This window comes from uncultured Pontibacter sp., from assembly GCF_947499215.1.
Taxonomy (GTDB): Bacteria; Bacteroidota; Bacteroidia; order Cytophagales; family Hymenobacteraceae; genus Pontibacter.
On sequence record NZ_CANMNI010000002.1, the window covers coordinates 1,149,308 to 1,206,978 of the forward strand.

General features: G+C 51.0%; 46 protein-coding genes (2 of these 46 running past the window's edge). 14 read left to right on the forward strand and 32 right to left on the reverse strand.

Translation table 11 applies throughout. The features are described 5' to 3' along the window. The 3 genes from Q1A04_RS13170 to Q1A04_RS13180 form a co-directional block, all read right to left on the reverse strand. On the reverse strand, window positions 1-781 hold the 5' portion of the coding sequence (locus tag Q1A04_RS13170; RefSeq protein WP_299706578.1) for an alpha/beta hydrolase. It extends 272 nt beyond the left edge of the window; 781 of the gene's 1,053 nt are visible here — the first part of the coding sequence; it begins with the start codon at window positions 779-781; its stop codon lies off the left edge, out of view. Then, on the reverse strand, window positions 759-2,315 hold the full coding sequence (locus Q1A04_RS13175; protein ID WP_299706581.1) for a sodium:solute symporter: 1,557 nt from the start codon (window positions 2,313-2,315) through the stop codon (window positions 759-761). Before Q1A04_RS13175 ends, Q1A04_RS13170 begins: the two co-directional genes overlap by 23 nt. A 292-nt stretch (window positions 2,316-2,607) precedes the next feature. Then, complete coding sequence (locus tag Q1A04_RS13180; protein WP_299706584.1) at window positions 2,608-3,372, reverse strand: response regulator; 765 nt, start codon at window positions 3,370-3,372, stop codon at window positions 2,608-2,610. A gap of 142 nt (window positions 3,373-3,514) precedes the next feature. On the opposite strand from Q1A04_RS13180, the gene Q1A04_RS13185 reads away from it, so the two are divergent. Then, window positions 3,515-5,653, forward strand: coding sequence for a sensor histidine kinase (locus Q1A04_RS13185; protein WP_299706587.1), 2,139 nt, complete (start codon window positions 3,515-3,517; stop codon window positions 5,651-5,653). A 289-nt stretch (window positions 5,654-5,942) separates the two neighbouring features. Beyond that, window positions 5,943-6,767: an alpha/beta hydrolase gene (locus tag Q1A04_RS13190; protein WP_299706590.1), complete on the forward strand. Its 825-nt coding sequence runs from the start codon at window positions 5,943-5,945 to the stop codon at window positions 6,765-6,767. Between the two features lie 24 nt (window positions 6,768-6,791). Here Q1A04_RS13190 and Q1A04_RS13195 read toward each other — a convergent pair whose 3' ends face one another. From Q1A04_RS13195 to Q1A04_RS13240, 10 genes are all read right to left on the reverse strand, one after another. After that, on the reverse strand, window positions 6,792-8,597 hold the full coding sequence (locus Q1A04_RS13195) for a hypothetical protein (protein ID WP_299706593.1): 1,806 nt from the start codon (window positions 8,595-8,597) through the stop codon (window positions 6,792-6,794). 172 nt (window positions 8,598-8,769) lie between these two features. Then, a complete protein-coding gene (locus Q1A04_RS13200) occupies window positions 8,770-10,956 on the reverse strand; it encodes a DUF4175 family protein (protein ID WP_299706596.1) in 2,187 nt (728 codons plus the stop codon). Further along, window positions 10,956-12,506 (reverse strand): BatA domain-containing protein, encoded by a 1,551-nt coding sequence (locus Q1A04_RS13205; RefSeq protein ID WP_299706599.1) that lies wholly within the window; start codon window positions 12,504-12,506, stop codon window positions 10,956-10,958. Before Q1A04_RS13205 ends, Q1A04_RS13200 begins: the two co-directional genes overlap by 1 nt. A 193-nt stretch (window positions 12,507-12,699) precedes the next feature. After that, window positions 12,700-13,593, reverse strand: coding sequence for a DUF58 domain-containing protein (locus tag Q1A04_RS13210; RefSeq protein ID WP_299706602.1), 894 nt, complete (start codon window positions 13,591-13,593; stop codon window positions 12,700-12,702). After that, the gene (locus Q1A04_RS13215) at window positions 13,586-14,140 is read right to left on the reverse strand and encodes a hypothetical protein (protein ID WP_299706605.1); all 555 of its coding nucleotides are present in this window, start codon (window positions 14,138-14,140) and stop codon (window positions 13,586-13,588) included. Before Q1A04_RS13215 ends, Q1A04_RS13210 begins: the two co-directional genes overlap by 8 nt. Before the next feature lie 27 nt (window positions 14,141-14,167). Continuing rightward, window positions 14,168-15,163 carry a MoxR family ATPase gene (locus Q1A04_RS13220; protein WP_299706608.1) on the reverse strand — a complete coding sequence of 332 codons (996 nt, stop codon included), beginning with the start codon at window positions 15,161-15,163 and terminating at the stop codon, window positions 14,168-14,170. A gap of 82 nt (window positions 15,164-15,245) precedes the next feature. Next, window positions 15,246-15,863, reverse strand: coding sequence for a DUF4159 domain-containing protein (locus Q1A04_RS13225; RefSeq protein WP_299706611.1), 618 nt, complete (start codon window positions 15,861-15,863; stop codon window positions 15,246-15,248). A gap of 84 nt (window positions 15,864-15,947) precedes the next feature. Then, a complete protein-coding gene (locus tag Q1A04_RS13230; RefSeq protein WP_299706614.1) occupies window positions 15,948-17,264 on the reverse strand; it encodes a TldD/PmbA family protein in 1,317 nt (438 codons plus the stop codon). A 31-nt stretch (window positions 17,265-17,295) separates the two neighbouring features. Continuing rightward, on the reverse strand, window positions 17,296-18,942 hold the full coding sequence (locus tag Q1A04_RS13235; RefSeq protein ID WP_299706617.1) for a TldD/PmbA family protein: 1,647 nt from the start codon (window positions 18,940-18,942) through the stop codon (window positions 17,296-17,298). Window positions 18,943-19,373: 431 nt separating this feature from the next. Next, window positions 19,374-20,030 carry a septal ring lytic transglycosylase RlpA family protein gene (locus tag Q1A04_RS13240; protein WP_299706620.1) on the reverse strand — a complete coding sequence of 219 codons (657 nt, stop codon included), beginning with the start codon at window positions 20,028-20,030 and terminating at the stop codon, window positions 19,374-19,376. Between the two features lie 319 nt (window positions 20,031-20,349). On the opposite strand from Q1A04_RS13240, the gene Q1A04_RS13245 reads away from it, so the two are divergent. Beyond that, window positions 20,350-21,264, forward strand: coding sequence for a DUF72 domain-containing protein (locus Q1A04_RS13245; RefSeq protein ID WP_299706622.1), 915 nt, complete (start codon window positions 20,350-20,352; stop codon window positions 21,262-21,264). Window positions 21,265-21,378: 114 nt separating this feature from the next. On the opposite strand, the gene Q1A04_RS13250 is transcribed toward Q1A04_RS13245, so the two are convergent. The 4 genes from Q1A04_RS13250 to Q1A04_RS13265 form a co-directional block, all read right to left on the reverse strand. Continuing rightward, window positions 21,379-23,463 (reverse strand): insulinase family protein, encoded by a 2,085-nt coding sequence (locus Q1A04_RS13250; protein WP_299706625.1) that lies wholly within the window; start codon window positions 23,461-23,463, stop codon window positions 21,379-21,381. An 11-nt stretch (window positions 23,464-23,474) separates the two neighbouring features. Next, window positions 23,475-24,812, reverse strand: coding sequence for a pitrilysin family protein (locus tag Q1A04_RS13255; RefSeq protein ID WP_299706628.1), 1,338 nt, complete (start codon window positions 24,810-24,812; stop codon window positions 23,475-23,477). 248 nt (window positions 24,813-25,060) lie between these two features. After that, on the reverse strand, window positions 25,061-26,431 hold the full coding sequence (gene dgt / locus Q1A04_RS13260) for a dGTP triphosphohydrolase (protein WP_299706631.1): 1,371 nt from the start codon (window positions 26,429-26,431) through the stop codon (window positions 25,061-25,063). Window positions 26,432-26,449: 18 nt separating this feature from the next. Then, window positions 26,450-27,355, reverse strand: a complete 906-nt coding sequence (locus tag Q1A04_RS13265) for a DUF3667 domain-containing protein (protein ID WP_299706634.1) — start codon at window positions 27,353-27,355, stop codon at window positions 26,450-26,452. 615 nt (window positions 27,356-27,970) lie between these two features. Between Q1A04_RS13265 and Q1A04_RS13270 the strand changes: the two genes are divergently transcribed. After that, a complete protein-coding gene (locus tag Q1A04_RS13270; protein ID WP_299706637.1) occupies window positions 27,971-28,432 on the forward strand; it encodes an Hsp20/alpha crystallin family protein in 462 nt (153 codons plus the stop codon). 54 nt (window positions 28,433-28,486) lie between these two features. On the opposite strand, the gene Q1A04_RS13275 is transcribed toward Q1A04_RS13270, so the two are convergent. The 4 genes from Q1A04_RS13275 to Q1A04_RS13290 form a co-directional block, all read right to left on the reverse strand. Next, window positions 28,487-30,655 (reverse strand): T9SS type A sorting domain-containing protein, encoded by a 2,169-nt coding sequence (locus tag Q1A04_RS13275; protein WP_299706640.1) that lies wholly within the window; start codon window positions 30,653-30,655, stop codon window positions 28,487-28,489. Window positions 30,656-30,848: 193 nt separating this feature from the next. Further along, window positions 30,849-31,928: a site-2 protease family protein gene (locus Q1A04_RS13280; protein ID WP_299706643.1), complete on the reverse strand. Its 1,080-nt coding sequence runs from the start codon at window positions 31,926-31,928 to the stop codon at window positions 30,849-30,851. An 87-nt stretch (window positions 31,929-32,015) separates the two neighbouring features. Next, a complete protein-coding gene (locus Q1A04_RS13285; protein ID WP_299706646.1) occupies window positions 32,016-32,996 on the reverse strand; it encodes a TIGR03885 family FMN-dependent LLM class oxidoreductase in 981 nt (326 codons plus the stop codon). Between the two features lie 135 nt (window positions 32,997-33,131). Continuing rightward, window positions 33,132-34,043, reverse strand: a complete 912-nt coding sequence (locus Q1A04_RS13290; protein ID WP_299706648.1) for an alpha/beta hydrolase — start codon at window positions 34,041-34,043, stop codon at window positions 33,132-33,134. Between the two features lie 134 nt (window positions 34,044-34,177). On the opposite strand from Q1A04_RS13290, the gene arfB reads away from it, so the two are divergent. Next, complete coding sequence (arfB, locus tag Q1A04_RS13295) at window positions 34,178-34,597, forward strand: alternative ribosome rescue aminoacyl-tRNA hydrolase ArfB (RefSeq protein ID WP_299706650.1); 420 nt, start codon at window positions 34,178-34,180, stop codon at window positions 34,595-34,597. A gap of 51 nt (window positions 34,598-34,648) precedes the next feature. Here the strand turns inward: arfB and Q1A04_RS13300 are convergent, their stop codons facing one another. Next, complete coding sequence (locus Q1A04_RS13300) at window positions 34,649-36,601, reverse strand: S9 family peptidase (RefSeq protein WP_299706652.1); 1,953 nt, start codon at window positions 36,599-36,601, stop codon at window positions 34,649-34,651. A 198-nt stretch (window positions 36,602-36,799) separates the two neighbouring features. On the opposite strand from Q1A04_RS13300, the gene Q1A04_RS13305 reads away from it, so the two are divergent. Next, complete coding sequence (locus tag Q1A04_RS13305; protein ID WP_299706654.1) at window positions 36,800-37,447, forward strand: hypothetical protein; 648 nt, start codon at window positions 36,800-36,802, stop codon at window positions 37,445-37,447. A gap of 221 nt (window positions 37,448-37,668) precedes the next feature. On the opposite strand, the gene Q1A04_RS13310 is transcribed toward Q1A04_RS13305, so the two are convergent. The 3 genes from Q1A04_RS13310 to Q1A04_RS13320 are packed head-to-tail and all read right to left on the reverse strand — an operon-like array spanning window position 37,669 to window position 38,284. Beyond that, window positions 37,669-37,830: a hypothetical protein gene (locus Q1A04_RS13310; RefSeq protein WP_299706656.1), complete on the reverse strand. Its 162-nt coding sequence runs from the start codon at window positions 37,828-37,830 to the stop codon at window positions 37,669-37,671. A 50-nt stretch (window positions 37,831-37,880) separates the two neighbouring features. Beyond that, window positions 37,881-38,057, reverse strand: a complete 177-nt coding sequence (locus Q1A04_RS13315; RefSeq protein ID WP_299706659.1) for a hypothetical protein — start codon at window positions 38,055-38,057, stop codon at window positions 37,881-37,883. 50 nt (window positions 38,058-38,107) lie between these two features. Continuing rightward, entirely contained in the window at window positions 38,108-38,284 is a 177-nt protein-coding gene (locus Q1A04_RS13320) for a hypothetical protein (protein ID WP_299706662.1), read from the reverse strand. 259 nt (window positions 38,285-38,543) lie between these two features. Here Q1A04_RS13320 and Q1A04_RS13325 point away from each other — a divergent pair, with 259 nt between their 5' ends. Then, the gene (locus tag Q1A04_RS13325) at window positions 38,544-39,392 is read left to right on the forward strand and encodes a cyanophycinase (protein WP_299706665.1); all 849 of its coding nucleotides are present in this window, start codon (window positions 38,544-38,546) and stop codon (window positions 39,390-39,392) included. A gap of 3 nt (window positions 39,393-39,395) precedes the next feature. Here the strand turns inward: Q1A04_RS13325 and Q1A04_RS13330 are convergent, their stop codons facing one another. Then, window positions 39,396-40,304 carry an NAD(P)/FAD-dependent oxidoreductase gene (locus Q1A04_RS13330; protein ID WP_299706668.1) on the reverse strand — a complete coding sequence of 303 codons (909 nt, stop codon included), beginning with the start codon at window positions 40,302-40,304 and terminating at the stop codon, window positions 39,396-39,398. 232 nt (window positions 40,305-40,536) lie between these two features. Here Q1A04_RS13330 and Q1A04_RS13335 point away from each other — a divergent pair, with 232 nt between their 5' ends. Further along, on the forward strand, window positions 40,537-41,775 hold the full coding sequence (locus Q1A04_RS13335; RefSeq protein ID WP_299706671.1) for an outer membrane protein transport protein: 1,239 nt from the start codon (window positions 40,537-40,539) through the stop codon (window positions 41,773-41,775). Between the two features lie 18 nt (window positions 41,776-41,793). Beyond that, a complete protein-coding gene (locus Q1A04_RS13340; RefSeq protein WP_299706674.1) occupies window positions 41,794-43,173 on the forward strand; it encodes an SGNH/GDSL hydrolase family protein in 1,380 nt (459 codons plus the stop codon). A 115-nt stretch (window positions 43,174-43,288) separates the two neighbouring features. On the opposite strand, the gene polA is transcribed toward Q1A04_RS13340, so the two are convergent. Continuing rightward, the gene (gene polA / locus Q1A04_RS13345) at window positions 43,289-46,135 is read right to left on the reverse strand and encodes a DNA polymerase I (protein ID WP_299706677.1); all 2,847 of its coding nucleotides are present in this window, start codon (window positions 46,133-46,135) and stop codon (window positions 43,289-43,291) included. A gap of 231 nt (window positions 46,136-46,366) precedes the next feature. Here polA and Q1A04_RS13350 point away from each other — a divergent pair, with 231 nt between their 5' ends. The 3 genes from Q1A04_RS13350 (at window position 46,367) to Q1A04_RS13360 (ending at window position 49,393) form a co-directional block, all read left to right on the forward strand. Then, the gene (locus Q1A04_RS13350) at window positions 46,367-47,005 is read left to right on the forward strand and encodes a hypothetical protein (RefSeq protein WP_299706680.1); all 639 of its coding nucleotides are present in this window, start codon (window positions 46,367-46,369) and stop codon (window positions 47,003-47,005) included. Window positions 47,006-47,214: 209 nt separating this feature from the next. Next, the gene (locus tag Q1A04_RS13355) at window positions 47,215-47,808 is read left to right on the forward strand and encodes a hypothetical protein (protein ID WP_299706682.1); all 594 of its coding nucleotides are present in this window, start codon (window positions 47,215-47,217) and stop codon (window positions 47,806-47,808) included. Between the two features lie 205 nt (window positions 47,809-48,013). Next, on the forward strand, window positions 48,014-49,393 hold the full coding sequence (locus Q1A04_RS13360; protein WP_299706684.1) for a sigma-54 dependent transcriptional regulator: 1,380 nt from the start codon (window positions 48,014-48,016) through the stop codon (window positions 49,391-49,393). Here the strand turns inward: Q1A04_RS13360 and Q1A04_RS13365 are convergent. From Q1A04_RS13365 to Q1A04_RS13380, 4 genes are all read right to left on the reverse strand, one after another. Continuing rightward, window positions 49,390-52,074, reverse strand: coding sequence for an ATP-binding protein (locus Q1A04_RS13365; RefSeq protein WP_299706688.1), 2,685 nt, complete (start codon window positions 52,072-52,074; stop codon window positions 49,390-49,392). The two genes, Q1A04_RS13360 and Q1A04_RS13365, sit on opposite strands and share 4 nt — an antisense overlap. A gap of 166 nt (window positions 52,075-52,240) precedes the next feature. Then, entirely contained in the window at window positions 52,241-53,026 is a 786-nt protein-coding gene (locus tag Q1A04_RS13370) for a YgcG family protein (RefSeq protein ID WP_299706690.1), read from the reverse strand. A 6-nt stretch (window positions 53,027-53,032) separates the two neighbouring features. Continuing rightward, window positions 53,033-53,470, reverse strand: a complete 438-nt coding sequence (locus tag Q1A04_RS13375) for a TPM domain-containing protein (RefSeq protein WP_299706692.1) — start codon at window positions 53,468-53,470, stop codon at window positions 53,033-53,035. An 87-nt stretch (window positions 53,471-53,557) separates the two neighbouring features. After that, window positions 53,558-54,136, reverse strand: a complete 579-nt coding sequence (locus Q1A04_RS13380; protein ID WP_101444610.1) for a LemA family protein — start codon at window positions 54,134-54,136, stop codon at window positions 53,558-53,560. Between the two features lie 313 nt (window positions 54,137-54,449). Here Q1A04_RS13380 and Q1A04_RS13385 point away from each other — a divergent pair, with 313 nt between their 5' ends. Next, entirely contained in the window at window positions 54,450-55,451 is a 1,002-nt protein-coding gene (locus Q1A04_RS13385; protein ID WP_299706702.1) for a sugar phosphate nucleotidyltransferase, read from the forward strand. Between the two features lie 65 nt (window positions 55,452-55,516). Here Q1A04_RS13385 and Q1A04_RS13390 read toward each other — a convergent pair whose 3' ends face one another. After that, entirely contained in the window at window positions 55,517-56,173 is a 657-nt protein-coding gene (locus tag Q1A04_RS13390) for a 2OG-Fe(II) oxygenase (RefSeq protein WP_299706705.1), read from the reverse strand. A 231-nt stretch (window positions 56,174-56,404) separates the two neighbouring features. Here Q1A04_RS13390 and Q1A04_RS13395 point away from each other — a divergent pair, with 231 nt between their 5' ends. Next, window positions 56,405-57,671 carry the 5' portion of a prolyl oligopeptidase family serine peptidase gene (locus Q1A04_RS13395; RefSeq protein ID WP_299706708.1) on the forward strand. The gene runs 932 nt beyond the window's last position, so the window shows 1,267 of its 2,199 coding nt (coding positions 1-1,267); its start codon is at window positions 56,405-56,407; its stop codon lies off the right edge, out of view.

Here is a 57,671-nt window from a genome sequence, read left to right on the forward strand (position 1 = left end):
CGGTACTGTAAGCTCCAAATTCAGCTGATTCGGTCATTTTCAGGCGGTCGTCAATCATGTACTGCACATCGGCAGGCATTTGGTGGAAGTTCACTTTGAAGTTGGCCGCCACTTGTTCCGGAGTGGTTTTCTGCACGCTCTCCGGCGTCACGGTCATTTTAAAGAGCTGTTTCTGCTGCTCTGTGAATGTCTCAATGCCAGCCGGTGCCGCCAATATCAGGTGTTTGATGCGCTGTGGTTCTTTTAGAGCGGCGGTGATGGCAATCTGTCCGCCCATGGAGTGGCCGACTAGGGTGGCTTGCTTTATTTGGAGGGCATCCATCAGGGCCAGCACATTATTTGCATAAGTCGCCATCCCAGCCATCACGCCGGTTTTATCGGACTTGCCGTAGCCGGGCAGGTCGATGGCGATGCAGCGGTAATGCTGACTCAACTCGGCCACGTTCTTGTCCCAAGCGGGCAGGTAGCTGCCGAGTCCGTGGATGAAGAGAAGCGTTTCGGTACCCGTGCCTTGGTCGGTATAGGCGATGCGGTTGCCACTGGGCAATGTCACTTTTTTGACTGTATACTTGTAGTTCAGCCCCTCAAACACAGGGTCGGCGGCTGGTGTAGCGGCAGTTGTTTCAGTGCTGGCAGTTGCTTGCGTGCTGGCTGTTGCAGTATAGGTGTTGTTATCTATACCTGTCGAGGTGGCGGATGGCTGTGCCGACTGGCAAGCTGTGTGCAAGTACAGGAGGCCTAATGAAGCCAGTAACAGCTTAGTTTTTGAGCTCACTTTCATAAGTCGGTTCAGTTAAAAGTGAAGGATCTTCTGTGGTTGGTTCGGCGACAGGCTGTCGGAACACATAGTAAAAGATAAGGCCCACCGCTACGGATGCCAGTATGGCCAGCGCGGCAGCTATACCCGGGTTGCGCACAGGCGCTTGCATGTAAGTGGTCAGTCCGCCATAGTACACCCCAAAGTGCACAATGACTGACGTGATAGAAGCGGCAACCGGTGCGATAAGCGGCACACGCTTTAGGAACATACCAAACAGCACCGGCACAAAAGCCGCCGAGAAGTAAGCGTATACCCCGTTCTGCGCAAAAATCCCCACGCTTAGGTTTGGGTTCTGCAACTGGTCGAACGTCAGCCAAATAGTCACTGCCGCCAGCACCACAATCACGAGCCGGTTCACGACCACACCGCGGGCTGTAACGCTATCGCCCACTAGCGGGGTTAGGATGTCGGAGGTGATGGTGATCGAAAGTGACTGGATTAGCCCCTCCAAGGTAGATAGTCCCGCTGAAATCAGCCCGAGCACTAGCAACAAGCCCACGTATACCGGAAACTCCCGCACCACATAGGCCGACATGATGCCGTCGACGGGCAGGGGCTGTCCGTTTACTGTCAGATCCGGGAAAGAAAGTCTTGCATAGAGACCGGTGAACACGACTAAGAAGAATAGTGCTTCGGCCAGCACACCTGTCAACAGGTATAAGTTCACATCCTTTTCGTTCTTGAGCAAGAGCGACTTGGTGATGATGTGCGGTTGGCAGACAATGGCCACGCCGATAATCATCTGGCAAAAAATAATCTCGAAGTTATCACGGAAAAGGAAGCTCTGGGGATTAGTTGGGGAAACAAGCAAAGGGTCGATGGCCGCTAGTCTGTCCAGAAAGCCGTGCACGCCATCGCTGAAATGCTGGTAGCCGGAGCCCAGTAAGATAAAAGCCACGATCAGCATGAGCACCGCTTGGATCATATTGGTGTACACCATAGAGTTGGCGCCCCCGAACATCATGTAGCCAAACACAAACACCACGATGCCCACACAGACATACAGTTCGTTCAAATTGAGCACACTTGCCAGTACCTTGGTGAGGCCCACGCAAATCAGCACGATAAACGTGATGAGCAAAAGCGACAGAAAAGCGAAGAACATGGCATAGCCGCGGCTTTTATAGACGAGTCCCATCCACTGGGCCATGGTCTGGGCTTTTACGGCGGTACCCATCTTGCGGAAACCTTTGGTCAGCACCACCAGCGACACCAGTGCCGCAACCGGCAGGGCAATGGCCATGGAGATAACGCCGCTGATACCATAGAGCGCCACAAATCCCGGATTGATGATGAACGTGGCAGCACTGGTCATGGAGGCGGCTAATGCTAGGCCGACCGCCACCGGCGAGAAAGCCACATTGCCAAGGGCATAGTCGGAGATGGAGCGTATGCGCAGCGCACCCCGTATCACAAAAAACAGGATAATGCCTGCGTAGGCGAGTACAAGTACCCAACCGGCTGTTACAAGCTCCGATGATGCCAGACTATTCATGCGCGAATGGTATTATTGCTAAGGAAATCTTGAATAATTTAGCTAATAATAAACATTAACCGAAGCCTATACTTGCCAAACGGGAATAATTTGAGGTGAAATCGGGAATGAGGGAGGTGAGGCGGATTTGATTTAGTGATTGAGTGGCTGGCTAAATTGTTAAATGGTCAAATTGTTGATTGTTGTTCATGCACGATTCGGACAGGTCGCGACCTGTCCCTACGATATACCCGTAACTCGTGAAACAGAACTTGCGACTCTTGATTACTCTTAAACTCTCAAACTCCTAAACTTACAAGATTTGCAGTCGCTTCAGCAAGGCGTCGCGGTGGGTGTTGCCAATAGGGATTTGTTTGCCGCCGATCAGGATGTTATTGTCTTCGATGGCTTCGATGGCGGTGAGCTGCACGATGTAGGAGCGGTGTATGCGCATGAACTGGCTGGCGGGCAGGCGCTGTTCGAGGTTTTTCAGGCTTTGGCTGACCAAGTGCAGGTGCGTGCGGGTCTTGATGTTGCAGTAGATGTCCTGCGCTTCGGCCCACACGATGTCTTCAAGCATCACTTTCTCGAGGCGGTTGCGCACTTTTACAAACAGGGCGTCGTGTACCAGAAAATTATCTGCCTCTACCGTATCGGTGGGCTGGGTAGGTACAACTGCGGCTTGCTCGGGTTGCAGCTGGCGGGTACTCGCATTGTGAATGGCCAGCTCAATGCTGCTTTGCAGGGTGCGGGCATCAAAAGGCTTCACCAAGTAAGCATGCGGATTGGTTTGTTTGGCGCGGTCAATGGTTTCCTTATCCGAGAAAGCCGTCATGAAAATAAAAGGCACGCGTGTAGACTTGGCCAGCAAAGCGGCGGTTTCGATACCGTCGAGTTTACCGTCTAGGGTGATGTCGAGTATAATCAGGTCTGGTTGGTGTTGGTGTACCTGCAGTAGCAATTCCTCGCCCGAGCTCACGGCCTGACATACCTGGTAGCCCATCGACTCCAGCGAAAGCGACAGGTTCTGGGCAATTACCACATCGTCTTCTGCAATCAGTAATTTTAGCCGGGCCATAGGTATAAGTGTAATTGGTCAGGGATATCAGCTAAATATAGCAATTTGATTTCATTGGCAAAATGCCGGACTGGGAGAAGTATAGTATAATTGAGATTATTTTGTAAATTGTCGTATGCTTGCGCTTTGCTATACCTGCTGTTTGCGTCGCCTTAGTAGGGTGATTGCTGTGCTGCTATTCCTGATGGCAACGGGGCAAGCCCATGCCCAAGCACCCGATACGGTAGATGTAATAACTTCGGAACAACACATAGCGGAAGCACTGCAGGTATACCACGACCCCAGCGCAACGCTGACCGTTGAAAAAGTACAAGCACAGGCTTTTGCCCCAAACGACACGGATGCTGTGCTGCAGCCGGGCAAGACGGTACATTGGGTGCGGGTAGTGTTGCGAAACTCCACAGACCGAGAACAAACGCGGCTACTTTATGCCGGCGACTGGAGTCACTTGGAACTCTATCAGCTAAACGAAGCGGGCTATACCTTAAAACGCACAGGTCAACTCCTGCCCATCGGGGAGCGCGACGTGCCGAGCTACAAGCCCTACATTCGGCTTGAGTTGCTGCCTAACAGCGCCACCACACTGTACCTGCGTCTGCAAGGCGACATCAACCTATACAAACCGCAAGCACTACAGGTGCGATTGCTTACGACGGAACAGGTGAGCGCCGCCAACAGCGACCGACTGTTCGGGCAGGGCATTTTCATCGGCATTATCCTCGTGATGACGCTCTACAACCTCGTGCTCTTCGCCTCGGTGCGCGACCGAAGTTACCTCTACTATGTATTGGCGCTGCTCGGGACGGGGCTGTACTTTATGTTCTACCATGGCTTTGCCATCGAGCTACTCTGGCCAAACGCCCCACTTTGGAACGCACACAGCTTCCCGTTCATCGTCACATTCAACGGCCTGTTTCGGGTGCTGTTCACGCGGCACTACCTCAACACGCAGCGCACCATGCCGCTTTGGGACAAGATGCTGACACTGCTGGCGCTGCTTTACATTCTGCCCGTGGGGATGGGTCTATTGTCCTACCTCACCCCACTGGATTTGCTGCAGGCTTGTGTGAGTTTGATTGGCATCATCGGTGGTCTGGTGCTGGTGGCGATGGTGCTGACCAGTATACAGTCGCTGCACCAAGGGTATAGACCAGCGCTTTACTTCCTGATTGCCAACGTGTTTTTTGTGGTAGGCGCTTTGCTGTTCATCTTGAAAGAAAACCATTTAGTGCCAGATACCTTGGTGACCATGTATGCGGCGCAGGTGGGCATGGTGGCGCAGGTGGTGCTGTTCTCGCTCGGTCTGGCCTATAGGCTGAATACTGTGACCAGCGAACTCAACGCCAAAGTGCTCGAGAAAGAGCGACTCGAGCGCGAGAAAGAAACGGAGCGCAAGCTCTTGATTGAGCAACAGAAAAACGAACTCGAAGTGATGGTCGCCAACCGTACTGCTGCCCTGCGGCACCGTACGCAGGAGCTAAAGGATACGGTGCGCAAGCTCAAAGCTTCTGAACACAAGCTGCGGCGCCTCAACTATTTCAAGGACCGTTTCTTCTCCATCATCTCGCACGACATCCGCACGCCGTTGGCCACGCTGGAGTCGTTTCTGAACATACTCGTGAACTTCTCGGACAAGATGAAGCCCGACCAAATGCAGAAACTGGCGACACACACGCAGGTATCGGTACGCAACCTGCAGGCCCTGCTCGAAAACCTATTGCAGTGGTCCACCGCCCAAACCGCCTCGGGACACCATGTGCGCTTTGAGCCGGAAGTGTTGCCGCTGGCCGAGTTGGTAAACCGCAACGTGGCCTTGCTTAAAGACACGGCCGACACGAAACAAATTAGCTGGCAGGTGCAGGTGCCGCCTGCCTTGCAGGTACGCGCCGATGCCCACATGCTTGACTTTGTGGTGCGCAACCTGTTGCACAACGCCATCAAGTTCTCATACCCGGGCGGACTGATTCAGATAACTGCCGAAGGGAGTGCCGGGAATATGGCGACCATCGCCGTAACCGACCAAGGTACTGGCGTGAGCCCAGACGTACTGGCGACGCTCTTTAAGCTGGAAACGCCCACCATGGCCACCAAAGGCACCGAAAACGAAAAAGGCACTGGCTTAGGGCTGCTCCTTTGCCGTGATTTCGTGGAGCGGCACGGGGGTAAGATACAGGTCGAGACAGCCGTGGGGCAGGGTAGCAAGTTTTACTTTACTGTGCCGCTAGCCATACCTGAACAGGCTACCGACAAGCAAGTGCAGCTGGAAAGTGAGATTTGCTGATTGCGCCTATACCTGAAGCTACGCTTGCATACTATGGGGTATGATTTGGGGGATGCTGTACACCAAACTTTATACCCATACCAATCGACAGTTTAAGCAACGTGACTTGTGATGGCAATAGCAAATAGCCAAGCAGCTTAGGTATAGACAGCCGGTTTCAGAAGAAGTTTACCACGAAAATTTGTCCCTACACCTGATGTAGGTACGGTTTGACCATACCTCACACGGTGCTTTTTAGAATTTTCCTTTAGATTTGGTCATTATCTTCTCACTCTAAACCCACAGCACCATGCGACATCGCCTGCCCGACGGACTGGAACTACACTACGAACTGCACGGAAACGTTGACGCTTCGCAGGCCATGGTTTTTCTGAACGGACTCTCCCAGTCAACAGCGGCTTGGGCGGGATTGGTGCATGCGCTTGGCAAAAAGTATAGGTTAGTGCTGGTGGACTTGCTGTTTCAGGGGCAATCGGATGAAGCAGCAGAGCACCGCAGCTTCGAAGCCCACGCCGCTGATGTAGCTGATTTGCTCAAGAGTTTGCAACTGCCAGCCGATACCATTCTGGTAGGTATATCCTACGGAGGTGCGGTGGCGCAGCGTTTCTTAGTGAATCACTCGGACTTGGTGCAGCGGGGTGTGCTGCTCTCCACGTTCCCGTACAAAGACGACTATTTCGACGCCATTGGGGCCAGCTGGAAACAGGCTTTGTTGGCTGGAGGCTACCCGCTGATGCTCGACGTGATGCTGCCATTTGTGCTGGGTCGCAGTTATTTCCTCAACCCCATCATCACGATAGAGAACCTCAAAAACAGCAAAACGAGCCAAAGCCCAACCCCGGAGCGACTACTCAAACTAGTACGTGCCACCGAAGAAAGCGGCAATTACCTTGAAGCGCTAAAGAAGGTGCAGGCTCCCGTGCTGGTGGTGCACGGAGAGGAAGATATGCTCTGTACCCCGGAGATGGGTCGTGCTATGTACCAGTCGCTCCCACATGGCGAGTTGGAAATTATACCGAACGTCGGCCATACGCTAAACTTGGAGTGTATACCTGATCTGATCCAGTTGCTCGACACTTTTGCGGCGAAAGCACTGCCGATGGAGCATCGATAAGGTGTGAAAAGCGTGTTAAAGAACCTACAACTTCTCCTCCAGCCATAAAAAGCCACTGCTCAACACGAACAGTAAGAAGAACCAGATAAGGGGAATTTTCTCTTCCGCATAGGCCGTAGAACTTGTCCCTTTCATGCGGCGTTGCTGTGCGGCAAACTGCACGGTTGCTTCGCGTTTGGCTTGAATAGCCTGATGTCGCCATGTAGCGCTGTCCTGTACCAGAAAGTAGAACGGCTCCACCCCTTGTGACTCTACCACATGCCAGCCTGTGTGTTGCGGCCAGAATGTGCCTGTGTAAGTCTCCGGCTGGTGCATGCCCTGCTGCAGGGCTATACCTGTTCGGGTGGTATCGGCAGTGCTTCTGACAGTGGCTTCAGGGATTTGACTTGCTTCAGTTAAGGTATAGTCGGTGAATTGTAGCGTAACAGGTTGGTGTACCTGCGGCACTTGCGGTTTGCTTACTTGCCAGAACTTTTCCTGCACTTCCCGCTTGGCAACCGCCGAAAGCAAGTGCGCCCAGTAGCTGGCGTAGGTGCTTTGTTTGCCCTCCAACTGCCAGCTAAAAGTTTGCGGCACCACCGATAGCGCCACCGTACCCCAGCCTGCCTTACGGCCTGCGGCCAACAGGTTGTTGCTCTGTTCTTCTATCAGCCCCGTTACCGATTCGCTGCTTACCAAGGTATAGGGCGACACAGGTATAGCGGCGGCTGTAGTGCCGTTTGTCCAGGTCGCGCGGGCGCTTCGGGTATCTTGCTGCGAAAGTCGTTTGCTTTGGAAATTGGTGAAGAAAGCCGTCGTGCGGTTGCCCAATTGTTCGCTAGCAATGGTGAGCACGCCCAGCCCGTCTTCGGTTACGGCTCGCTGCAAGGCATTACGTTCTGAAGCGCTAAGCTCCTGCAAAGCCTGTGGCTCTGTAATTACCACGTCAAACTGCTGCAGTAATTTTGGCGTGATGCGGCTTAGGTTAGTCTGCGGCATGTTGAGCCACTCGCTTTGGTACATGCCCTTGCTGACGGTGCTGCGCAACGCCACTTTATGCTGCAGCTGCCCGAGGTGATTTTTCAGGAATTTGAACTCGAACAGCGGGAAAGATGATACTAGTAGCACAGCGGGCTTGGCGGCAGGATTTACCTGCACAGGCACTTGGCCAAGTGTGTCAGCTTTGTCGCCTGACTTAGCGACTAAGGTATAGGTATAGCGGCCTTCCTGCTTCGGGGTATAGCGCAGTTGGAAGGTATGCAAGCCAGTTTCATTTAACGTGATGGAGTCACGTGCCTGCCCAGCGGCCTGTAGGTAAAGTATGGTCTCTTCATCAGTTGTGTGGGTATACTGCCCCGCTACCGTCATGGCCTCACCCAGTGTAATGGTTTCTTGCCATGTGATGGAAGCTATACCTGCAGGCATACCAGACAGGTGCGGAATCACAGTAGTGTTTTTCAGGGCCTGCAATTCCTGTTCTGCCAAGCCATAGCCCAGTACGTGCACCGTTTGTACCTGTGGTTGCTCCTGTCGAAAGGTATACAGATCAGGTATGGCGGCTGCTTTTGGAACTTCGGTTTGGTAGGTATACACGAGCGGCCTAGGCTCCAGTCTGCCCAGCAAGGCATTGAGTGAATCTGCCTTATAGCCCGTGGTTAGCAAAATAGCGGTACTTGGGTCGAGTGCCCGCTGGTAGGTAGGCGGGAAAAGCAACAGCACCAGACTTATACCTGCCACCGCACTGGCTACTAGTCGCCATACCAGTCGCCTGCGGTCAGGCCTTCGCCACGCCAGCCAGCCAAGTAGGAGCACGGCTAGTAGAGCGAGAAAGTATGGAAAGTATGGTGTCATTCCTTTGTTGATTGTTGGATGGTTAAATTGATAAATGGTTAATCGTTTTGTGCACGATTAACCCAGCCCTACCCCTCCGAGGAGGGGAATACACAACACGAGTAAAATCCCATCCTCGGAGGGGCAGGGGTGGGTTAACTTCCATTAGGATGACTTTCTCAATTTAAACTTTTTACCTTTCTAACTCCTGTAAATAGCCTCTCGCCAACCTACTTCTCGTAGTGCCCTGCTTCTGCGGCGATGGCTTGGCTGGCGGCAATAATTCATACCATGCTCGTTCTACCGTTATCAAGCAATTACTGCATAGCGCCCGGTTTGCGTTGATATCGGCAATGAGGGTGCGGAGGTCTTGCATGGCGCGGAGGTAGCGACCGGGTTTGGCCAGTGCTTCCTGTGCCAGTTCTTGTCCGGCCCGCTCAAGAAGCGCCACATCTTGTTGGCTATATCGGCTGCCCTGTTTCTGACGCTCCAGCCACTGCAGGGCTTGCCGGGTATGCGGTAGCTTGGTTTCTGCTTCTATCGTGCGTCGTTCTGTTGGTGCTTTTATTTTGCTCAGGTCACCTGTCAGGCGCTTTTCAGGCTCCTTAAGGGGCGGCGGGTCGAAGCCGGTTTTGGCGGCGTAGGCACGGGTGCTTTGCTGCACCTCCTTGAGCATGCGCAGTGCTTTGTACTCATAAGGTAGCGCCTCTTTCGGGCGATGAGTACGCAACCGCAGTTCGGCTTCCCACATCTGGGCCAATGCGCCTTTTAGCTTGGCTTTCACGGCAGGCTCGAAGAAAGTAGCTGCTTCCTCTTGATCGTGTTTGTGCAGGTAGGGGTCGAGTAAGGCTTCTACGCTGGTCTGGTCTTCGAACTCAGGGTGGTCGTGGCCGTCGCCTGCGAAATGCTCTTCTTCCTCGTGGCCCTCTTCGCCTTCCGGTATGCCGCCGCCCGGGCCTATGCCTGACTCAAACTCCTCCCCCAAAAACTTGCCGTAACGTAATCGCAATAGCTTCTGGTCGACACCTAAGTTGTTGCCGCGCTCTTCAAAAACAGTCCGGCTTAGTGACTTTTGCTCTTTGATGAGTTTCTCGGTGTCGATGATAATTTGGCGCTGACTGCGGAAATACTCGGGCACGGGGTTCACGCCCATGGTCAGGTCGTCCATGCTCTCCACGATGGTCGTGTCCTCAATTTGCACGAAATAGGTTTCGGAACGGGTATAGCCACGGTGGTTGTCCCATGCCTGCACATAAAAATAAAGCTCATCGCCGTAGCTCATGCCCAGTTTTTGCAGGTCGATGGTCTTGTTCACGCTGAAGTTGCGATGCTGTCCGCTAAAGCCCAGACTGATCTTCTCTTCCCTGAACTTCACGGCCTCGCCCGAACCTTTGGCCACTGTGGCAATCATGTTGGCGTCACGCAGGCCGTAGTCATCGGACAGTTCGGCCCGTATGGTCACCCGCTGTGGGTCGCCGAACAGAATCTCGGTATACTGCTCCGGCTTCGTGATTTGGATGGTAGGGGCTTCGTCCGGAATGATTTCCAAGGTGTAGTAGGCCGACTTCTGCCCGTTAACCGCTATGTGATAGAGGGCAGGTTCTGTGAAGGCCTGCGACAAGGTATAGCGGCCGTTTTGAGATTGAAGCGGTATAGGTTTCCCCTCGTTAAGCACCAACTCTAAAGAGCGTGCAGGCCGGTTGGTCGCAATGCGCCAACTCACAGTAGCGCTCTGCTCTACCCGCAGGTTAGGCTGTTCTGCCTGATAGGCTTTGCGGCCGGTGTAGGCTGGCGGCGTAACGGTAATCTCGATTTCCTGAATGGCAACGGCCGTGTCAGCTACTGCTGCGGGCGTGTCAGGAAAGTCGAGCTGCATGGGTGCAGCTGTAGAGGCGTCGGCCACCGAAGCGGATGGCAACGCGGCAATACCTGCCGCTACAAGCACGGCTATACCTAGTGCCATGTAAGTAGGCTTCTTTTGCAGGTGAAAAACAGACTGCTTTTCAGGTATAGCTGTCTGTAATTGATTGGCTACCCGCTGCTGTTGCAGGCGCGCCAACAGATTGAGTTCAGAGGTGGGGCGAAGCAATAGTCCGGCGCTGTCTTCGAGTTGCGGATAGGTGCGGTTAAGGTGGCGGGCTACCTGCTGCAGGTCGGTTTGCTGTACGCTTCGCCAAGCCCAGATCAGGTATAGCACTCCGCCTGCCATAAGCGAAACAGCCGCTGCTACCAGCAAAGGCACTTCCAGTTTCCATTTATACAGGATGGCAACTCCTACCAAAACCACAGCCAGTGCCTGCAAGGTATACAGCCATACCTTCGCCCGGATATAATCCCGGCGGATATGCTGTAAGGTATGGAGGCTGTCCTGTGGTGACATTAGGCAGTTTTTCGTTTTGTGGCGATGATTCGCTCGGCTAAAAATAACAGAAAAGCCAACAGCACTAACCAAGGTATGAGACTGTAGAGTTGTCGTTCTTGCTTACTCTGTTTACTGACAGACTGCACCATGTCTGGCTTCAGTTGCGCTTCATCCAAAGCACGGGCATCGTAGAGGTTGGTGCTTGGTTGTGGCAGAAGCAAGGGCAGTAAAAGTTCAGGCAGTTGCGCACTCTGCCCTAATTGACTCCATGCAGGCCCCAAGCCGCTTCTAAAATGATAGACCTTGCCCAAACCCAACCTTTGCACAGAAAGCAAAGGCTCTCCGGTTGTTGTCTGCCAGATAGGAGCTGCCTCACTAAAAGATATACCTGCCGTTTTCAGCAAGCTATTGTTATTGGCTACACCTGTTGCAAACTGATGAATCCTAATTTTCTCTATACCTGCCGAAGCCAGTTGTGCGGCAACGGCCGTAGGTTCAGAAGCTGATTGCACCCACAGTTTGGCTCCCTTTTCCTGCACCTGCTTTAGCCATGTGTTGGGTACTTCATCGCTGCTAAGCCAAAATAACCAAGTTGCGGCAGTATCAGTTGGTGCATTCTTAGGAATTTGGTGCGTCTCGATAGGTATACCGGTATAGCGGCTAATCGCCTGCACGGCTGCTTGAATATAGCGAACCTCAGCTTGCTGCACCTTGTCATGTGCTATACCTATGCGGAGTGGTTCTTTTTGGATGGCAACAGTCTGCGAAGTGATGTTGCTCCACTGTGCTGCAAGGGAATCTCCCTGTAGGATCAGCCTAACCGAACTGCCATTGATGTTCGCTTCTCGGGTGGAAGCGGCCACCCTTACAGCGTTAAACGTAGTGCCATCACGGTTGCTTTGGACCGTGACGAGCAAAAGGCTGTCAAGACTAAGAGTATAAGCGGTCTGTACCCAATTGGTCGTGCTTTCCAATGCCACCGGTACCCAACGGATGTTCTCTTGCAATGCGGTTGGGGTTCCGGTAAAATGCCGCTGCTGGTCGGAGGTGAAAAGCCAGACGCTGTCTTCTGCTTGGTCATATCGTTGCGCTAAAGCTGGCAGCAAGCCCCAGTAATTGCCGCTGCTCACCACAGAGTCCGTCGGGTTGCTGCTCAGCGTCTGCCATTCTTCAGTAGGTATAGACTCGAAATCTGAGGTATAGCGGTGCAAGGTATAGCCACGCTGCAAGAGGGCGTCTACAGTAGGTTTGATGGTAGAAAGGGCGGTGCTCTGCAACAGTTCAGTACTAATGAACACTGCTTTCTGGACTGGCTGAGCCGTGGAGGCACCTTCCCAGACCGGTTTTGCCAAAGCTACTGCTAACACTATAAGTATACAGCAACGCAGTACCAGCAACCACACATCACTCAACTGAATACTACTCCAACGCCTACTCGACGATGGCTCCAGCCAGCGCAGGCTTCCTACCTTCACAGTTTTTCCCTGCCGCTTGTTCCACAAGTGGATCGCAATCGGAACCAGTATAGCCGACGCTGCAAATAGCCAGTATGGAGAGAGGAAAGTCAAAGAGTTTGGGAGTTAGAAAGTTTAGGAGTTTGAGAGTTAGAAAGTTGGAAAGTCTATAAGGGTTCAGATTGGTTTAGAGAGTTTAGAAAGTAAACCTGTAAGGGCAAGGTCGCGACCTGTCCGAGTTGTATAACAAACAATTAACAATTTAACTATTTAACAATTAAGCCATTCAGCACCTACTCATTCAAAATTACCCCAGCACCAACCGGTTCTTCAAAAAGGCCCGCAATGCCTTATCTAAGGGCTCGTCGGTAACGAAGCGGTCGTAGGTGATCTGGCGGTTGCGCATGGTCTTTTCAGTTTCCTGCAACCAGTCCTGCAGCTTGGTGAGGTAGGTTTTGCGTTGCTCGGCGGTACCTACCTGCATGGTTTGGCTTGTTTCCAGATCTTCGAAGGTAAGCGTGCCTTCAAAACTGAAGTCCAACTCGTTGCGGCTCATCAAATGGCACAGAAGTAACTCGTGCCGTTGCGCGCCCAGTTTGTAGAGGAGGTCCGTGATCTCGTGCTCATGCTCGTAAAGGTCGGTCACAAAAACAGTAAGTTCTTTCTGACGACGGTCCGAGAACATATTGTTGACTGTTGCTGCGTCGGGGAAACGGCCGCTGGGCTTGATTTCCGTCAACTGGTGCCAGAAGCGCTGCAAGTGCATGTTGTCGCTGCGGGGCGTCAGGTTGATGAGCTGTTGCTCATGCAACACGTAAAGGCCCACCGCGTCGCCCTGCGTGGTCGCCAGATAGGCCAACGACGCTACCAGAAAGCGGGCATAGTCCATCTTAGACAAGCCGTTTTCATCCTCATGCCCCATCGAGGCGCTGCCGTCCACAATAAACCTGACGGTAATGTTGGTGTCCACTTCGGCCTCCCGGATGTAGTAGCGGTCGGAGCGGGCGAACATCTTCCAGTCCAGCTGGCGCAGGTCGTCGCCGGGTTGGTAGCTGCGGTACTGGCTGAACTCCAGTCCGGCCCCCCGCCTGATACTCTGGTTCTGGCCGCTCAAAAAGCCCTCCACCACGGTTTTTGCCAACAGCGGTAGGTCTTTGATGGTCGCCAGTACTTTCGGGTCGATGAATTTCTCTTTAGACAAGGGTGCAGCGGAGTTTCAGTTTCTTGATCTGTGATTCTATAAAGCTCTCATTCAACACAACATCCACGCCCCCAATCAACTCCTGCCGGGCCTGCAGCATTACTTTTTTGCCATGCGAGTAAAAGACCATCGCACAGTCATGCAGCACGGTTTTCTCGCCGACGCTGTTGCAGTTCTGGTAGATCTCGATCATCAGGATGGGGTCGGAGAAAATGCGCAGACTGGAGAGTTTGCTGAACTGCAGGGCGCCTTCCTGCCAGAGCGGGGCGCTGCTCACGTTCACCTCGAACTGATAATACGTGGTAGCGTCCTGCGAAGACAGTCGGTAGTCGGCGCTGATGTTAATGTAGGTCCTGAACTTGCCGGGCACGCTATTGATAGTAGATAGTGCCAACGCAAAACCGCTAGCCCAGAACAAAAAGCTGCCGCCCGCTTCTTCTATCTGCAGTCTGTCAGCATAAAAGAAGTATATCCGCTCGCCGAGTACACTTCGCAGTACTTTCAGCTGCTCCTCGCTTATCTTGACTACATCTATTTCTTCGCGCACGCTATACCTTGATTAGTTTTACTCTTCTTACGCCAAGATGGCTTTGGGTAGTTTAATATGCTGCAATAATTCTTCTACCACATGGTCAGGAGAGATACGCTCTGCCTCGGCCGTAAAGTTAACCAGTATGCGATGGCGCAGCACCGGGTAAGCCATGGTCTGCACGTCGGCGGCCGTTACGGCGAAACGCCCCTGCAGCAAGGCCCTTGCCTTGGAGGTGAGAATGAGCGCCTGCCCTGCCCTCGGTCCCGCTCCCCAGCGCACATAGCTTTTGATGTGCTCACTCGAAGTCGTATCAGGTCGCGTGGCCCGCACCAGCTGGTTGACGTAGGTCAGCAAGTCTTCGCTGATGCTCACCTCGCGCACGAGTTGCCGTAGCTGCAGTATCTCCTCCCCCGAAATGGCGGGGTATACCTGTGCCTGCCGGGTGCCGGTGGTACTGGTGAGAATATTGAGTTCCTCGAGCTCGGTTGGGTATTTTATTTTGATGTACAACAGGAAGCGGTCCAGCTGCGCTTCTGGCAGCGGGTAGGTGCCTGCCTGCTCGATCGGGTTTTGTGTGGCGAGCAAGAAGAAGGGCTTCGGTAAGGTATAGGTAGTGCCCGCGTACGTCACTTCATATTCCTGCATGGCCTCCAGCAAAGCCGCCTGCGTTTTGGGTGGCGTGCGGTTTATCTCATCGGCCAGCACGATGTTGGCGAAGATGGGACCTTCATTGAACTTAAAAAAGCGCTTGCCCGTGGCATGGTCCTCCTCCAGTACCTCCGTACCGAGTATGTCGGTTGGCATGAGGTCAGGCGTGAACTGTATCCTGCGGAAGCCCAAATCCATCGCGTTCGCCAAGGTGCGTACCAGCAAGGTCTTCGCCAGCCCGGGCACGCCCTCCAGCAAGCCGTGTCCGCCAGCCAAGAGCGTGATGAGCACCTCATCTAGGACTTCCTCCTGCCCTACGATCACTTTCTGTATCTCCTGCTTGAGCTGCGGCAGCTTGCCAAGAAGTTGGTTTATGTCTTGTTCAGTCACGGGTTTTTAATTATTAATGACGGATGAATAATGAATGAATCAATTCGGAAGTTATTAGCCATTAATTATTGATAATCATTCATTAACTCGTCAGCGCATACATAATGATATTCACGCCAAACTTGGTATTGTCCTCTGCCAGCCAGCGCTTGTTCCTAAAGTCATAATCCCACTCGCAGCCGTAATCTTTGTTGCTATACAATACGCCTATCCTGCCGTTAATCTCGATTGCCTTGAGGTAGTCGTGCACTAGATCGTCGCCCCAGCCGTTGAGCTCAAACGAAGTCGTTGGCGGGCCATCCTCAAAGGTGAAAAAGCTGCTGTAGATTTTGTGGTTGTTCGGTATCTTCTTCAAAGCACTCTGGCCGAAAATCTGCTTCATCTGCTCTTCGAATGACCGTGCGAAAAGCCCGTCGATGTCATGGTTGCAGTCGTCCACAAATACAAAGCCGCCATTGCGCACATAGGTCTCGAAGTTCTGCCGCTCCTTCTGGTTAAACTGCACCAACCGGTGCCCGCTCATGTAGCTGAAGGGGTAGTTGAACAGCTCGGCACTTTCCAGCGAAATCACCTTCTCCTGCTCGTTCACCTTTACCGTGGTATACTCGATAAGCGAATGCAACAGGTTGCTCGGCATACGCGGGTCGGTATCCCAGTTGCCGGAGCGATACTGCAGTCGGACGAAGGTGAATGGTTGCAATTTGGAGATATGAGTTAAAATTGTTTGTAAAATGAATGCCGTACACAAATTTGCATACGGCATTCAAGTTATAAGCTGCTATGACTACACCGCGTCAGACAAGCTGGTGAAGGTGAAGTCGCGGATCTTCATCGGCGGTACCAAACTGCCGTTGATACGCTGCGGACGACCCAATGCCTCCAGATTGTTGAGCATGATAATCGGGCTCTCGTTGAATCGGAAGTTCTTCACCGGGTACTGGATTTTGCCGTTCTCAATGTAGAACGTACCGTCTCGGGTAAGGCCCGTGTAGAGCAATGTTTGCGGATCCACGGAGCGGATGTACCACAGGCGTGTTACTAGAATGCCACGCTTTGTACTCTTGATCATCTCTTCTAGCGTCTGGTTGCCGCCTTCCATCACCATGCCGCCCGGATTCGGTACAGATTTGGCGCCGGTTTTCTCAGCCCAGAAGCGGGAGTTGTACAGGTTCTGGATCACGCCTTTCTCGATCCATGTTGTCTTCTCTCTTGGGCGGCCATCACCGGCAAACGGAGCGGAAGGGATTTCAGGATGCGCCGGATCGGAGTATACCGTAATGCGCTCGTCCACCAGTTTCTCGCCTAGTTTTGTTTTGCCACCCGGCTTGCTTAGGAAGCTGCGGCCTTCTTCGGCGTTGCGCTGGTCCATGTTACCGAACATGTTGCGCAGCAAATCAATGGAAGCGGCTGGCTCCAGAATAACCGTATACTTGCCCGGCTCCAATGCTTTGGCATTGCGGGAGTTCACCGCTTTGCTGGCTGCGATTTGTGAGGCACTGGCAGTGTCCAGTTTGCTTACGTCGCTGAAGTCCTGCGTTACATAGCCCGAGCCAGTGCCGTCTTCGGTACGCATGGTCACCGAGAAGTCCACCACGGTAGACGGGTGGTAAGCAAACAGACCTTTAGAGTTGAGGCGTGCCATAAAGCCGGTCGAGTGCTCCAAGAAGCCAGCTGCGGTCAAACCTTTGTCTGCTGCCGCTTTTATACTCTTAGCCGCAGCGTCTGCTCTGTAAGCCGGATCAATTTTAGCCGTGGAGTCGAAATGCGCTTTGGTGGTGATGTACTTCTGCGGACCGAGCATGGGTACGTACTCCGGGCTTTCCGGCGCAATGCGCGCAATTTCCTCAGCACGGCGCATTACTTTCTCTAGGGACGCGTCATCAAACTCGTTGATAGTAGCCACACCGGAGCGCTTTCCAAACCGCGACTCTACTGACATAGCCACGTTTTCCTCGGTACCGCTGGTAGACACTTCGTTTCGGGCGTAGCGGATGTTTCCGCCTATGTTGCCGCTGAGCGAAACCTCGCACTCGTCGGCTTTTGAGTAAGCTAGAGCCTTTTTCAGCAAAGCCTCCGCTTGTTCTCTTGTGTATATTGCCATTTTACTTAATGCTCATTTTGAAGGTATAAGACTAAATTTTACGGGCCGTGTTGATCACATTCACGCCATTGAAGCGGGTATGGGAAGAGCCGTGCGATACAGCGCTTACCTGGCTTGGCTGGCCTTTGCCGTCGAAGAACGAACCGAACAGGCGGTAGTCGCTTTCGTCGCAGGAGCCAGCGCAGGAGTTCCAGAACTCTTGCGTGTTGCTCTGGTAGGCCACGTCCTCCAGCATACCTACAATCTTGCCCTTGCTGATCTCATAGAACACCGTGCCACCAAACTGGAAGTTGTAGCGCTGCTGGTCTATGGAATAAGAGCCACGGCCGGCAATGTAGATGCCTTTGTCCACGCCGCTGATCAGCTGGTCAACATTCATCTTTTGCTTGCCCGGCGCCAGCGATACGTTCGGCATGCGCTGGAACTGTACCGAGCTCCAGTTGTCGGCGTAGGCGCAGCCATGCGACTCTGGCTCGTTGATGATGTGCGCTTGGTCGCGTATGGCCTGATAATTCACCAGTGTGCCGTCTTTTATCAGGTCCCACTGCTTTGTCTTCACACCTTCGTCGTCCCAACCTACGAGGCCAAGCGAGCCCTTCTGCGTTTTATCCGCGAAGATGTGCACCTTATCAGAGCCGTATTTGAAGTTCTTTGATTTCCACTTATCCAGTGTGGCGAAGGATGTTCCTGCATAGTTGGCTTCGTAGCCCAGCACGCGGTCGAGCTCCAACGGGTGACCCACTGACTCGTGAATCGTCAGGCCAAGGTGATTTGGGTCGAGGATGAGGTCATACTTGCCCGCTGCCACTGACTTGGCAGTTAGTTTTTCTTTGGCTTGTCGGGCGGCCAAGGCGGCGTCTTCGAGCATGTCGTAAGCATAGCGGTAGCCCATTAGGCCAGTGCCTTCCGGTCCTTTTATTTTCTCACCTGCCTTTGGCACCATGTACTCCCAGCCCATACCCATTGGGGCGCTCAGGGCCTCGCGGGTTCTGAACTTGCCGCTGGCTTTGTCCACGGCTGTTACCGTAAAGTTAGGCCAGATGCGGTGGATGTCTTGATCGATGTAAGAGCCGTCAGTAGAGGCGAAATACTTTTGCTCGTTTACTTGGAAGAGCGCGGAGTTCACGAAGTTAGCCCCGTTCTCCATCGCCTTGGCATTGGCAGCCAGCAATAGGTCAGCCTTTTCGTTAATCGGCACCTCAAAAGCATTTTTTTCAATTGGTGTTTTCCAGCTTACCTCGCCCCAGCTTTTAACTGGTGCTAGTTGCACTGGCTCTTTCTGCAGCTTGGCATTGGCCTTGGCAATGGCCACGGCTTCGTTGGCGGCCTTGGCTATACCTTTGTCGCTCACGTCGGAAGTGGCGGCAAAACCCCAAGTGCCGTTGGCCAGCACGCGTACGCCTACACCATAAGACTCGGCGTTTACGATGTTCTGTACCTGCTTTTCGCGTGTGAACACATACTGTTGCAGGTAGCGGCCTATGCGTACGTCGGCGTAAGAAGCGCCGCTCGACTTGGCTGTATTGAGGGCTACATCAGCCAGTCGCTTTTTCAGGGCCGGGTCTACCTGCTCAAGCGCTCTCTCCGGGGAGATGATATCGCCGAACACAGGTATGGAGGGCATCATGAGCCCGCCAAATCCCAGCGCCGATAGCTCGATAAAATGACGTCTTTTCAAGTTCTTTAAGGTTAAGGTTTAGAGAAGTTTAGTTTTAGGTATTTAAGTTTAGCGATTTACCTGTTCAAATCAAAGTGTAGACAGTAGTTAAAAGCCCTACAGTGGGTTTTTATAGATGAAGCTTGTCTATGCCTCTATGAAACTTACAGTATATACTTAGAAAGAGGAGACAGAAAAAGGTTTAATCTGGGGCTATTTTGTCTGAATCAGGATTAGGGGAATTAGAAAGAATCTATAGGATTGACAATGTTGGTGGGGCGTGAATCTCACAGTGTCATTCATACCTGTCAGTATGTTGTGGCAATCAGGTATAGCTTCGTGGTTGCTGTTTTGTCATGCCTGCAGGAAGGCCCCACGCCTGCTCCTAAAACAAAAAAGCGGAAAACCCTTTGGGCCTTCCGCTTTTCGCTTATCAGTAATTTTCTAGTCTTTTAGGCTTCGCGAACCTTTCCCGCCAAACCTTCTTCTTCGAGTAGCTCGTTGAAAGCTTCGGCTTCGTTTCTGTTATTGAATTTACCGGCTTTTACCAAAACGATCTTCTTGCCATTTACCTGCTCCTCGGCTATCTCCAACGGGAGATGCTTGTCGAAGGCTTTTAGTTTCTGGCTAAGCGCGACTGCCTGCTGGTAGTCGGCTGTTTCAATCGTCTGGATGGTATAAGTATTGGCTTTAGATGCTGTAGCTCCTGAAACAGCGGCTACTTCAGACGCATCGATCACTTCTACTTTTACCTTGGCCACACCTCTTGCATGAATGTCAAGCTTGCGGGCAGCAGCCTCTGATACATCAATGATGCGGTTGCCCACAAACGGGCCGCGGTCGTTGATACGTAATACTACAGACTTGTCGTTGGCTGGGTTGGTCACTTTGACCATAGTGCCGAATGGCAGGGTTTTGTGCGCGGCGGTCATGTCGTTTTTGTTATAGCGCTCGCCGCTGCTGGTTTTTCTGCCGTGGTATTTACTGCCATACCAAGAGGCAGATCCGATTTGGGTTTTGTCGTTGCTTTGTGCGAAAGTTGGTTGACTAACTCCGATAAATAGAAAAATGATTACTGTTAAGATAAAGCACTTTCTATCGTTCTTCATATAGTTTTATGGTTGGTGAAGCCGCAAAGATACGGAATAATTTTCAACTGAGGCCTTATACGCGCTATCTCGCAAAAGGGTGGAGGGGGATACGCGCTGCCTCGCAAAGTTGCTATAAGTCACATAATGCATAAAATGCCTTTTTTGAATCGTATGAGCATATTTACATATATTGCTTTAGCTATAAATTAATTTTTAGGGATTGAAAATATTTTTTAGTTTCTCTCAATCGCTGCAGCCATAACGGGAACTTTTAGAGAGATATTTTGTTAAGGCCGAATCTTCTACTAAAGCGTATATTCTATAAAAACATAGTACCATGGATTTTGGAAAGCTCTCCGATATCAGCAGTATCGATTTTACCCTGTCACCCGATCATCCTGACACGCTGCCATTGCTAAACAGGTATAGCACAGGGATAAAGGAGAAGGCGAAAGTATACATTGGGCTGCCCGTATGGGTGAACAAAGCTTGGGTGGGCGAATATTATCCGGCAAGTATGAAGGAGAAGGAGTCGCTGCTGTGGTATGGCAAGCAGTTCAACACCATTGAACTGAACAGTACACATTATCACATCCCCGGCCCGGACACGATAGACCGTTGGCGCCATACCGTGCCGCAGGGCTTTGCTTTCTGCCCTAAATTTCCGCAACTGATTAGCCATGAAGGACCGCTCGTTAGTTCACTCGACCTGACGGCGACGTTTTGCGAGTCTATTGCCGGGCTGGAAGATAAACTCGGTTGCTCTTTCCTACAGCTGCCGCCCTACTTTGGCCCGAAGCAACTACCCGATCTGGAGAAATTTGTGCAGTACATACCTGAAAGCGTACCCTTAGCGGTAGAACTGCGTCACCCCGATTGGTTCGTGGACAACGTGGCCTCACTGGAGTTGTTTGAGGTGCTAGAGAAATACCGTGTGAGCACGGTGCTCACTGATGTGTCAGGCAGGCGAGACGTGCTGCACATGCGCCTGACCACCCCCACGGCCATGGTGCGCTTCGTAGGCAATGGCTTACACCCCTCTGACTATACCCGCATCGACGATTGGGTGACAAGAATCAAGGTATGGCTAGATGCTGGACTGCAACAGCTCTACTTTTTCGTGCACGAACCCGACAATGTCACGTCCCCGGAGTTAGCTACTTATATGATTGAGAAGCTCAACAAGGTATGCGGGCTGGATATTAAGCTACCCAAGAAGTTTGTACAGACAGTGCAGGGTGAGTTGTTTTGACAAGCTCAGGTATAGCGAGTGCCCGAAAACCTTATTATTAGGTATAGCTAAAATAAAAAAGCGGCGTGTCCTTCTGGACACGCCGCTTTGCTTTGGGTTATTGGGTAAAGGGTATTAGATTTTGAAGGCGTCGTCGCTGATGCCTTTGTTCACTTCCACGCTCTGTACCTCCGCTTTGATCACCTGAGGACCAACAACAGTCTCAATCACATGCGGGTATTTCACGCCGTCTACTTCTTTGTAGTTTTTGTAGCTCTTGGTCTGCGTGATAGCCCCCTGCGGTGTCTGCATGTTCTTCACATCTTTCAAAAGCAAGCCTGTTGCCTTGTCAAAATAATGAAGCGTCTTCTGACCGTTTGTGGCAGTAGCCTCTACAACGTAAGCGTCAGTGTCGTCTACTTTTTCCTGACCAGTTACAGCTGTCTTGATACCGAATTTCTCAAAACGTGTCATGGAGAACATGTCAGACTCGGCTTTAGAAGAAGCAAGCTCTTCGGCGCTCATGTCTTTGTTAACACCCTGCATAGGGGCTTCCATTTTGCCTTTGTCACCGTTGATGATCACACGCTGCATCGGATTGTTGTTCATCAGGATCTGAATCAGCATTTTGTCGGCGCCTTTTTGCTGCTGCTTGAACGTAAGCGGCATGCCTTGCACACTGGCGTTCATGGTCACGGTTACATCTTTCACTTTCTCGATGTTCGCTTTGCCGCCAATCGCCTGAATGTATTTGGAGATAAGCTGGTCGGCTGTAACATCCGTAGGAACCGCTTTGGCTGCAGCCATATCTACTTTCTCGCCAGTAGCGTCGAAGTAAGTGATGGTGTTATCATCTTTATCGAAAGCAACCAGTTTGTCAGCGATGTCCTTAGCATTACCAACGGCCAAGATGTATAGCTGGTCAGGACGCACGTACTTCTGCGCCACACGCTGCACGTCGGCTGCGGTTACAGCATCTACTTTCTTCAGGTAGTTAGTGTAGTAATCGGCTGGCAGTTTGTAACGGGCAGTCGAGATGGCGTACATGGCCACTGTACCCGGGTTCTCCAGACCACGGGCGAAGTTACCAGTGATGTAGGCCTTTGCATAAGCAAGTTCTTTATCCGTTACCTGCTTTGTTCTAATGTCCGTGAATTCTTTCATAAATTCCGTCGCAGCGCTGTCGGTTACGGCATTACGCACGCTGGCAGAGGCATTGAAGCGACCCAGAATCTTGTCAGATGAAAGCGAAGAGTAAGCACCGTAGGTATAGCCGTTCTTCTCACGCAGGTTCATGAACAGACGGGCTGTGCTGCCACCACCCAAGATGGTGTTCATCACTTGAGTTGCCACTACATCGTCAGCACCCGGCTTCAGCTCGGCTGGGTTCGTGAACGAAAGTACGCTCTGTACTGCGCTCGGACGGTCCACAATCACTACCTGTGTTTTGCCATCGTGCTTCGGTAGGTCGTAGTTATGAGAAGGAACATTGCCTTTTTTCCACTTGCCAAACGACTTGTTCAGCAGCTTCTTCATCTCCTTTGGCGTTACATCACCCACAACGGCTAAGTAACCAATGTTTGGACGGTAGTAGGTGTTGTAGTAGTTCTGTACATCGGCCAGTGTTACGCTTTCAATCGACTTCTCCGTAGTCAGCTCGCCGTTCGGGTGGTTCTTACCAAAAAGCAAAGTGTTGCGGATTTTACCTGCAATCGCGTCCGGGTTGTCTTTCTCAGAAGCCAAGTTAGCGGCCATCTGCTTTTTCACCTTGTCCAGTTCTTCTTGTGTGAAGTTCGGGTTCAGAAGGGCATCAGAAGTCAGGTCTAGCAAGGTAGGCAGGTTCTTCTTTAGGGAAGAAGCACTGAAGCCCGTAGAGCTAAACGAAAGGTTCGCACCGATAAAGTCAACCTGCTCGTCGAACTGATCTTTGCTGCGGGTTTTAGTGCCTGTGCGCATCATTTGGCCCGCCATGGATACGTAGCCTGCTTTGTCACCTTCCAAGATCGGGTCACGATCCAGAACCAGCGACATATTTACTACCGGAAGTTTGTGGTTTTCCACCACGTATACCTTCAGGCCGTTTTTCAGGGTGAAGTGTTCGTACTTGCCCAGTTCAATTTTAGGAGCTGGACCAGCAGGAGGAGGCGTTTGTTTTGTTTGAGCTGTGGCTACCGTGGTAAGCGCCAGCATCAAAAGGAGTATATTGTATATTCTCTTCATCGTCATCTAAATTAATTGCTTTGTTGAGCTGACTTTGGCAGGTAGTGCAACACCACACGGTTGTTCTTGGTGAGGTACTTGTTGGCCACGCGCTGGATGTCTTCTTTCGTCACTTTCATGTAACGGTCGATCTCGTTGTTGATCAGGTTCGCATCACCATAATAAACATGATAGTTGGCGAGGTTCTCAGCACGGCCAGCTACAGTGCTGTTCTGCTGCACAAACTGGCTTTCCATCTGGTTGCGCAGTTTCTGGAACTCACGCTCTTCGATCAGTTCTTTCTTCACAAGCTCAATCTCAGCGTCCACAGCGGCTTCAAGATCCTTCACGTCTACGCCCATGTTAGCGATAGCGTAGGTCAGGAACAGGCCCGGGTCTTCGGTTGGGAAAGGAATAGAAAGGGCGGCTACCGCCTTCTGCTGCTTGTCTACAATCGCCTTTGGCATACGGGCACTCTTGCCACCAGAAAGCAAAGTCGTCAGCATAGACAGCGCATAGTGGTCTTCTGTGCCTTGTGCCGGGATGTGGTAGGCCTGAATAACGGCTGGTAGCTGGATATTGTCATACACGATCTTGCGACGCTCTTCCGTCTGGGCTGGCTCCACAATGTTTGGTCTTGGGATCGCCTGAGTTCCTTTAGGGATTTTAGCGAAGTACTGCTCGATCAGCTTCTTCGTCTCGTCGATGCTGATGTCGCCGGCGATAGAAAGTGTGGCGTTGTTCGGCACATAGAAGGTCTTGTAGAAGTCGCGGAACTCCTCGATTTTCGCGTTGTTCAGGTCCTCAAACGTACCGATTGGCGTGATCTTGTAAGGGTGCTCAGTGTAAGCAAGACCAAAGGTGTTCTCGAGGATAGTACCGTATGGCTGGTTATCTACGCGCATACGCTTCTCTTCCTGCACCACTTTACGCTGTGTCTCCACGCCTACTTCGTCTACTTTGGCGCCTACCATACGCTCGGCTTCCATCCAAAGACCAAGTGCCAGTTGGTTAGAAGGCAATAGTTCATAATAATAAGTGCGGTCAAAAGATGTGTTGGCATTGAGTGATCCACCCGCCGCCTGCACCATATTCATATACTGGCCACGCTCAATGTTCTCTGTGCCCTCAAACATCAGGTGTTCAAAGAAGTGTGCAAAGCCCGTGCGGCCTTTCACTTCGTTTTTGGAGCCTACATGGTACAGCACCGACACGGCCACGTTTGGTGTGGAATTGTCCTGATGCAGGATTACATGCAGCCCGTTCGGGAGCGTGTACTCCGTGAATTCGATCTTATTGCTCTTGGTTTGGGCAAAGGCTGTTAAGCCCGACGCAACCCACACAAGGCAAAGGATAAGCTTACGTTTCATAAAATGATTGTTTAGGAATGGTAATGCTCTATAACACGACTTGTGTTATAGAAACTATAAAATTAATCTAAATCTTGGAGGGGTTTTCCACAAATAGCTGAATACCTATGTTTGCTCTACTAATAGGGTGATAAAGTAGATGAATTGAGCGATTTTGCAGGTGAAGTAGGGAGTGCTTAGTCTATAATTTACTGGTACTCCTTTATTAGAAATCAAAATCCAATCCTACCTGTCGCAATTACTCTATGTTAATACATCCTCGGTAACTCAATCCCCTTTATCTTCCTGTACAGCCCCAGTGCGGCTTGGTCGGTGAGGCTGGTCACGTAGTCGGTGATGTGGATGATGCGCTCGTAGTCGGAGGCACCTTCGGGAAGCTGCAAATACTGTGGCGGGATGAGATCGGCTATTTTGCGGTGGTGCTTTGAGGCTGGACGGAAAGCGGCTTTCATACAGGCATCCAGCAAGCCGCCAAGCACCTCAAAACCGGCTGCCTCAATCTCCAATACAGGTCGGTTGCGGTAGATCAGGTCAATGGAAAGACTTTTAATCTCATCAAGTACCGGCTTGCAGGAGAGTTCGTTTACCAGTGGTTTGTCATAGGTGCCGGCCAGTATTTCCTGTTCGTGCTGCAGGAAGATCTGAGTGGCTTCATTGATGAGCTTGCCGATGATACGAGCCCGCAGGTAGCCTATCTCCTCACGCCAATCAAAGAAGGTGAGGGTGGACACGCGATCAGGTGCGTCTCCCAGAATCTGGCGCAACAGTGCTATACCTTGCTGATGCGGTACCAACCCGAGCTTCAGACCATCTTCAAAATCAATGATGCGGTAGCAAATATCATCGGCAGCCTCTACCAAGAAAGCAAGCGGGTGGCGGTGAAAGAAAACCTGATCGTCAGTTCCTTTTTTTAACAGCCCCAATTCCTGTGCAATGGTGTTGAACCAAGCTTTCTCCGTTTGAAAGAAGCCATACTTCTTTTCGCTGGTATCTCTGGTACCCGCTATCAGGGGCAGGGACTCTTTGGGATACTTTGTAAACGTGGCCAGTGTGGTATAAGTCAGGCTGAGGCCGCCGGGCAGGTTGCAGTGCGCCGGATAGGTATAGGTAAGCACCCGGAAACCGGCGGCATTGCCCTCGAATCGATGCAGGTCTGCTAATTGGGTGTCCGTCAGATTGTGTAGAAATGGCTGTGCTTCGTCACTCTGAAAATAAGCAGAGATAGCGTCTTCACCTGAATGCCCGAAAGGCGGGTTGCCGATGTCATGCGCTAGGCAGGCAGCCGCCACAATGTCTCCGAAATCAGCCTCCTGTATGTTTTTTTCGCCTGTAAGCTCCGGGTGGCGCTCCAGTATGCTCTTGCCCACTATACGACCCAGTGAGCGGCCTACTACCGAGGCTTCGAGGCTGTGCGTCAGGCGAGTATGCACAAAGTCGCTCTCAGGCATGGGCATCACCTGCGTTTTGTTCTGCAGACGGCGGAATGCGGAGGAGAATACTATACGGTCGTAGTCGCGCTGAAACTCGCCGCGAACCGATTCGTCGGAACTGTACTTGCTGTCAGCGGTTTCAAAGCGCTTTTTAGAAATCAGACGGTCCCAAGAAGTGGTGTGAGGCATGGTATTAGTTAAAATGGACTAGCTTAGTAGCACGCTGATAGCGACTGTACTTACAAATAAAACCAGTAGCGATAAAAGGTATACTATGCTTATAGGAAAAAACTTTACGCTTGTGCGTAGGTACGACTCTTTGTAAACACGCTTTAGTGCGAAGAATAGATAAATGGCAGAAATCCAGAAAACCCAGTTATCTACATCAAATCCTTTGAAAATAAATTCTGTCGCGAGCGCTAGGATGGTTATTAAAAAGAAGAAGGTATGGAAGTGTATAGAGAACATGAGATGCTCTACATAGTTACGCCGCTGTTTGTAGTAAAACAAGTATAGAATAAACCCAAAGAAAGGCATCAGCACAAACATCATAAAAGAAGTGTTCTTGAGAATCTTCTGTCTGGATTGTTCTTCGTCTTGGGTGAAGCGCTTGAATTTTTCAACAAACTCATTGCTAATCCCGGTTGTTTGCACCGCGGATACTCTTTGCTGCCCAAGGCGGTTTAGTGTGGTAGCTGTCAGAGAGTCCGCTTGCTGGAGTTGGGCTGCGGCTTCCGGGTCAGTCTGCCGGAGCTCCTGTTGTGCTTCTTCGCTGCCCATAACCATCTTGCTGTTGCTGGAACGCAGCGCGAGGGCGGTGAAAAATAAGATACTAACAAACACGTACAGGCGGAACGGGGGAACATAAGAGGCCCGCTTCCCAATGTTGAATTTCTCGGTAAGCAGCCCGGGCTTGAATAGCAAGTATTTCAATGTAACCCAGAACTTGTTGTCGTAATGCAAGGTGCCCTCCAGAAACTCTTCGGCTAAGTGTTTGACCGATACATTAAGGTCGTGATTCTCCTGTCCGCAGTTTGGGCAGTAATTGTTTACCTCCTCAAAGGTATAGCCGCAATTTGGGCATTGCGTAAACTTCCTTCTCTTTTTAGCCATAGTGTTTGTATAAGCGCTAGGCACGCAGTGTCAAATATAGAATATTTGCTATAACAAAACTACTATCCTGTATGCATGAGAAGCTTCGCAGAGGCTGGAAATTCCTTGTTGCAACAAATATTAATTTGTGAGGCGCGTTACCTTTTGACCAAAAATTGTGATCATTTAAAACGTATTTGGCTTTAAATTAACAATTTAAATTAATTTTTACTGTTTATTGCTTGTAAGTTTGATGTTACCTTTTGAGGTAAAATCTCCTTTTTATACATCTTATGTTTTACAACATTTGTATAGTTAATCGAGCCTATTCCAAGCGAAGAAAGCAAACAGGCCTTTCCAAGCTATGAAAACAAAAATGCGACCGTACTGACAAAACCCTACGTCAGGCACACACCTTTGCTCCTGAGGAATGTGCCTTGACTCCATGAAAACAAACCGTTTTATACAAAAGGCACCCAGAACGACTCACCCGTTCTTAGGTGCCTTTTTATTTTTATTATAAGTTAAACTATAAGAAAATCAAGTCGTAGAAATAATGATGACTGGCCTATACATAGATGGTGCAGCTCATCTTATGTATAACCTAAACCAAAAGGAGGTAACACTATGAAGCCAATGAGAAGAGAACGTAGAGGGGGTGAAAGCCTTGCTCCAAGATCATTCTTCACAGACTTTTTCAGCGACGTAGATCGTTTTTTCGAGAATGATCTGTTCCAAATGCCAGCCCAGTTAGGTCGCCAGCTGATGCGGAATATGCCCGCCACAAACATTCGTGAAAGCGAAAAAGAGTATACCATTGAACTGGCGGCACCCGGCATGGCCAAAGATGATTTCTCGATAGACGTAGATGAAGGTATGCTGACGATCAGTAGCCAGAAGGAAGAGGAAGTTAACAAAGAGGAAGAAAACTTTACGCGCCGTGAGTACAACTACAGTTCGTTCAGTCGCTCTTTCCGGCTGCCGGAGGGTGTGAGCCCAGATGAGATAAAAGCCCGCTACGAAGAAGGAGTGCTGAAAATAGCAGTGCCGAAACGGGAAGAGGCCACTGTGAACCGTAAACGTGTTAACATCGAATAAAAATATAGAAGTTCATAGAAAAGGGAGGCCCTACAGCCTCCCTTTTCTATGAACCTATAGCTTGATCACTTTCGCGACGCCACTGCTGTTCCCCTCGCTCCATCGCAGAAAATAAGTGCCTGAGGCGATGTCGCTCACATCAATTTCCACAGAATTGGTTCCGTCAGTCACGATCGCTTCCAAGTCGCGCACAAGCCTGCCCTGCATATCATAGAGCTTCAGGCTGAGATTTGAAGTAGTTCTCACCAAGTATTCAACTTGGATTATTTCTTGCTGTGTGCCGCTGGAGCTCGTGGTAAGCCCTACCGGGTTAGGGTATACCTTGAAAGTGCGCAGGTCGTCAGGGTTGATCACCGATGCCCTGCCCGAGAAAGCATCTGAGCCATCGCTGTAAATAACCCGCAGTCTGTAATAACTGCGACGGGGAAGCGGGTCGTTGTCTGTAAAGGAGTAATCGTTCGCTCTGCCACTGGCATTTACTTCGCCCACCTCTTCCCATTCTACTCCATTCTGACTTCGCTGTATTACAAAGCGGCTTATACCCTGCTCTCTGCTTGTCGTCCAAATCACATCTACGGCATTCCCCGATGTGAAGGAAGCATCGAACGTGAAGATTTCCTCTGCAAGGTTACATTCCCCGTCCAACTTGGGCGTCATAGGGGAGCGGCCCCCGCATGCGGGCGGGTTAAGGCTTCGGTTCAGTATTAGGTTAGCACCGGCTATATCAGGAGGCGTAAGGTCGCGGACCTGCGCAGTTTGTTCAATTTCATAGTTCATGAGGGCATTGGGCAGGATAACGTGGCCTAACTGGTGCGCGTGCCCTAGCTCATGCAAAATCACTGTTTCGAAATCAAACTGATTACCGGTGGGAGCTCCGGGGCCAAACTGCCACGTAATGCCATTGTTGATCTCCATATCGAATTCTGTGAGCCAAAAGATGGTGTCCCTGCGGCCGTCAGCGTATTCGATCGCACAGCCTCTGTACCTGCTGATGGTACGGGCCAACACATTATCACCGGTAACAGAGGACGAGGCAAACCGGATCACGCTCCTATTATCGTCAACAGCGTTTTCTATAGTAGTGGGAGCACCGATTTCCCAATTTACATTGGTGGTGCACACCCATTTATTCACGGCACGCCTAAATCCCTCCTGTGCGGCGGCTCTGCTCTGCATGCTAGGGGCAAACTGTAAGGTATAGCCTCCGCTTCTGTTCATATCGATAAGCACAGGCTGCACAGGGGTGTTGCCCCCTTCGGCAACCACATTGGAGTAGGCGAACTCAATTACAAGCGTCCCGGCGCTTTGCGTAGAGACGCCATCGGCAGTTACCCTTATCCTGCCAGTGCCGGCTGTGCCGCCCGCCTGGGTGAAAGAAGGAACCCGTACTCTAATCTCGGTATTGCTCCAAGAGAGATAATCGGTCGGGAAAGGTTTTACAGTCGTGGTGCCTCCCCTGTCAGCATCCGGAAACTCGACAAAACCGTTACCTTGGCTGTTACCGAATCCAGTTCCCCGGATAGTGAGCACGGCACCGGTGCCGGCGCTTGTTCTGGTCGGAGTGAAAGAGGTGATAACCGGGGCTTGGGTAGCCTGAGTGGCATCTTTTTGTTGCTTTATGCGCAGGCTTGAGTCAAGGCGCTCGTTTTCGATCACGGTGCTGTAGTTGCGGCCCGTGCGGGATGTTACGGCGCCGTATACTTCCTGAATGCTGCTGTAGTCATTAAACGGGTCTGCGGCGCTAGCCCGCTCCACGTCATACTTTACAAATCCCTGCCGGCTGGCGTAGGGGCTTGTCAAAAGTGTCGAAGGGCTGGAGACGATGCCAATACGCGCTCCTTTGGACAGGAGGAAAAGGCCTTGCTGCCCTTTCTGCAGACGAAGCGCGGAAGACACTTGGTGCATAGCCAAACCTACGGACCCTCCTTCTGTAACGATTTCTAGCTGCTTCTCTCGAATCTCACCTTTGAATACTTTGTAAAGCCGGATGGTATTAACCGTGTAGATGTTCTCTTGCTTGGTATCCCAAAAAGAGCGCTGGGCCACTACCTCGCCCTCCACAATAAAATCCGCCGCCTTGATGCGCTCTTCCAAAGAGAGAGGCACCATGTGCAGGCCTTCTGAGGCAAAGGCGTGAAACGAAAGCACCGAAAGAAAGAAAGCCATTACAAAGGCAGCCCTTCGTGACCGGAAGCGGTCGGGTGTTAGGAGTAAGGTGGTCATAGACAGGTGCGGGTTGTCAAATTTTCTGTTGATATGTTAAGGTAAACCATCCAAAAAACGGCTGTACCGTCTTCTTACGAAAAAGAACTGTCAGGGGTGTGATTGTCTCCCATTCAAATATAACAAATAGCGTTCATCCAAAAATGTTATAACCCCTGTGCTGTCTGTAATGTTAAAAGATAAGCGAAATGTTTTAATGTGCCAGTGCGGATTTTATGAGAATAAACTCATTGATATTGTCGGAGTTGATGACACCGGCCAGTCGTCCGTTTTCGAGCACCGGGAAAAGGGGTGCTTTGGTTTTCTGCAGCTCAGTGTAGGCCTCGGCGAGTTTATCCTGTGTATTAAAAGCCCGCACCTCCTGTGTCATTATTTCAGCCACAGGTTTTTCAATCTGCTCTTCTTTCACCGCCTGTATGAGTTGCATGCGCGTGAGCGTGCCCATCACCTGTCCGTCCTGTTCTACCACAAAGTCATGCTCCGAGCCTTTGAGCAATTTGCCTAGGGCGTCGCGCACGGTTTCGGTGGGGGCCAGCGTGACGAAATTTGTCATCATGCCCTCTCGCACCAAGTGGCCCCGCAGAAAATCGAGGTGCTGCACGATCATGTTCTCAGACCAAGCGCCAAAGAACACGAAGATGCCGATTAGGATGAGAAAAGGGTTGTAGAAAAAGCCAATGAACACGAAGAAAATGGCCAGCATCTGACCTAGGTTGGCCGCGATCTGCGTGGCCCGAACCCTGCCCAGTTTAAAGGCCAGCAATGCCCGCAGCACACGCCCCCCGTCCATCGGGAAGGCAGGTATGGCGTTGAAAATCACGAGCATTACGTTCACGAAGAACAGCAGGTATAGGAAGTTGGCTGGTGTGATGCGGCTGAAGAATTCTTCGCCCGGCAGCTCGCGCATGGGAGGAAGAATGAGCCAGAGCACAAAGGCGATGACTACGTTTACGGCAGGGCCGGCAATGGCGATCATCAGTTCCTGCTTCGGGTTTTCGGGTATGCGCTCCAGACTGGCCACCCCCCCGATGGGCAAGAGGGTAATCATTTTGGTGCTCACGCCATAGCGCCGTGCTGTGAGGGCATGGCCTAGTTCGTGCAGCACTACGCACAAGAAAATAGTTAACACAAAAGCAACCGACAAAATGGTGGAAGTCAGGTCGGAGCCGCGCTGCATTTCCGAAAACACAATCCAGCCAATCAGAATCAGGAATGTCCAGTGCACCAGAATTTTGATGCCTGCTATTCTGCCTAGGTTAAGTGACCATTTCATAGGATGCCTATACGTGACGTGTTATACCTATAACGTACTAACAGGCCATAGGTTAAATGCTTTTCGGCTCAGCCGGTTTACTGAGTTTTAGCTCAAAAACTGCGGTACCACCTTGTCGCCAAACACATCAATAAAGTGCTCTTGCTGCAGGTTGACGTTGTGCAGCATCAACTGACTGAAGCCAAGGTCGATGTCCTGTTGCAGCCACTCGATGTGCTGGTTTGGGTCTGAGGAGATGCGCACGTGCTCGCGCAGGTCTTCTTCGCGCACAAACATGGCCGCCTGCTCAAGCTGTTTGGCGGTGCGCATGTCGGCGAGCACGCTGCTCGGGAAGATGTTGGATCGCCACTGGTCGTGGGCTCCCTGCAGGGCCTCTTTTTCATCTTTGGCGTAGGACAACTGTACTTTCAAATACATCGGCTTGCCCTCGCCGCCGCCTCTATGGAAAGCCTCCACCATTTTCTTGAGCTCCTTGGGCGGTTTCGAAACGGTGATTAGTCCATCGGCCCAGCCTCCGACCCATTCTGCTGTCTCTTCGGTTATGGCGGCTCCTATGATTTTAGGCGCTATCTTGGGGCGGGTATAGAGCTTGGCCTCCTCCACTGTCACAAGACCGTGGTGCGTTACGGTTTCGCCGTCCCAAAGCGCCCTAATAATGTCAACACACTCTTTAAGGCGATCGTTGCGATCCTGTTTCACGGGCCAGTGATCGCCGGTGATCTGCTCGTTGATATTCTGTCCACTGCCCATGGCCACCCAGAATCTTTCGGGAAACATCTCGGCCAGTGTGGCCGCCGCCTGTGCGATAATGGCCGGGTGGTAGCGCTGCCCGGGGGCATTGACTATACCGAAAGGCAAATTAGTGGCCTGCATGGCTGCTCCGAGCCAAGACCACGCAAAGCCGCTCTCGCCTTGGTCGAGGCTCCAAGGAGCGAAGTGGTCCGACGACAAGGAAGCATTAAAACCAGCCTGTTCGGCCTGTTGCACAAACTTTAGGAGTTCACTTGGTTTAAATTGTTCGTGCGAGGCGTGGTAGCCGATTCGGAGTGTGCTGTCTTGTTGCTTCATAGGTATAGCCGCTTGGGTTTAAGTAGTAAGGCATACGGCTATACTTTGCGCTTTGGTTTCGAGAGAGGGGAAAGTCACGAAAAAAGGAGCGAGCCTTCGGACAGGCCAGCTCCTTTTCGTGACTAGGTAGAATGCCTACTTCAATTTAGCCATAAACGCCCTTACATGCTGGTGGAAAAGGGCCGTTTGCTCTTGATATGGGCAGTGGCCGGTGTCCATGGGGCGGTAGGTGGCATTCTTGAACTTGAACAGTTTGTAGTGCTCGGGGCCAACTGATAAATCGTTGTTGCCCGAGATAACCAGCACGGGCATTTTGAGCGATGCGGACTTGATGGTGAAGTCCTGTTCGTACTCTGAGAAGTTCCACACGTTGCTTCCAAAATCCCAGTTCAGGGTCGTGTCCATCACGGCGTTCATCTGGTCGAACATCTCCTTTTTCGGATACATCATCTTGTACATCAAGTTCTGTTGGTTGAGCTGATAAGCCACACCATTGAGGGCCTCACCGATAGAGCCGCCTGTTTTGCGGAACTCCGATTCGGGCTTGCCCAAGAGGCGTGCCCCGTTGGTAATGTAACTCTCCAGCGCATCTGGCAGGTATAGCGTCGAGTTCACGAAAATGGCCGCGTTCACGCGTTTAGGGTGCTGGTAGGCGTACTCAGTTGCGATGGTGCCGCCAAAGGAGTGGGGCATGATTGTCCATTTATCATAGCCGAGGTGCTCGCGTAGCTCTTCAAAGTCCTTCACCATACGGGCCAGTGAGTAATCTTTGGTCTCTGAGCTGGAGGAGCGACCGCAGCCGCGCTGGTCCACGTAAATCATGGTCATGTCCTGTTCCACCACATCGCCACCGAGGGCGTAGAAGTACTTGGTCCAAGAGCCGGGGCCACCGTGTATGAAGAGGCAGGGCTTGCCCTCGCCGGCCATGCGCACGTATAGCTGCACACCGTCGGAAGTCGTGAAGTAAAATGATTTGTTTACGGCCTGCGACACTTGCGGCAAGGCAAAAAGAGTCAGCAAAAGGCAGGTGAAAAGTAATTTTTTCATAGAGGATAGAAGCTGATTAAAAATTTCACAAAAGACGCTTGAAAATCTGAAAAGACGCATATTTGCTCTGGAATAATTGTGAGCAGGTATAAAAAGATGGTTTTCTGGCTGTTTTTAAAGGTATAGCATAGGGTATGGCAGACATAAAAGAGAGGGATTTAGAGCGGGAAATGAGTTTTCAAGCTTCACGAAGCGGTGGGGCCGGTGGGCAAAATGTGAACAAAGTGGCCAGCAAGGTAGAGTTGCGCTTCCATGTGGGCGATTCGCAACTGCTTAGCGACGAAGAAAAGTCGCTGGTACAGGAAAAACTTGGCAGCCGCATCAACAGCGAGGGCTACCTGCAGTTGGTGTGTCAGGCGGAGCGCAGTCAATTTCGAAACAAGGAACTGTGCATCGAGCGCTTTTACGAATTGCTGCGGCAGGCCTTTACCCGCCAGAAAAAGCGCACAGCCACCAAGCCCACCCGGGCTTCGGTGCGCAAGCGCTTGGAGAGCAAGAAACGTCAGTCCGATAAAAAAGCCAGCCGCGGCGGTGTCAAGGGTGGTGATTATTGAAAATCCCCTCGCAGTTACCATAAGAGTCACTGCGAGGGGATAGGAATTCTGCTATTGTCCTGAACTGCCGGCTTGGTCCGCTGGCTCTCCTTTCAGGTATGTGTCCAAGAAAGTAAGGATAGCGCTGTAGCCTTTGATCTCATTCTCCTTCTTCACAAAGCCGTGGCCCTCATCCGGGAATACGATGTACTCTACCGGCACATTGTTCTTCTTCACGGCCTCCACTATCTCATCCGACTCTACCTGCAGCACACGTGGGTCGTTGGCGCCCTGTAGCACGATCAGCGGCTTCTTGATCTGGTGGGCAAAGAACAGCGGCGATTTATTGTATAGGGCCGCGGAGTCTGTCTTCGGGTTGCCCATTTCCTTGTAAAGTGCCTCCCGGAACGACTCCCACCATGGTGGAATGCTCTGCAATGTGCGCAGCCAGTTAGATACGCCGAATATATTTACTCCAACAGCAAACTCATCCGGGGCAAAAGCCAGTCCGGCCAATACCATGTAGCCACCGTAGCTACCACCCATTATACCTATTTTGTCTTCGTCCACATAGCCGGTGGCGGCAAGGAATTTCTTAGACTCAATGCAGTCTTTCAAGTCTACATCGCCATGCTTTTGATCGTCGGCCGCGAAGAAGGTTTTGCCATAGCCCGAACTGCCGCGGTTGTTCACGGCCAGCAGCACGTAACCATGGTTCACGATGTACTGCATTAGCGGGGAGTAGTTCAAGCGTGTCTGTCCTCCGGGGCCGCCGTGTATCCACAGCACGGCAGGTCGCTTCTCGCCGGCCTTTATACCTTTGGGTTTATACAGCAGCGCCGGTACCTCCATGCCATCATAAGAGGTATAGCGGATTACCTCCCCCTCCACCAAATCATCAGAGTTGATACTCGGATTCATCGTGTTGGTGAGCTGGCTGGGAGCATTGCCGTCGAAACGGTATACAAATAGGTTGCTCGGCGACTTGGAGCTGTTCACAAAAAACGACATCAGGCGCTCATCATCCGAAAAATTTACCCCAGTGATATCGCCGGCGGGCATGGTGGGAAGTTTAACCGGCTGACCGGAGGCAACCTCATAAATCTTGATTTCAGTGCGGGCATCTTTGTTAATGCCGGTTACCCTGTACTTGCCGTTGCGCGAAAAGTAGGAGTACATGATGTCCCAGTCTGTCTGCTCCACGTCTTCCGTCTTGCCGGTAGCCAAATCATAGCTTTTCAGGGCCTGATACTCTCGGTCCTCATCGGTGAGGAAGTACATTTTCTTGCTGTCCGGGGTGAACGTTTCCGGTGAGTATTTCACGTCCCCTTGCCCTTTAGTCAGCTGCTTCAGCTGTTTGGTTTGGGTATCGTAGAGGTACATGTCCGACTTGTTGGTGTTGATGCTCTTCACCAAGCCTAAATAGCGCTTGTCTCTGGAGATGGCAGCCACGTCCAGCGCCTGATCGTTTTGGTAAACCAGCTTGGGCGTAAAACTCTTCAAGTCCATCTCATAGAGGTCGAACATGCGGGCGTCACGCTTATTGGAGATGTAGAAAAAGCTTTGCTTGTCGTGGCTCCAGCCTGCAAACCCCGCTTTTGCCTTGGCGTCAGGGGTCAGGTCGCGCGAAGTGCCGTCAAGGTTTCGCATGTACAGGTGCGTGATCTCGTTCCCGCCCTGATCGCTGGCATACAAAATGCGCTCATCAGCGGGAAAATAGGAAATCACAAAAACAGAATTGTCTTTAGAGTCTGTCAGCTGTTTTGGTTCTCCTCCACTGGTTGGCACCTCAAATGCATTGTAAATGCCGGTCTCGTTGCTGGAGAAGAGTATTTTGCTGTTGTCGGGGGAGATGGCATTGCCTCTGATGGAGGTAGTGGCCATAAACTCCTCGATGGAGTAGGTCTTGACAGGCGCGACCGCCTCTGCAGTGGCAGTCTCCGTAGTCTGGCCTTGCTCAGAGCCCGGGCTCTGGCAACCGACCAGCAGGGCTGCCAAAGCGGCCGCTTGAAATACTTTTTTCATGGTTTTTTGAGTTAGTGTGAGGTATAGGAAGCACCTAAGCTACTGAATCGCAGCATAAAAGGCAATAGCGATATAAGGGTTGGGGTATAAAGTTGTAATTTATTCCTAAAATCGAGTCAGTTATAATTGGGGGAGCGGTTTATTAAATGAATAGGTAAGATATTTGTTGAAGCAGGAAGAATACTCTTGAAGAGCTACATGAAGAAAATTTTTATCACGATAATTTTGATAGGAGCGGCGGTTTCGGCCAGCCAAGCTCAGAAATATAGAACGGCGGCAGGTATACGCTTAGGCGGTGACCAATTTGGGGCTACCCTGCAGCAGCGGGTGGCAGAGAAAAGCACCTTAGAAGGTATAGCTTTGGTGGGTTCGCGGGAGTATAGCGGCACGCTGCTCTACCAGCGGCACTTCCCGATACTGGGCAAGCGCTTTAACTACTACCTTGGCGGTGGCGGACACGTGGGCAACCTTAAAGACCAAGGGGTGTTCACGGGGCTAGACGCCATCTTGGGGGTAGAGTATAAAATTAACGGATTGCCTCTCCTGTTATCCGCCGATGTGAAACCCGCACTGCACTTCAACCACGAAGATTGGGTGAATCTAGCTACCGGCATCTCCATTAGGTATGTGATAGTGCCTGAGAAGAAAGAGAAGAAAAAGATTTGGCCGTTTGGCAAGCAGCAAGAGGAAGAGGAGAAATCGGGCTGGCCGTTTGGCAAAAAGAAAGAGCCGGAGCCTCCCAAAAAGAAGGTGTGGCCTTTTGGGAAAAAGGAGGAGCCCGCCCCAGAACCAGAGCCTGAGAAGCGCATCGATCTGAAAAAGATATTTAACAAACAGGACAACTAACAGAAAGCCCGGCCCAAAGAGCCGGGCTTTCTCAGGTTTGGGGGTTTCAGATTTTTACAGGCAGTTTGGTTGCCCGGCAGGGTGAGTCAGGCAACCGCAGGACTATATTTTTCCTGTGCGTCCAATTGGAACCGGACGGTACTGGGATCTTCAGTGTATGATTTGGAGTGGCTGGTTCCCCGTGTAAGCCTTGTTATCTTGACAGGGGGCGGGAGGGGAATTTACAGCATCGCAACTGTTTGTGGCGTGGCAGCCTGTGCATTAAGCGTAACGGTTCGCTCGGCCTGCAGGCGCTCTGCCAACAGTACTTGGGAGTCAAAAGTTTTCTTCATGGCGAAGCCTAAGGCGGCTACCAGAGCTAATAAAAGAAACACGATTTTCATGGTTTTACTTTGTACTAAAGGAGCGGTTAAGGTATTCAGAATAAAAGCAATTAGTCGATCAGCGAATCACGAGAGATGGTGATCACAACTTCAGGTAATAGGTTAGGATATTTTTTCAGAGCTTTCAACTCATTTCTTTGCTGGATCTCTTTCAGATCGTCAACTGTTTTTGTGCCGGCTGCGCCAAGAGCGGCTGTCAGGCCAAACAATAGAATCAGGATTTTCATAATTTCAGGGGTTAAGGTGACTTGGAATCAAGGTATGTTCAGATGCGGCACTATGCCCGTGGCGCTACGATTACCACTTCCGGAAGTAAGTTAGGGTAGCTTCTCAGCTCCTTCTGCTCTTGCTGCAGCTTATACTTGTCAGCTGTTACTTTAATGTCGTCTGCTGTCTTTTTGAAGGTAGCTCCGAAGCCGAGTACGATGGCGAATAATAAGATGATAAGTTTCATGGCAATTCTAAATTTAAAAAGGTTAATCTCATTCTGTCTAAGTACTTAATAGATAGCGCAATGAGGGGAAAGGTTGCTTGGGGGTATAAATATTTTTTTATTTAAGATGGAGATATTCCATTTTACGAGATTTAACCATAAAGTGCTGTAACTAAGTGTGTTCAAATTTGTTATGCATGTAACTGTAACTTGTGAACCAACCTAGGGTGACGGGAGCAAGTATACATAGCATTCTTAAATACCAACCAAATACGCACATATGCACAAAGGCACCTTAATAGCACTTGGAGGGGGATTCGATGATGATCTGATTAAGTTGATCAGATCTGAGATCTGTCCCGTGCAGTCCAACATTGAAGTGATAGCGACAGCCGCCACCCAGCCAAAAGAGTCTGGATCGGCTTATAAAGAGGCTTTTGAAGAATTAGGTTGCGGCCGGGTTCAGTTCATGCTGATAGATGAGGATCACGCTGCAGACCAGCCCGAGTACATCAGCCGTATTCAGCAAGCCGATGTGATTTTTTTTACAGGAGGCGATCAGGTTCGCTTGATAGAGTTCCTGAATGGCACGCAGCTACTGGAGATCATGCGCCGCCGCTATCATCAAGAACCCATCATCATAGCCGGTACCAGTGCGGGCGCCGCCATCATGTCAGACCGCATGATCTACGATGGGTATGGGCACTACTCGCTCATTAAAGGGGAGATGAAAACCACTATCGGGTTTGGCTTTATCAATAACGTATACCTCGACACGCACTTTGTGGAGCGCGGCCGTTTTGGCCGCTTGGCCCATGCCGTGGCCCACGATCCGGAATACGTAGGCATTGGCCTAAGTGAAGAGACTGGCATTATCATTAAGGAAGGAAACAAAGTGGAGGTGTTTGGCACGGGCGTGGTCACTATTATAGATGCCAGTAAAATCCGGTTCTCTAATACGCGCCAAGTTGACGAAAATGAGCCCATTGCCGTGGAGCACCTTATAATGCACATGCTAGTGGAAGGTTACCGCTATTGTCTGAAGGAGCACCTCTTTCAGCCGGTGGAGGGGCACATGCCCCGTCCGGCCGAAGAGGAAGCCAGCGATGCCGCCGCCAGTTTAGCGTAAGATCTAGGCCGTTTCCCGGTCTTCCTGTTGCAGTTCCATGTTAATGGCCACGCCGGCTTTAGCACCCTCGGCGGCGGCCACTATCACCAGTTGCATATCACGGGCGGCATCGCCGGCCACGTATAGACCCGGAATGTTCGCCTTTTGCAGGCGCCGTGTTTTGATCACGCCCTTGCCCGTAAACTCGCAGCCCAATTGCCTGCCGATATCCGACTGCTGCGTCGTTTCACCTGAAAAGAAGAGTGCCTGCTGCGATTTCGACTTGCCATTTTGCAGTACAATGTGCTGCAGCATACCATCCTTGCCTTCTACCCGGGCAATGGCGTCGGTGCATACCTTTACCTCGTTCAGTTCGAGCAGTTCCATGTCCTTGCGGTTTAACTTCTGCGTGCCGTCGGTGTACAGCGTTACATCATCGCTCCAGTTTTTCATGGCCAGTGCCTGTCCTATACCTGAGCGGTCCTTGCCGTACACCGCAATAGCTTTGTCCCGACTTTCCCAGCCGTCGCAATAAGGGCAGTGGTGCACACTCTTGCCGTACAGTTCCTCAATACCTTCTATTTCCGGCAGCGCGTCTTTAAGGCCCGTTGCTAAAAGCAATTTTCGGGAATGGAATACATGCCCTTCGCTATCATCCACTACATAAATGCCTTTGCTGTACGTAGCAGTGGCAACGGGTCGGTCTATTATCTGTATTGCATACTTCTTCAGCTCTTCACGTCCCTTTTGGATAAACTCTTTGGGATTCACCCCATCGCTCGAAAGGAAGCCGTTCATGCTCACCGCCCAGCGGTTGCGGGGTTTGCCCCCATCAAATAAAAGTACCTTGCGCCGGGACCTGCCCAGTATCATCGCGGCATTAAGCCCCGCAGGGCCGCCACCGATGATGATCACGTCATATATTTCTTTCATTGGTTTAGTCTGTTGAGAGTATGTAAACGCAGAATGCCGAATTGAGATGAGGTGACTCGGGAAAAAGTCTGTTTCTGTGAACCGAAAAGCCTTATTCGGGAGGTTATCGAGATTTTTCGACTATTATTGGTTTTTATTTGAAAAAAGGAGGCCACAGGGTTATTGCGGCTATGAATATTTTATATATTTGTTTTACCTTATTAACACCCTACATTTAAACAAGTCGCATTTTATGAAAAGCAAAATCTTAGCCTTATTGGGCAGCGCCCTGATTTCGGGGACAGCCATGGCCGGAGGATACCAAGTAAACCTAGCTAGCCAGCGCCAGATAGGTATGGGTCACACTGGTACCGGCTTGCTGACGGGCACATCCAGTATCTTCTTCAATCCCGGTGCCATGAGCCATATTGGCTACAATGGCGTAACGATAGGCGGTAGTGCGCTTATCTCTAAAATTGCTTATTCTGCACCTGAAAGCTATGGTGTAACAGCCAGAACGGATAACCCGATGGGTACTCCATTTCAAGCTTATGGTGTGTATAACATCACTGATAAACTATCCGCTGGTCTTGGTGTTTATACGCCCTTTGGCAGCACTGCTAACTGGGGTGATGAGTGGGGTGGCCGTTACGCCCTAAACCAGCTGCAACTGCAGGCTATTTTTGTGCAACCAACTGTCAGCTATGCAATAACAGATAAACTCGGCATAGGTATAGGTTTAACGTATGTAGCTGGTAGCGTCAATCTACAGCGTAGCGTGCCGGTGCAGAGCCAAGATGGTTCCGAGGGTAGTATTGAGCTAGACGGAAATGCCGAGCCGGCTTTCGGTTTTAATGCAGGTATTTATTTCCAGCCAACAGAAAAGCTATCGCTGGGTGTGAGCTACCGCTCAAAAGTGAATATGCAGTTAGAGCAAGGCGATGTGATGTTTAGCAACATCCCGGCTGCGGCTAGAGGCAACTTCCCAGACGGAACAACTTTCAATGCTGAACTGCCATTGCCATCTACTCTTTCGTTCGGCTTGGGCTTTAAAGCGACCGAGCGCCTGACGCTTGCGGCAGATGTGAATTATGTAGGATGGGATGCTTACGAGAGACTCCGTTTCGACTTCAGCCAGAATGTGGCTGGAAGCCCATTCTCAGAAGCTAACCGCAACTACGAGAATGCGTTTATCTACCGCATTGGTGGTGAGTACATGGTAAACGATGCCCTAGCCCTACGTGCCGGCGCCTACTTGGACAAAACCCCTGTGCAGGACGGCTACCTGACTCCTGAAACACCAGACTCAGACTCCCGCGGTCTTTCTGCAGGTATAGGTTACTCTGTTTCTGAAAACATCAGCATCGATGCTTCTTTCTTGTATATCAATAAGAAAGAGCGCACAGACGATGCCAATTTATCCAATGGCGTGCCGGGTACCTTCAAAGCAGTTGCCTACATTCCAGGCATCGGTTTGAACTTTAAATTCTAATTCTCTTTAACTAAGTATATGAAAAAGTATTTCTATAAATCGAGCATGCTAGCCCTAATGGCTGGTGTATTCTTGACAAGCTGCGATCCGGAGATTGACACTCCCGCTTCGAGTGCAGGACAAGCTGACTTCACTTCCTATGTCGCTGTAGGTAATTCTCTTAGTGCCGGTTATGCTGATCAGGGCTTAAGCCGAGCAGGTCAGTTGAGCTCAGTACCGGCCATATTGGCTGAACAGTTCAAAGCAGTAGGTGGCGGAGAGTTTAAACAACCGCTATTCACAGAAGCTCAAAGAAATGGTTCTGGTTACCTAAGGCTAGCTGGTTTTACACCGCAAGGAAGCCCTATACTATTACCAGTAACCACTGACTTGGCTATCAGAAGTCAAAATCCTACACTTTATGCTAAGTATACCGACAATATAAACAACTTAGCTATACCAGGTATAAGAACAGCTGATATCAAAACAGTAGGATATGGCAGTCCGATGGCTAATCCATATTTTGAGCGCCTGACCGATAATCCTATGCAGACATATCTCGCGTATGTACAGGAGCAAGCTCAAGCTGCAAATCATACCTTCTTCAGCGCTTGGATGGCGGAAAATGATGTGTTGGGCTATGCTACCTCGGGCGGTTTCTCTGGTAACCTTACTGATGTTGGCGTGTTTCAGACTAATTATAGTGAATTAATAGATGCACTCACTGCTGATGGAGAAAAAGGTATAGCTGTTACCGTGCCTAATGTTACTGCTATTCCATTTTTTACGACAGTCGGTCCAACCCTGAAAATGGGCTTGAAAGCTCAAGGAGCAACCGCTATTATGGCGCTGACCAAAAATACTCCAACACGAATTCCTCTTATAGTTGAGAACATCAAAGATGCTACAGGCGGTACAGCATTAATTCCTTTAACAGCTGCTGCTTATGCTCCATTAATTGGTACACCCACAGGAAAGTGGTGGAGTGATAACATACCAAGAAGCATCTTAGGAAGCACCTTAGAAGCATATGGCGTTGACACGCTGCAGGCTTTAGGTACACCGCAGAATCCTTGGCCAAGCGCTTTATTACTTGATGATGCAGAACAAGCCGATATTTTAGCTAGAACAACTGCATTCAATGACTATATAAAAGCAAATGCTCAGACTAAGAATTTAGCTGTATGGGATGCCTTCACCTTCTTTAGTAATATCCAGAGCGGCTTCTCAGCTGATGGTGTTAACTATTCTCCTGCTTACATTACCGGAAATCTGTTCTCGCTGGATGGCGTCCATCCAACACCTCGTGGCTATGCCATTATTGCCAATGAGATGATCAAGGCTATCAATGCGAAATATAACTCCAATGTTCCGCAGGTAGATGTAACTCAATACCGTACAGTGCAATTCCCTAACTAGTAAGGGTCGCTACTGTTAAACAACAAAGGCGCCTCCTTTCGGGAGGCGCCTTTGTTGTTTAAGGTATAACAGTCATAAGTGGCAGGTACAGCACTGAAGGCCAAAACTTGGTGGCTTAATGCGCCTCGAGCCAGTTCTTACCCACGCCAAGGCCCACTTCCATCGGCACGCTCAGCGGCAGGGCGTTGGTCATCAGTTCCACAATCTTCGGTGTCACGATGTCCACTTCTTCTTTCGGGGCGTCGAATAGGAGTTCGTCGTGTACTTGCAGAATCATGCGGGTCTTCAGGTTTTCGTGGCGCAGATACTCATGTATGTTGATCATCGCGATCTTGATAATGTCGGCGGCGGTACCCTGAATCGGGGCATTTACGGCATTGCGCTCGGCGAAACCGCGGACGGTGGCGTTGCGCGAGTTGATGTCGCGGAGGTAGCGGCGGCGGCCAAGCACGGTCTCTACATACTCTTGCTCCCGTGCTTTCTCAATGGCGCTGTCCATGTACTCCTTTACAGCCGGAAACTCCTCAAAATAGGCTTCAATGATATCAACAGCTTCGCGACGCGGTATACCTAGTCGCTCGGACAGGCCGAAGGCGGATATGCCGTAGATAATGCCGAAATTAATAGTCTTGGCTTTGCGGCGCATCTCGCTATCCACTTGGTCGAGTGGCACATGGAATACCTTGCTGGCTGTGGAGGCGTGAATGTCGAGTCCGTTTTTGAAAGCCTCTTTCATGGTCGGGTCACCGCTGAAGTCGGCCATAATGCGCAGCTCGATCTGCGAGTAGTCAGCCGAGATGATCAGATGCTTGCTGTCGCGCGGCACAAAGGCCTTGCGAATTTCGCGACCCCGCTCCGTCCGGATCGGGATGTTCTGCAGGTTCGGGTTGGTGGAACTCAAGCGCCCCGTAGCCGTCACAGCTTGGTTAAAAGAGGTATGCACTCTGTTGTCCAGTTCACAAACCAGCTGCGGCAGCGCATCTACGTACGTTGACTTGAGTTTAGAAAGTTCGCGGTGGTCCAGTATCAAGCGCACGATCTCGTGCTCGCCGGCCAGTTTCGACAGGATCTCCTCACCGGTCGCATACTGCCCGGTCTTGGTTTTCTTGATCTTGGCTTTGCCGTGGAGCCCCATTTTGTCGAAGAGTACCTCTCCAAGCTGCTTTGGGGATCCGATGTTGAACTCGGTGTCGGCGATCTCAAAAATACGGGTCTCTATCCCTTTGATCTCCTGCTCCAGTAGCATCGAGATGTCAGCCAGTGCATTGGCATCAATGGATATACCTTCTTTCTCTATACCTGCCAGCACCTGCACCAGCGGGTTTTCCACTTCATTGAACAGCTTCATCAGCCCCTGCTCTTGCAGCAGTGGTTCGAAGTAGTACTTCAGGCGCAAAGTGATGTCAGCGTCTTCACAGGCATAGTCCTTTACCTGCTCGGGCTTCAGGTCCGCCATCGTGATCTGGTTTTTGCCTCTCGGGCCAATCAGGTCGGTGATAGGGATAGGGCTGTAGTTCAGGTATGTTTCGGCAAGCACATCCATGTTGTGGCGCATCTCAGGCTCTAGTAGGTAATGCGCCAGCATAGTGTCGAAAATCGGTCCGTTCACTTCGATGCCGTAATTCTTCATCACCAGAATATCATACTTAATGTTCTGACCGATCTTGGCGATGTTAGTATTCTCCAGTACATCCTTAAACTCACCCGCAATGCGCATGGCCTCCTCAGCGTTATCGAGCGGCATCGGCACGTAGTAGGCCTCACCCGGCAGGTAACTGAACGACATACCTACCAGCTGTGCCGTGATCGGGTCGATGCTGCTGGTCTCGGTGTCGAAGGAGAACTCCTGCTGCTTTTGTAGGTAGCGAATCAGGCTTTGGCGCAGGGCAGGGGTATCGATGAGGTGGTAGTCCTGCACGGTGGTGGCAAAGCGCTGCAGCGGGCTTGGCTCCAGCACTATACCTTCAGATGATTCGGCTACAGCGGTTGCGGGAGCGGCCATGTCGAACAGAGAGGTCTGTTGCTGATTGCCGGCTTTTACGCGACGGCCTGCGGTTTTCACGGCCGGAGCCTCTGCCATAGAGTGACCCAGTACTCGCTGCATCAGTTGACGGAACTCCAGTTCAGCAAAAAGCTCGGCCAGTTGCTCCTCGTTAGGTCCATCGTAATGCAGGGCCTCGGCGCTGAACGGCACCGGCACGTCGCAGTGGATCGTAGCCAGTTCCTTTGACATCATACCTTGGTCGGCGAAGTTCACCACATTCTCTTTTTGCTTTCCTTTGAGCTGGTCGGCATTGGCGATCAAGTTCTCCACAGAGCCGAAGCGCTGGATAAGCGCCTTGGCGGTTTTCTCGCCGATGCCCGGTATCCCCGGTATATTATCCACGGCATCACCCTGCAGGCCCAGTATGTCGATTACCTGCTCAACACGTTCGATCTCAAACTTCTCCAGCACACGCTGCACGTCCCACACTTCCACGGCATTGCCCAAGAAGGCAGGCTTATACAGAAAGACGTGCTCTGTCACCAACTGACAATAGTCTTTGTCGGGCGTCATCATGTACACATCAAAATCATCTTTCTCGGCGCGGCAGGCCAATGTGCCGATGATGTCGTCGGCCTCGTAGCCGTCCATGATGAGCACAGGTATGTTAAAGGCTTCTACAATCTTCTTGCAGTAAGGTATAGCCAGCGAAATATCTTCGGGCATGGCCTGCCGGTTGGCCTTGTACTCGGCAAAGTTATCGTGGCGGAAGGTCTTAGCAGCCGAGTCGAAGGCGACGCCAATGTGTGTGGGTTTCTCTTTCTGGAGCACCTCCACCAAGGTATTGGTAAAGCCCAGCACGGCGCCGGTGTTCATGCCCTTGGAGTTGATGCGTGGGTTTTTGCTAAAAGCGAAATGCGCCCGGTAAATCAGGGCCATCGCGTCTAGCAGGAATAATTTCTTACGTGGTTCGCTCATTTTATAAAGGTATAGGCTGCCGGTCTCCTTTGCAAATTTCAAGCGCCAGACCGGTCGCAAGTTCTCAAAGCTTCGGACTTATACGTGCAATGAACTGCTACCGTGCAAAGGCCGATTCATTCAGTTAAAAATAAAATATAGGCTTTTCTTTATGATTGGAATAATCTTTGTAATTTTCTTATTCGAAAGAAAACAAATTAAAAGATTTTGAAAAGCTTAAAAATGCAACACATGAGTTTAAAGACCGCTGCGTTGACAATCGGCTTAATGCTGATCGCACTGGTAGGCCACAGCCAAGACCTTATCGTTAAGAAGAACGGAGAAGAAGTGGTGGGGAAAATTATGAAGGTAGGCGTTGACACGGTACACTATCGCATGCTAAGCGATACACAAGGTCCTTTGCGCTTTGTGCTCCGCAGCGATGTGGCTTCTATGCAGTTGGCAACCGACCCTAGCCAGCGACAGGTAGGTCAGCTACCACAGGTTGATTCAGGGGCTCACGAGTATGCCGTTGCATCAGCTGGGCGTACTGGCAGCACGCCTCTTAATGCATCCATGACAGAAGAGCTCATTTTAAAGGGTCGTCAGGATGCGCTCATGTACTACAAAGGGCAAGGTCCGCTCTGGGGTACGGCAGGTGCCACTTTTCTTTTCCCGCCAGCGGGTTTGGTAACAGGTATTATAACGGCGGCTGTACCGCCTAATGTTGACGACATGTTTCACCCGAACTACCAGCTGATGAAAGAACCTGCCTATCGTGATGCATTCAAGAAGCAGGCGCATAAGCGTAAAGTCGGTAAATCGGCGGCCGGTTTCGGTATTGGCTTTGGTGCGCTCATCGCACTTGCCTTAATGCTGGGTGCCTCTTAATAGATTAACGTTTTAAGGCATATCGCACAGAACTCCCCAAAGTGTGGAATTTTCGCTACAGTGTAGTTGCGGATTCCACACTTTGGGGAGTTTTGATTTATGTGTTAATATGCTAAAAATCAATATGTTGTGTTTATATATTTACTTGGCACGATTTTGACTAATTGGTTCTTCGGAAAAATTAATATTATTAGCGACAGAATAAAACTATGAAAAAAATAACCTACCTAGCAGCAGCCATTGCTTTCTTTGGCTTTGCTTCACTTGACGCCAGCGCACAGACTGATAAGAATAAGAAGAAGTCGAAGAAGAAACAGAAAGTAGAGCAAACTACTGAAGTGGAAACTGAAACGCAGGCTGAAACTGAGAATCAGGTAAACTATGAAGAGCAAGTACAGACTGAGACGCAAGTAGCAACTGAAACGCAGACTACAACTCAGACTGAGGCACAGGATGAGAACCTAAAGCGCGAGGCGATTACACAGGAAGAACTTCCAGAGCCAGTAAAGCAGACGCTAAGCGCAGCTACTTTTAGCAGCTGGCAGATTGTAGAAGTGTACCGCGTAACACCTAACGCCAATGCTGGTGGTGCCAACGCACAAGGTATGGAAAACCGTGCTGAGCAGGCCAACCAGAATGCTCAGAACGTAAACGCTCAAGCTAATGCTAATGTGCAGGCCAATGCGAATGCACAAGGCCAAGGTGCCAAAACAATGTATGAGATCTTCTTTACCAATGAGCAAGAGCAAAGTGCTAAAGTGCGCATTGATGAACAAGGTAACATTATCCGCGACCAAAAATAAGCCACATAGATTAGATATTAGCGACCCTAGTATCATGGAACGAGCCTCCGCCTAGCGGGGGCTTTTCTGTTTTATGCCAACTCCTTTGTATTTACCCCCAACCTTAACAGCGACTTTTCGGTAAACAGTCGGAATGCACGCCGGAATACGAATTCTTGGGCAAAATTTCCCCCCTGCCCCGCGGTTGTGTATCTTGCAATAGATTATGCCCAAAATACTCTTAATCGACGACGATCCTACTTTTTGCCTCATGCTGAGCACGTTCTTGAAGCGCCAGCAGTATGAAGTGAAAACCGCCTATACCGCTGGCGAAGGTCTTAGCCAGCTCAAAGCTGATTCCTTTGATCTGATCCTGACTGACTTTAGGCTGCCCGATAAAAACGGACTGGAACTACTTGAGCAGATACGCGTGCTGGATACAAAAGTACCTGTCATCCTGATGACGCACTATGCCGATATCCGCACGGCCGTAAAAGCTATAAAGATGGGCGCCTTTGAATATCTGGCCAAGCCCATCAACCCGGACGAGACTTTGCTGACCATTAAAAAGGCGCTTACTTATGGACGCGAGGGCGGCGTTGCGACCAAGCCGGTTATACCTCCGCAAGGCGGCTTTACTTTTGTGAAGGGAGCAAGTCCGCAGTCGACGCAGTTGGAGGAGTATATTGCGCTGATAGCACCTACCAGCATGTCGGTAATTATAGAGGGCGAGAGCGGCACTGGTAAAGAATATGTGGCCCGTAAGATACACCAGCGCAGTAAGCGCCACGACAAACCTTTTGTGGCCATCGATTGTGGTGCTCTGTCAAAGGAGTTGGCCGGAAGCGAATTGTTCGGACACGTGAAAGGTTCATTCACAGGTGCTATGGGCGATAAGGAAGGACAGTTTGAAGCAGCAAATGGCGGCACATTGTTTCTCGATGAGATTGGCAATCTCTCTTATGAAATTCAGGTGAAACTGCTACGTGCCATACAGGAGCGCAAAGTGCGCAAGATCGGCAGCAATACTGATCTCGATGTGGATGTGCGCATCATTGTCGCTACTAACGAAGACTTGGTGCAGGCCGTGAGCAGGGGCGAGTTTCGCGAGGACCTATACCACCGCCTCAACGAGTTCAAGATCAACATCTCCCCGTTGCGCGACCGTACGGCAGATATCATACAGTTTGCCAACCACTTTTTGCAAGTGGCCAACCATGAGCTGGAGCGCCATGTGACAGGCTTTGATGCTGCTGTGATGCTGGCTTTGGAGAAGTATAGCTGGCCGGGAAATTTACGAGAATTGAAGAATGTGGTGAAGCGGGCTGTCCTGTTGGCCAAAGGCACTGAGATCAGTCTCGACGACCTGCCACCCGAAATTGCCTACCACATACCGGAGCCAACCAGCATCTTGGCGCAACCGGATGCTACACAGGTGGCCCTGCCTGTAACGGATCTGCGTACCGCTACGGAGCGTAGCGAAAAGGAACTGATTCTCGAAATGTTGGAGCGCGTGAAGTACAACAAGTCCAAAGCGGCCCGATTGCTTAACATCGACCGCAAGACGCTCTACAACAAAATGCGACAGTATAACATCGAAGCCTAAACGGCAGCTTGTTCAGGTTTTTTACGCTTGCTGAGCTCGGTTTCGAGCGCTACAAGCACTCGGGTAGCCTCGTGCTGCAGTTGTTTGGCTGTGGCAGGCATGTCGTTGGTTGGCATGTTCGGCTGATGTAGTACTTGCTCGAGCGCATCAATGGACGGCAGCACGGTATGGGCCTGCAAGTGGCGGAAAGCGGTTTTCATCTTGTGCGCCAGTTCGCCCACCTGATTCCAGTCGGCTGCTTGTGCTGCGCTTTCCAACTGCGCCAAAGTGCTGCGGTTGTCCGCTACCAGCACCTCCACAATATCCCACAAGGCTTCCTGATCATCTCCCACAAAAGTGCGCAATTCATCCAAGGTATAGCTGGCAGGTAGAGCCTCGTTCGCCTGTTCCGCAGTTGCAAGCTCTGGTTCAACTGGAGTTTTGATTTCAGCTATACCCTCTGTTTCAGCTACAGCTTCTGATTCAGCTGTAACTTCAGTTGCGGGTGAGTCTTCAGGTATAGCCTGAGCAGATAATGCTTTGGTAAGTTTCAGGTATAGGTCCTGTTCTGTGAAAGGCTTGAGCAAGTGGTCCGATATACCTGTTTTGGCGAAGAAGCGCTTGTTGCTGCTCATAATATTGGCCGTGAGCGCCATGATAGGGATCGTGGCATTCTCTTTCCGGATCGCTCTGGCGACGGCCTTTCCGCTCATGCCCGGCAACTGAATGTCGGTGAGCACCATGTCAAATCTCTTCTCTTTGATGAGTTGCAGCGCCTCCTGCCCGTCGTTGGCCAGTGTGACTTGCATACCTTTGCGGCCTAGTATCAGCTGGCACAGGGTACGGCTGTAGGCATCGTCGTCAATCACGAGCACGGCTTTGCCGGCCAACACATCCGTGGCGGATGGCTGCGGCTGTTGTATAACCTCAAGTTCAGGGGCCACTACTCGTTGCATCGGCAGCACAATGCTGAATGTGGTCCCTTCATTCGGAATGCTGCGCAACGTGAGCGAGCCCTCCTGCATCTCCACCAGCTTCTTGCTGATAGACAGTCCCAAGCCTGTGCCACCATACTTCCGGATGATCGAGTCGTCGGCCTGATTGAATTCCCCAAACACGTGAGCGGTCTGTTCCATCGGTATACCTATCCCTGTGTCGGCTACCTCGATCAGCACCACGACACGGCTACGGCGTTGCGACTTAATTCTACAGCGCACCTGCACCTCCCCGTCGTGGGTGAACTTGATAGCATTATCCACTAAGTTGAAAAGCACTTGACGAAGCCGCAGTGAGTCGCCTAGTAGGTGGCCGCTCAGCTGGTCGTCTATATTGCAGGTAAACCCTATACCTTTGGTACTTGCCTTGAGTCTGAAAGTCCTCTCTACCTCAGTTAGCAGTTGTTTCATCTCGAAAGGCGCTAGGTGCAGGTGTAGCTTGCCAGCTTCGAGTTTAGAGAGGTCCAGTACGTCGTTCACGATGTGCAAGAGGTGCTGTCCCGCTCCATGTATAGCTTGCAGGTGCTCCTGTTGCTGGTTCTGCAGCTGGGTATGGCCCAGCTGTTCCGAAAAGCCCAGTACCACATTGAGTGGCGTACGTATCTCGTGACTGATGTTGGCCACAAATGCCTCTTTGGCGCGGGCCAGTTGAATGGCCTCTTTGCGGGAGCGCTTCAGCTCAGCCTTATACTTGCTGCTGCGAGTGAGGTCGCGCAGGATAATCAAAATAAATGCAATGCCGCTTGCCAAGCCGAACACACCTACCAGCAAGAGAACAAGTGATGTCTCTTTAGCGACTTCCTGCGCCTGCGCCGCACTAAGACGGGCCTTTTGCAGTTCGTACCGCTCCAAGTCGTATACCATGCGGCGCACTTGGTCCATTATCTGTTTGTCTTGTTGCAGTAGCGTTAGTTCTTTAGCCACCATGGCCTCTTGCTGCTGCTGCAGCTCGCGCTCCACGTCTTTCAGCACAATGCGCACCTTGGCAATAGAAGCCATGTTAGTTGGGGCGGCTTTGCTGGTATCGGCAGTGTACTCTTGCTTCACGTTAAGTTGCGGAACAACCACAGGCTGTGGCGGCTCCTGCGGCTTTGTCTCGCTGCGCTTGCCAAAGAGTTTGTTCAGTATCCCTTTTTTTTGCTCGCTTTGAGGGGGGGGAGTGGTGGCAGAGTCTGTATTATAAGCCAGTCTGTCTGATATGGTAGTTTTGGTGCGCTGGTTGATGGTAGTGGTGGCAGGTTGTTTGGAAGCGGCCGAGGCGATCTGCTTCAGCGCTTTGTCGGTATAGGCATTGTTGCCGCGCTGCTCTTTTTTCTTGTTTACATGCTCCTCCAAGCTCTTTTTCTGAGCCAGCAGTAAGGTCGACACGGAGTCGATCTGAGCCAGTTCGTCCGGGTTGTCCTGCATGAGGGTGCAGAGCGAGTCGAGCTGGCTGTTGATGTTGCCTAGATTATCGAGGTACTCCCGGAAGTGCTTGTCCTCGGTGGTGAGGGTATAGGCGCGAATGGCGCTCTCCGCTGTGGCAATGTCAGCGAGGGTGTGCTGCAGCTTGGCCAGTTTGGCATTCGGCTCGGCCAGTACATTAACAGAAGTAAGTAGCTGGGTGAAGCTATTATAAGTCAGGTAAATGGCAAAAACCACCACCGAAAGCGCCAGCGTGAAGCCGATGACTACCTTCGATTTAATGTTTTCGTTGTTTATTTTCATACGCGCAGACGCCCCTCCATTTGCAAAGGTACGGATTTTCGGGGAGCTATACTTTCTGTAACAATAAGAAAGCCAGAATTATAGGCTAGTCACAACACCGCTTGTACGAATTTGGAACGGCCGCGTTGAAGGAATCTCCGGATGAATTGCTTACAGGTGTAGCCGCCTACCAACTACTGCTTGCCCCCCCGCCGCCAAAAGAGCCGCCTCCGAATCCGCCGAAGCCACCGCCCCCACCTCCAAAGCCACCGCCGCCACCGCCAAACATACCGCCTCCGGTACGGAAAGTGCCAAAAGAGCCCGGCCCTAGGATTGGTCCCCCGAGGGTGCGCACGCCGCGGCCTCCTCTGCCGCCTCCGCCTTTGAAGCGCGACATAACAAACACCAGTACCATGACAATGATGATAATGGTTAGCAAAGAAGGGCCGTCACCTTCTCCCTCACTTGCTTGGGGATCAGCTTGGTACTCGCCGCTGGCCAGACTGATAATCAGGTTAGTCGCTTCGTTGAGTCCTTTGTAAAACTCGCCCTGTTGGAAGTTCGGTTTGAGTGTGCGTTCTGTAATACGTTTAGCAATGGCGTCCGGTATGATGTGCTCCATACCGTAACCTGTTTGTATGGCTACTTTGCGTTCATTTAGCGCGACCAGTATCACAAGGCCATTGTCGTTTTCGCTGCCGCCCACGCCCCATCGTTCCCCAAGTTCAGCGGCGTACTGATTCGCGTCGTAGTCGCCAATCGATTTGATGGTGACAATCGCGATCTGGGTGGAAGTGGTGTCGTTGTAGTTGACCAGTTTCTGTTCCAATGTCTCTATCTCCCCTTGGCTTAGTATGCCGGCGAGGTCGTTTACCAGTCGCGGTGGCGTAGGGCGCGGCGGGAAATCGCTGCTTTGGGCTACAGCCAAGGTGCTGATCAGGACAAGGTATAGGAACAGAATGGGTCGTTTCATGGTGTGTTATTTTCCGAACGAAATATCGTCGCTCAGTTCGTTAAGGTCGCCTTTGTCATTGTATGGGAAGTGCGATTTGAGTTGTTCGCCAGCCATGATAACGCCCTTGGCAAGACCGGCAGCATACTCATTTTTCTTAAAGTGGGCGATTACTTCGGCCGTAATGTCTTCCCAGAAGTGGTCAGGCACGATAGCGTTGATGCCAGCATCGCCCAGCACGGCAAACTGATGGTCTTTGATGGCCACATAAAACAGTACGCCGTTGCGCTGCTTGGTCAGGTGCATGTGGAGTTGGGCAAACACTTCGGTGGCACGGTCGAGCACTTCGCCTTCGCAGTTGTTCTCGATGTGCACGCGTATCTCGCCGGATGTGTTGCGCTCCGCCTCCTGAATGGCCTCCATGATGACCTTTTCGTCCGCGTCGGTTATGGTATCTTTTGGCATGACTTGAATTGTTGATTGTTTATTGATGATTGTTAATTGTTTCTCACTTTCCAGAAGAAAGCAATCAACAATTAACAATCATCAATTTTAGAACTGCACAGTAGGAGCTCGCTCGGCACCCGGGTCGGCTTGGAAATGGCCTTTGCGTTCGAAGCCGAAAATACCGGCCATGAGGTTGTTCGGGAAGGATCGCACTGTCGTGTTATAATCCTGCACGGCCTCATTGAACTTGCGCCTTTCTACCGAAATACGGTTTTCTGTGCCCTCTAATTGTGCCTGTAGTTCCAGGAAGTTCTGGTTTGCCTTTAGCTCCGGATAACGCTCTACTGAAACAAGCAAGCGACTCAGGGCACCTCCCAGCTCGTTTTGAGCGGCTTGGAAGCGCTGCAGGTTTTCAGGCGTCAGGTCATCGGCGCTAAGCTGCACGCTGGTGGCTTTGGCACGGGCGTTTATCACGCTCTCGAGGGTCTCACGTTCAAAGTTGGCGGCGCCTTTCACGGTGTTCACCAGATTTGGTATTAAGTCAGCGCGGCGCTGGTAGGCATTCTGCACATTGGCCCAAGCGGTTTCTACGGTTTCGTCTTTCTGCACCATTGTGTTGTAGCCACAAGATGACAGCGAGTTGATCATGAGGAAGCCGATCAGGTAAAAGAAGATTTTTTTCATGGTTATGGAAGGGTATGGTTTGTATACGATATAAGTACAAAGCTAAGCGATATGATTACGGAAAACATATAATGACGTTGTAAAATTGGTTTTTGTCGGTGTTGTATGGCTATTGCTTTAGCTGTTTGCAACTGAAGCTGTTTTATAGCTTAGCCTGTGCGGTGGGCACTCACTTTTTTCCTTGACACAAGAAGTAAGCTATACAAAGAAGTGGCCATCTATGTACTTATTCTGCCCAAAAAACCTGCTTTTCCTCTCCCTAATCCTCAAAAGTCTAATCAAAAATTACTATATTGCTGAAAAAGTGTAGTCTATGAAAGTCGTTATTCCTGTTGCTGGTGTTGGTTCTAAACTCCGTCCGCACACGCATACCCAGCCGAAGTCGCTGGTGCCGGTGGCGGACAATACGATACTGGGGCACATCGTGGAACGGCTGATTCAGGCCGGCGTACGGGACTATGTGTTCATCATCGGCTACCTCGGTGACAAGGTGGAAAACTATGTGCGACAGAAGTATCCTGAGATCAAGGCTGAGTTTGTGGTGCAGGAGCCCCGCGAAGGACTGGGCCACGCCCTCTGGATCGCTCGTGAAACCTACCGACACGAAGACAGCGTGCTCATCATGCTGGGCGATAATATCGTGGAGGCTGACATTCCTGCCATAATTGCCTCTCCTAAATCGGTGCTTGGTGTGAAAAAAGTAGCTAAACCCTCTCTATTTGGTGTGACGGAAGTGGGGATGGATGAGTATATCGTCAAGCTGGTGGAGAAGCCTAAAATTCCGAAGTCGAACTTTGCGCTGGTAGGGCTCTACAAGATCATGCAGCCTGAGAAACTGGTGCGTTCACTGGAGCATATTATCACCGAAAATATACGAACCCACAACGAGTACCACCTCACCGACGCGCTGATGCACATGATCCGGCAGGGAGAGAAAATGGTGACTTGGAACGTAGACAACTGGTTTGACTGCGGACGTAAAGAAACCCTTCTGGAAGCCAATGCCAAATTGTTGCGTCACCCCCGCTTTCGTGAGCTGGATTACTCGAGCGAGTACCCGGGCAACATCATTATACCGCCTGTAAGCATCGGTACTAACTGCAACATTACCCATTCCATTATCGGACCCAATGTGGCCATCGGGGACAATACCACCATTTCCCGCTCTTCACTAAGCAACTCCATCATCGGGGCTTATTCCGAGCTGCAGCACGCCGTCATGCACGACTCTATCATCGGCAGCGATGCTAGTTTCAAAGGTCTCAGCCACAGCCTCAACATCGGTGACAGCACCGAGATTAACTTTGCGCAGTAGTAGCTTGAAGATTGACGATGTATCAATTGACAGGGACCATCATAGCATCCTTTGTCTTTTATCAATTACAAAAACGTCAGTTCGTTCAGCTGGTCCAGCATCCAGCCGGTGAGGCTGTAGCGGTGGCGGTTGGCGGCGAGCACCTCATGCGGGATGATATCGGCGCGGAAACAGGCGAGGCGACCGGCAATGGGCAGCACGTCCACTTCTTCTTCAGAGCCGTCTTCGTTGGGCAGGTATAGGCGTAGGTTGCCGCCGTTTTCGGGTAGCCAGTTTTCGTTGAGATAGCAGATAAACGACAGGCGACGGTGGTCATTGGTCTGGAACTGGTCGAGGTGGCGCTTGTATACGGTACCCGGCGGGTATACCGTGAAATGGAATTCAAAATCTTTGAGGCCCAGAAAACATGTGCGGTTAATATAGCGCATCACCTCGTGCATACGGTCCAGAAACACCTGTGTAGGCGGCAGGGCCTGCGATGGCTCAATCCAGCGGATATAGTCGCCGCGCACCTGCTTGTCTACCGTGAACTGGTCGGCGGTGCCGATGCCTGCTTTTTTGAAAGTGCCCTGCTCCTGATGGTGCTGCAGCACCTCCAGCAGATTGCGCACTTCTTGCGGCTCCAGAAAATTATCGATGATCGCATAGCCTTTGTCAGACAAGCGGTCGGCTATCTGTTCAAACTTCTGTAATAGCTTCTCCTCTTCTACTTCTTCAATCATCTTCAAAATAGCCTAAAACCTTTATGTAAAAAGCCAGCAAATGTAATGCGCAGAAGCATCGCTTGTATATGCTGCATGCAAAGAATTTTTGGGCGGAACCAGCTGATTTTAAAGCAAAAGGAAAACTGCCCCAATAGGGCTGATAAAGAGCTTTTTGCTCTATTTTGTATAAAATGCGTATCTTAGGTGTTTGCTATACCTAAACCAAACAAATCAATAGGAAAAGCTATTATGAAAAAAACAACTGTTCTTTTGCTGGCAGGCGGCCTGACCGCTGTCTCGGCCTGCAAATCCACCCAAACCGATAGTACCGCCACTGGCATGAATACCGAAACTACCACGACTGCGCCCGTAGCGGCGGCTGAAACCCAACTGAATTACCCGGAAACCAAAAAAGTAGACCACACCGACGATTACTTCGGTACCCAAGTGGCCGACCCTTACCGCTGGCTCGAAACCCACAACGAAGAAGTGGACCAGTGGGTAGAGGCGCAGAACAAAGTGACCTTCGACTACCTCGACGACATTGAGTTCCGCGATCAGATAAAAGAGCGTCTGACCAAGATCTGGAACTATCCGAAGTATGGCGCCCCGTTCAAGAAGGGCGGTAAGTACTACTTCTACAAGAATGACGGTCTGCAGAATCAGAGCGTGCTCTACGTTCAGAACACACTGGAGAGCGAGCCGAAAGTGTTCCTCGACCCGAACAAATTCTCTACAGACGGCACAGTAGCTTTGACCGCCTTGTCATTCGACAAAGACGCGAAGTATGTTGCTTATGGCACCTCAAGCGGCGGTTCTGACTGGAACACCTACGAAGTGATGGAGGTGGCCACCGGCAAGAAGCTCGACGACAAAGTGGAGTGGGTGAAGTTCTCCGGCCCAAGCTGGCACAAGGACGGCTTCTTCTACAGCCGCTACGACGCCCCAACAGAAGGCAACAAGCTCGCCAATAAGAACGAGTACCACAAGGTATACTACCATAAAATCGGTACGCCGCAAAGCCAAGACCAGCTGGTGTACGAAGACAAAACCAAGCCGCTCCGTAACTTCTACGGCCAAACCACCGACGACGAGCGCTTCCTGATCCTGAACGTATCGGAAGGAGCGAGCGGTGCTAACGCCCTGTACTACCGCGACCTAAAAGATCCTAAGTCTACCATCAAGCCGATTATCGACAATTTTGAGTCGGAGTACAATGTGGTGGACAACGTAGGTGATAAGCTGTTGGTACGGACGAACAAAAATGCCACACGCTACCGTCTGGTGCTCATCGACCCGAAGAAGCCACAGGAGCAAAACTGGAAAGTAGTAGTGCCACAGAATGAAAATGTGATGAACGGTGTGTCGCTGGTGGGTGGCCGCATCATTGCCTCTTACATGAAAGATGCTGCCAGCGAAGTGGTGGTATACGACATCAACGGCAAGCAACTTAACAGCGTAGAGCTTCCGGCCATCGGTACGGTAGGCGGCTTCAGCGGTGAGAAAGACGACAAAG

Excerpts from the sequence above, each read along its gene's own strand:
- Q1A04_RS13175 (WP_299706581.1), bottom strand. The coding sequence starts at position 2,315 with ATGAATAGTCTGGCATCATCGGAGCTTGTAACAGCCGGTTGGGTACTT.
- Q1A04_RS13180 (WP_299706584.1), bottom strand. The coding sequence starts at position 3,372 with ATGGCCCGGCTAAAATTACTGATTGCAGAAGACGATGTGGTAATTGCC.
- Q1A04_RS13190 (WP_299706590.1), top strand. The coding sequence starts at position 5,943 with ATGCGACATCGCCTGCCCGACGGACTGGAACTACACTACGAACTGCAC.
- Q1A04_RS13195 (WP_299706593.1), bottom strand. The coding sequence starts at position 8,597 with ATGACACCATACTTTCCATACTTTCTCGCTCTACTAGCCGTGCTCCTA.
- Q1A04_RS13200 (WP_299706596.1), bottom strand. The coding sequence starts at position 10,956 with ATGTCACCACAGGACAGCCTCCATACCTTACAGCATATCCGCCGGGAT.
- Q1A04_RS13230 (WP_299706614.1), bottom strand. The coding sequence starts at position 17,264 with ATGGCAATATACACAAGAGAACAAGCGGAGGCTTTGCTGAAAAAGGCT.
- Q1A04_RS13240 (WP_299706620.1), bottom strand. The coding sequence starts at position 20,030 with ATGAAGAACGATAGAAAGTGCTTTATCTTAACAGTAATCATTTTTCTA.
- Q1A04_RS13245 (WP_299706622.1), top strand. The coding sequence starts at position 20,350 with ATGGATTTTGGAAAGCTCTCCGATATCAGCAGTATCGATTTTACCCTG.
- Q1A04_RS13250 (WP_299706625.1), bottom strand. The coding sequence starts at position 23,463 with ATGAAGAGAATATACAATATACTCCTTTTGATGCTGGCGCTTACCACG.
- Q1A04_RS13255 (WP_299706628.1), bottom strand. The coding sequence starts at position 24,812 with ATGAAACGTAAGCTTATCCTTTGCCTTGTGTGGGTTGCGTCGGGCTTA.
- dgt (WP_299706631.1), bottom strand. The coding sequence starts at position 26,431 with ATGCCTCACACCACTTCTTGGGACCGTCTGATTTCTAAAAAGCGCTTT.
- Q1A04_RS13265 (WP_299706634.1), bottom strand. The coding sequence starts at position 27,355 with ATGGCTAAAAAGAGAAGGAAGTTTACGCAATGCCCAAATTGCGGCTAT.
- Q1A04_RS13270 (WP_299706637.1), top strand. The coding sequence starts at position 27,971 with ATGAGAAGAGAACGTAGAGGGGGTGAAAGCCTTGCTCCAAGATCATTC.
- Q1A04_RS13275 (WP_299706640.1), bottom strand. The coding sequence starts at position 30,655 with ATGACCACCTTACTCCTAACACCCGACCGCTTCCGGTCACGAAGGGCT.
- Q1A04_RS13280 (WP_299706643.1), bottom strand. The coding sequence starts at position 31,928 with ATGAAATGGTCACTTAACCTAGGCAGAATAGCAGGCATCAAAATTCTG.
- Q1A04_RS13285 (WP_299706646.1), bottom strand. The coding sequence starts at position 32,996 with ATGAAGCAACAAGACAGCACACTCCGAATCGGCTACCACGCCTCGCAC.
- Q1A04_RS13290 (WP_299706648.1), bottom strand. The coding sequence starts at position 34,043 with ATGAAAAAATTACTTTTCACCTGCCTTTTGCTGACTCTTTTTGCCTTG.
- arfB (WP_299706650.1), top strand. The coding sequence starts at position 34,178 with ATGGCAGACATAAAAGAGAGGGATTTAGAGCGGGAAATGAGTTTTCAA.
- Q1A04_RS13300 (WP_299706652.1), bottom strand. The coding sequence starts at position 36,601 with ATGAAAAAAGTATTTCAAGCGGCCGCTTTGGCAGCCCTGCTGGTCGGT.
- Q1A04_RS13305 (WP_299706654.1), top strand. The coding sequence starts at position 36,800 with ATGAAGAAAATTTTTATCACGATAATTTTGATAGGAGCGGCGGTTTCG.
- Q1A04_RS13310 (WP_299706656.1), bottom strand. The coding sequence starts at position 37,830 with ATGAAAATCGTGTTTCTTTTATTAGCTCTGGTAGCCGCCTTAGGCTTC.
- Q1A04_RS13315 (WP_299706659.1), bottom strand. The coding sequence starts at position 38,057 with ATGAAAATCCTGATTCTATTGTTTGGCCTGACAGCCGCTCTTGGCGCA.
- Q1A04_RS13320 (WP_299706662.1), bottom strand. The coding sequence starts at position 38,284 with ATGAAACTTATCATCTTATTATTCGCCATCGTACTCGGCTTCGGAGCT.
- Q1A04_RS13325 (WP_299706665.1), top strand. The coding sequence starts at position 38,544 with ATGCACAAAGGCACCTTAATAGCACTTGGAGGGGGATTCGATGATGAT.
- Q1A04_RS13330 (WP_299706668.1), bottom strand. The coding sequence starts at position 40,304 with ATGAAAGAAATATATGACGTGATCATCATCGGTGGCGGCCCTGCGGGG.
- Q1A04_RS13335 (WP_299706671.1), top strand. The coding sequence starts at position 40,537 with ATGAAAAGCAAAATCTTAGCCTTATTGGGCAGCGCCCTGATTTCGGGG.
- Q1A04_RS13340 (WP_299706674.1), top strand. The coding sequence starts at position 41,794 with ATGAAAAAGTATTTCTATAAATCGAGCATGCTAGCCCTAATGGCTGGT.
- polA (WP_299706677.1), bottom strand. The coding sequence starts at position 46,135 with ATGAGCGAACCACGTAAGAAATTATTCCTGCTAGACGCGATGGCCCTG.
- Q1A04_RS13350 (WP_299706680.1), top strand. The coding sequence starts at position 46,367 with ATGAGTTTAAAGACCGCTGCGTTGACAATCGGCTTAATGCTGATCGCA.
- Q1A04_RS13355 (WP_299706682.1), top strand. The coding sequence starts at position 47,215 with ATGAAAAAAATAACCTACCTAGCAGCAGCCATTGCTTTCTTTGGCTTT.
- Q1A04_RS13360 (WP_299706684.1), top strand. The coding sequence starts at position 48,014 with ATGCCCAAAATACTCTTAATCGACGACGATCCTACTTTTTGCCTCATG.
- Q1A04_RS13365 (WP_299706688.1), bottom strand. The coding sequence starts at position 52,074 with ATGAAAATAAACAACGAAAACATTAAATCGAAGGTAGTCATCGGCTTC.
- Q1A04_RS13370 (WP_299706690.1), bottom strand. The coding sequence starts at position 53,026 with ATGAAACGACCCATTCTGTTCCTATACCTTGTCCTGATCAGCACCTTG.
- Q1A04_RS13375 (WP_299706692.1), bottom strand. The coding sequence starts at position 53,470 with ATGCCAAAAGATACCATAACCGACGCGGACGAAAAGGTCATCATGGAG.
- Q1A04_RS13380 (WP_101444610.1), bottom strand. The coding sequence starts at position 54,136 with ATGAAAAAAATCTTCTTTTACCTGATCGGCTTCCTCATGATCAACTCG.
- Q1A04_RS13385 (WP_299706702.1), top strand. The coding sequence starts at position 54,450 with ATGAAAGTCGTTATTCCTGTTGCTGGTGTTGGTTCTAAACTCCGTCCG.
- Q1A04_RS13390 (WP_299706705.1), bottom strand. The coding sequence starts at position 56,173 with ATGATTGAAGAAGTAGAAGAGGAGAAGCTATTACAGAAGTTTGAACAG.